Raw genomic sequence first — 57,005 nt, forward strand, 5'->3', positions numbered from 1 at the left:
CGATCTGCTGCCGCGCGCCTTCGTCAAGCCCAGCCGCACCGACGCGATGATCGACCTCAGGCATGGCCTGGTCATAGTCGACACGTCCAGCCGAAAGGCGGGTGAAGCCGTGATCAGCGAGATCCGCCGCGCGATCGGTAGCTTCCCGGCGCTGCCGGTCAATACAGAAATCGCGCCGCGTTCGGTGCTGACCGGCTGGGTCGCAGGCGAAGAGATGCCCGAAGGGCTCAGCCTCGGCGACGAATGCGAGTTGCGCGACCCGGTCGACCAGGGCGCGGTGGTCAAGTGCCAGTGCCAGGAACTGGAAAGCGATGAGATCGCCAAGCATCTCGAGACCGGCAAGCAGGTCACCCGACTGGCCCTGATCTACGCCGACCGCGTCTCGTTCATCCTCGGCGAGGACTTGGTCGTGCGCAAGTTCAAGCTGCTCGACGGCGCACTGGAAAAACTACACGACGGCCAGACGCGCGAAGACCTGCGCGCCGAGCTGGACGCCCGCTTTGCGCTCCTGAGCGGCGAGGTCAGCGAACTGTTCGACGTCATCGAAGATGCGTTCAGGGTCTCGCGGGTTGAACCCTGACCCATCGCCACACCCCCGGCGCCGCGGCGCCCCAGCGCTACCCCCTGGCGCTGGCCCTGTTCCACTGCCCGGCCGCGGACGGGCCCCTATTCCAGGCGCAGCCATGAGTCTCCCGACCGAAATAGCCGACCTCGCCAACATGCTGACGCACTTCGCGCTGCTGGCGCAGAAGCGCGGCCAGCGGGCCGAGATGCACCGCTACACGCAGCTGACGATCCAGCTGGCGAAGGTGGTCGGCTTGCTGCAGCCGAAGCCGCTGCCGACGGGTTACTACCGCACGGCGGCGGGTCGGAAGTTCACGCTCGGCTACGACGGCCCCTCGCCGCTGCAGCTGTTCGACGAACAGCGCTGGGCCGAATGCGCCCATGCCTGCGCCTACCTGATCAGCCTTCGCGGCGATCCCGAGCTGGCCCTGCGCAGCCTTCAGGACGACGCGCTGATCCACGAACTCCTGCACCTGGCCTGCGGCATCGAGGTCTGCACCCACAACGGCCGCGACAACGGCCGCGACAACGTACGGGCGATGGTGGCCGACATCACGCCCGTCCACCTCCAGGCGGCATAACGAGAATGACTATGAGCAACGACACCCCGAACGACGCCGCGCGGCCGGTTGCGCACGCAGAGATCGACGCCAAAGGCGAGGCCTGGCGCATCCGTATCGGTGGCCCTGACAACCACTGCACGACTCCGCTCTACACCGCCACCGACTACGACAAGCTCCGCGAGGAGGTCGAGAGGTTGCGGCTATGGCGTGACACCTTGTCTGAGCAGGCAGATACCAACTTGCGCGACTGGGCTGCTGTGAAGGCGCAGCTTGTCGAAGAACGTACCCGCGCCGAAGCGGCCGAGGCCACGCTCGACGACTTCATTGAAGCCGCTGAGCACTACTTCAACACCGGAACGGCCGATGCCCTCCGCGCCGTCCTTAACGACCAGATCAACGCGCAAGGGGAGAGCAATGGCTAACAACGACCCAAGATCAGAAGATTACGCGTGGTCCATCGACGAGGAGCGATTCGACCTTGGCAGCTTCGGCGAGGCGCTGGATGCGCTCGAAAGCGATGGCCGGCTGGCTGTCGGCCAAGTCATCTACTACGGAGAAACCGAGCAGCAGGCCGCTTCCAGTTTCGTACCGACGGCCGACCAGATCATTGATTGCGCTGCCGACAATGCCTACGACCATGCCGGAGAGCACTCCGAGGGCTTTGGAAACGACGTCACGCCGGAGGCAAAAGCCGAGCTGAACGCATTCCTGTCGGAATGGGCAAACAAGAACATGCGAGTTCATTTCTGGCTTGTTCGGAACGTACGAAAGTACATCGTCACTGCCGAAGACGTTTCGGCGTGGGAAGGCTGACATGACCAACACCGAGACCTTGCGGGCGCTGGTGGATGCTGTGGAGGCCGCGCGTTCGCACCTTGGCGCAATTCGTCCGGATAGCCGGCTTTACCCCGAAGACGCAGTGCAATGGGACGCCCTTACCAGGGTAGCGGCGCTGCTCTCTGCCGGCGATGGGGTGGCGGAGGGGTTCGTGGTGGTGCCGAGGGAGCCGACGTGGGAGCAAAAGATCGCCGGCCAGCTCGGCATCACGACCACTGCCGCCGAAGCCATCTACTGCGCCATGATCGCAGCGGCCCCCACTGCGAAGCCGATGACACCTGAGCACAGCCACGGCGGCCGGCCGATGACGCTGCGCGAGATCATGGAGGCTGAGGAAGGGGCTGCGCCGGCCGGGGCAATCGAGAATGGGCGAGCGCTGTTCGAGCACATCGAAGTGATGGATTTCGAGTGCGAGGGCGGCCCACTTCGTAATTGCGTGGATTGGAACGAGCTTCGCCGTTGCTTTGAACATCTGGCCGAATGCGCGTCGAAAGTCGCTGCGCCGGCGGTGGGGGTCGATGAGGCGCGCCAGTATGTGCAGGTCGGCGAGGTCTTCGTTGACAAGTATCGCAACGGCGAGTGGATGCTTGGCTGGACCGTCGAAGACCCCGACGACTACCCGCCAGGCACACCCGTCTTTGCCCTCACCGCAGCCCTGGGCCGGGAGGGCGGCGGGAATGGCTGAGCGCACCTCGTTGGCCCTTCACTTCATGGCGTCACCGGCCGCTGACAACTACATCCCAGTCCCTGAGGCGGGTTGTTGGATCTGGACCGGTGGAATGTATCGAAACGGCTATGGCCGAGCTGAGCACCGTGGCGTTGTGATTCTTGCGCATCGGCTTTTCTATCTGATGCATAACGGCACGATTGCCAAGGGCTTGATGGTTTGCCACAGGTGCGACACGCGTTCCTGCGTCAATCCAGGCCACCTGTTTCTAGGCACACATCGCCACAACATGCGAGACATGGTTAAGAAGGGGCGACAAGCGTCCCTAGGTGGACGGCTGAATGGCCGCCGTCGCCTAACCGCTGATGCAGTCCGACACATCCGATCTTCTGGCTTATCTACCTCAGTGCTAATGAGGCAATTTGATGTTAGCCGAAGGACCGTTCAGTACGCCCGCAACGGCAAGACATGGAGGCAAAATGGACAAGCCGAGTGATCGCGCGATCGCGCAGGCGTTCTGGGACGCAAAAGAGAACTGGGACAAGAACGACGGCCCGTACTTTCTCAACCTCGACTACGAGAACTTGCTCGACCGCGCCCGCGAGATCGACGCAGCAGCGCCGGAGGGCGCGCAGGGGCAAGACGTTAAGGACCTGCGCGATATGGCGAAGCATTTCGCCGAGCGCGCTTTGCTGTGCGACCCGAAGTGGAATCCGCACCAAGTGTCGGCTCGCTATCGTGACCTGTGCTTGCGCCTCGCGGCCACCCCGCCCCAGCACCAGGACGCGGCGCGGGACCGGGAGGATGCGGCGCGGTATCGGTGGCTGCGGAAAGACCCGTCCATGTTGCTTCACCTGAGCAATCGAGACTTTGACGCCGCAATCGACGCCGCGCGGGCCGCGGGCGGGGGTGGGGAGTGAGCGCCTGGGCCTACTACAACGAGTTCGACCCCTACGCCGCGCAGTGGCTGCGCAACCTCATGGCTGCCGGCCTGATCCCGGCGGGAGAAGTGGATGAGCGATCAATCGTCGACGTGGAGGCCGCTGACCTCCGACAGTTTCGGCAATGTCATTTTTTCGCCGGTATCGGCGGATGGGCCCTGGCCGCTCGAGCTGCCGGCTGGCCCGACGACCGCGAACTCTGGACAGGCTCCGCGCCGTGCCAGCCGTTCTCGGTCGCAGGCCAAGGCAAAGCGCAGGCTGACGATCGGCACCTGTGGCCCCACCTTTTTCGACTCGCCCGCGCCCGACGGCCCGCTGTCCTCATGGGAGAGCAGGTTGCGGCGGCGGTTGGCAAGAACTGGTTCGACGGAGTGCGCGCTGACCTGGAAGGGGTCGGCTACGCCTGCCGGGGCGTCGTTGTCCCGGCTTGTGCCGTCGATGCGCCCCACCGACGGGATCGCCTGTGGTTTGTGGCCGACGGCCGCGGCGCGGGACTGGCGCAGCGAGAGCGCGAGCGCGGAGTTCTACGCGAAGTGGGCGGCCGACCCGAAGGGCAAGACGCTGCCGATGCAGATCGCGCTCGCGATGTGGGCCACGCCTACCAGCCTGGCGCCGGCGAAGGACGGCAACAACGAGGCGGGGAACTCGGCGGGCTTGGTCTTGATCCGCGCGCACGCGCTGGCGATGTGGCCCACGGCGACGGCGGTGGATGGCGCCAGAGGGCTGACGACCCGGCCGCAGGACACCGGCAAGCCGCTTCCGCAAACGGTAGGGCAAGCGCTTGGGCTGGGGCCGAATGGCTCATCGGTCACGACGGAAAAGCCCGGCGCGTTGAACCCTCAATTCGTCTGCTGGCTCATGGGGTTCCCGCCCGAGTGGGACGCCTGCGCGCCTACGGCAATGCCATCGTCCCGCAGGTCGCGGTCGAGGTGATCGGGGCCTACCTGGACACCGCTGTTCACTTGACCAGCCCACCCGGCGACGAGGTCGTCGGGCCGTACAGAGACACGAAGGAGGACGGTGATGGGAGCGGCTGAGCGCCTTCACCTGGAAGGCAAAGACTGGTTCACCGAGCCCGAGGCTGCGGCCTATTGCGGAGTCTGCGTCTCGACGCTGCGCGAAGGCTACAAGGCGCTGGGGATCGAGCCCAAACGTTTCCTCGGCAAGAAGTTGTATTCCCGAATCGAACTCAACGAAGCAATTCGCAACTCACCGGCATGGCAAACCTCAAGCAACGCGGCAAATCCTGGCAGCTCAGCTGGAGCGAGGGCGGCCGTCAGTACCGGAGGTCTCTCGGATCGATTGCAGCCAGTGAGGCTGAGAAAATTCGTTCCGCGAAAGAAGCCGAGCTAGCGCACGGCGTGCGGATCATCGCGAAGCTGCCGACGCTTCGCGATTTCATGACGGCTTACACGGAGTGGTACGTCGCCTCGCACCCTACGACGCAGGCGAAGTTCCGATCCGAGATCAAGCAACTACTGGAGCGCTTCGGCCATCGGCAGATCGATTCCATCCGGCCGACCGAGATCGAGCAGTGGAAGTCCGAGCGGCTGAAGGTTCGGGCGCGGGAGACGGTCGGAAAAGAGCTGCGGCGATTTCGGGCGGCCCTAAACTGTGGCCTCCAGTGGGACGAGATCGACTGCAACCCGTTCGCCAAGGTATCCGCCCCCCGGGGCGCCCGATCGGTTGCGGTCAAGTTCTACACCGCAGCCCAGGTCAGAACGCTCTACCGGAAGGCCGAGCGCGGTCCGCTGTGGATGCTCCTGGCCTGTACCGGCATGCGACGCGGCGAGGCCGTGAAGGTCCAGCGGAGTCGAGACGTGGTACGAGTCGGCAAGCAGTGGCGCCTGCGGATCGAGTCGACTCCGGACGAGACTGGCGAGGGACGGACAAAGTCGGGGAAGTGGCGGGAGGTCCCGCTCAATGCGAGGGCGCTGGAGGCGCTGAAGGCGCTCCCCGACCGGATCGCCGATTGCCACCCCGATACCCTGTCGGACTGGTTCGCGGCGGATGCCAAGGCACTGAAGCTAGGTGGCAGCCTGCACCGGTTGCGGCATACCTTCTGCGCCCACCTGGTCATGGCCGGGGTGCCGCTGCGGCGGGTACAATTGCTGGCCGGCCACGCCGACTACAAGACCACGGAGATGTACGCCCATCTGGCGCCTGAGGGGGCCAAGGGTGCTGTGGATAAGCTGAAGTTCTAGCACACGGCTAGCACAGCAATTTGGGGTTGCCGGCATAAGTGATTGATTTAAAACGCCGGCCCCGTAGCTCAGCTGGATAGAGCATCCCCCTCCTAAGGGGAAGGTCACACGTTCGAATCGTGTCGGGGTCGCCAAACTATCGAAAAGGCCGCCGCAGCGCGCCACGTCCCTCCGCCGGCTTGCGCCCGCGCCGGGCCGCGAAGCGGATCGATCGCCTCTGCCATCCGATGCCCTCTTGTCTCGTCCCAGCTCGGGTCAGGCGAGCGCTCGCCTGATTGCGACCGCTCGCACAGTGGCTTAATACGGCATAAATGTGACATTGCAAAATGTGACATAAATCTCTATTCAAGGCGCGCAAGCGGCAACACTTGCGTCCATACGCCGGGGCGAAAGACCGCTGTACTGAACTTCAGGCGGTTTCGGGGGATTTACATGCGTAGCTTGCTCTGTGGCCGGACTGGGTCGGGCGCGATCGCGTTGCTACTGCATCCGCTGCGGCTCGACCGGCGGTTTCGACAGTTTTTGGCCGGGCTGCTGACGGCCGGTTCGATCCTGGCATTCGCGCCGAGCGCCGAAGCCCAGACCAACTGGGTGACGCTCTCCGGCGGCAACCCCGGAATCTTGAACAGCGGCCAGACCGCCACGCGAACCTGGCTGTGGGCGCCCGGTGGAAGCTCCATCACCGGCACGGTCGACATGACCCGTACGGGCGCCGGACAGGTGTACGGGTTCACCGAGAACCACCAAAGCACCATCATCGCCAGCGGCTTCGGCGCCCCGGCCTACTCCGATCCTTACGCTAATTCCGTCGGCGGCGTCACCGGGATATTCCATTTCGGATTCGACGGCGAGTTCCCGCGCGCACCGGACGACGCGCCCGCCGGCGCCTTTTCCACGACCGTCATCGATTTCAAGTTCAACGGCGTCGTCAGCTCGCCCGACAACACGATCATCTCGCTGTTCGATCCGGGCTCGGGCGACGCGGGGCTGACCGGCCCGTTCACGTACAACTTCGACGCCTTCTACCAAGGCGCCGCGATCGACACCAGCACCTGGACGGTGACCGTGGTCGACCCGTATCCGCCTACCGGCACGCCCACGAACTACACCTGGAACGCGGCCACCGCCACTTACACCCTGTCGTCGTTCCCATCCGCGACAGGCGGCAACTTCCCCGACACGCTGGTGTTCATCAACACCAACAACACCACGTTCGACCGCTTGGTGTTGACCGCCAACGGCTTGGCCACCGATACCTTGGGCGTGGGCTTCGGCTCGGCCAACGTGCCCAACCTGCCGGTCACCCTGAGAAAGACCTGGGTCAACGGCAAGAGCGGCGATACGGTCAATCTGACCCTCGCCGGCGCCGGCGCGGAAAACCCGACGCCCGGCACGTCGACCCCGCCGTCGACCACCACCGCGGCCACGGCCAACGGCCTGCCCGGCCAGACCGTCACGCTCAGCGAGACCTTCGCCACCGGCAGCGCCGCCAACTACACCATCGCCTGGGAATGCCGGCGCGTCTCCAACAACAGCCTCGTCGCCAGCGGCACCGGCGCCAACGGCAGTTTCAGCATGCCGACCGATTCGGGCGTGGTCTGCACCTTCACCAATACCCGCATCGCACAGCAGATCAACCTGGCCAAGACCTGGCAGAACGCCACGGTCAACCACGCGATTTCGGTGACCACGACCGGCGGCACCAACAATCCGACGCTGGCTTCGACAGCGAACACCGCCAACGAGACCGATCTCGGCGCAGCGGTGACGGTGTATGCCGGCGATGTCCTGACCCTGCCCGCGGAAACCTTCTCCAACGGCAACCAGGCGAATTACCTCACCGCCGTCGCCTGCAGCGGCGGTTCGACGCTGGCGTCCGGCGCGACCGGGCGTCAGCTGACGATTTCGAACAGCACGACCGCCACGACCTGCACGTACACCAACACCAAGCGCCCCATCCTCCGCCTGCAGAAATCGTTGCCGCTCGGACGCTTCGTCGCGGCCGACCAATTCGCGCTGAGCGTCGTCGGCCCCGGCGCACCGGCGCCGGTAACCACCACCGGCAGCGGCACCACCGCGACCGGTTCGGTGATCGTCGATCCCGCCACCATCGCAGCCGCGTACACGCTGTCCGAAACCGCGGCCGCGGGCGCCAACCTCGGCAACTACACGGTTACCTGGAACTGCAGCAATGCCTTCGCCGGCGGCCAAACGCCCAGCGGCAACGGCGCCAGTTTCAGCATCACCCCGGTGGCCGGCGACGACCTGACTTGCACCCTGGTCAACACCCGCCTTCCGCTGGCCGATCTGAGCATCACCAAGACCAACACCCCCGGCGTGAACGGCGATATCGACCAGGCCAACGACACCCTGGCCCGGGGGGCGACGACCACTTATACGATCGTCGTCACCAACAACGGGCCGGACGCGGTGACGGGCGCCGTGTTGCGCGACCCTGCAGCCAGCCGTACTGGCTTGAATTGCCCGGGGCCTGCCCCGTGTTCGGGAGCGGGATGTCCCGCGGCGAATCTGCCCTTGGCGCAGTTGGACACCGGCGTGACCCTGGCGACGCTGGCGGCCGCGCCTCCCGACAATCGCGTGACCGTGACCCTGACCTGCACCGTCCAGTGACGGCCCCGTCCGCGCCGCCGCGATCGCAGGTCGCACCGCCCGCGGCGAAACCGCGCCGGTAAGCACTGCGGCGGCCCAACGGCTACAATTCCGCGGATGGCCCCGGCAGCGGTCGGGCAGCGCCTCCGTTCGCGTGGAATCTCCAGGCAGCGGATTGCAGTGCGTTCGAAACGCATCGGGGCCGCGCATTCCGGTGCCGCCCAGCGCGTCGCCCCGCCCTCGTGGGCGCCCTTCCCGTTTCGCCGCGCCCCCGGCGCGGCACCATATGGAGCTTCCGGTATGACCCACCCCGTTCTCGCCGCCCTGGGACTCAAAGACAACGAGTCCGGCACCTACCTCGGCCATGGCGAGTGGGCCACGACCGCCGACGCCGGCGTGCTCGAGCCGATCAACCCGACCGACGGCGAAGTGCTGGCGCGCGTGCAGGCCTCCTCGCAGCGCGACTACGACACCATCGTCGAGCGCGCCCAGGCCGCGTTCAAGGTCTGGCGCACCACTCCGGCGCCGCGCCGCGGCGAAGCCATCCGCCTGTGCGCCGACGCTTTGCGCAAGCACAAGGACGCGCTGGGTTCGCTGGTCGCGCTGGAAATGGGCAAGTCCAAGCCGGAAGGCGACGGCGAAGTGCAGGAGATGATCGACATCGGCGACTTCGCGGTCGGCCTGTCGCGCCAGTTGTACGGCCTGACCATGCACTCCGAGCGCCCGGGCCACCGCATGTACGAGCAGTGGCACCCGCTGGGACTGGTCGGCATCATCTCGGCGTTCAACTTCCCGGTCGCGGTGTGGGCCTGGAACTCGTTCATCGCCGCCATCTGCGGCGACATCTCGATCTGGAAGCCCTCGCCCAAGACCCCGCTGTCGGCGGTCGCCTCGATGAAGATCTGCAACGACGCCCTGCGCGCCGGCGGCTTCCCCGACCTGTTCTTCCTGTTCAACGACGCCGGCACCGAGCTGGCCTCGAACTTCGTCGACGACAAGCGCATCGCGCTGGTCAGCTTCACCGGCTCGACCAAGGTCGGCCGCCACGTCGGCGAGCGCGTCGCCCGCCGCATGGGCCGTTCGCTGCTCGAACTGGGCGGCAACAACGCGATCATCGTCGATGCCACCGCCGATTTGAAGCTGGCGATCCCGGCGATCGTGTTCGGCGCGGTCGGCACCGCCGGCCAGCGCTGCACCACCACCCGCCGCCTGTTCGTGCACGAGTCGATCTACGACGAGGTGCTGGCCAAGCTGGTCACCGCCTACAAGCAGGTCGAGAAGAAGATCGGCGACCCGACCGACCCGGCCAACCTGATGGGTCCGCTCAACAGCCAGGACGGCGTGCAGGCCTACCTCGACGCCATCGCCAAGGCCAAGGCCGCCGGCGGCAAGGTCGAGACCGGCGGCGAGCGCATCGATCGCAAGGGCAACTTCGTCCTGCCGGCGATCGTGACCGGCCTGAGCAACGACGCCGAGGTGGTGCAGACCGAAACCTTCGCGCCGATCCTGTACGTGATGAAGTTCAAGCAGCTCGACGAAGCCGTCGACCTGCAGAACGACGTGCCGCAGGGCCTGTCTTCGTCGATCTTCACCGCCAACCTCAAGGCCGCCGAGGCCTTCCTGTCGGCCGCCGGCTCGGACTGCGGCATCGCCAACGTCAACATCGGCACCTCCGGCGCCGAAATCGGCGGCGCCTTCGGCGGCGAGAAAGAAACCGGCGGCGGCCGCGAATCGGGTTCCGACGCCTGGCGCGCCTACATGCGCCGCCAGACCAACACGATCAACTACTCCGATGCGCTGCCGCTGGCGCAGGGCATCAAGTTCGATCTGTAATCCGCACGCCGGCTGCGGCCGGCTTCGACGCGACGACTTCAGGGCGGCCGGCGACGGCCGCCCTGTTTTGTGATGCAACCTGCGAACCGGGCCTGCGCCTTCGCCCGCAGACCGCGACCGCAACGGGGGCGGATCGCCGTCGCGCGTTCTTCGTTCCCATGTCCCTGGTTTCTCGTTCCCTCCCGCCCCGTCGTATGCTGTGACGAACTTCAAGCTAACGAGGGATCGTTCGATGCAAACACCCGTCCGCCAGACCAACGTCCTGGCCATCATCAGCCTGATCGCCGGCATCCTCGGCTGGACCCTGCTGCCCATCCTCGGCAGCCTCGGCGCGATCGTTACCGGCCACATGGCGCGCGGCCAGATCCGCCGCGAACCCGACCGCTACGACGGCGACGGCCTCGCCATCGGCGGCCTGATCCTGGGCTGGGCCTCGGTGGTCATCGCCATCGTCAGCATCGTGGTGATCGTGCTGTTCTTCGGCGGCCTGGCCGCGATCGCGGCGATGGCCGGCAGCCACTGAGCGCTTCACGGCGCGCGGCGCCGCCGCGCGCCGCAGGTGTTGCGGCGCAGCTTGTCCGCCCCGCCGCAGACGCCTAGCGTGGCCGGGCCAGAAGGACTGGCGACGAACAGGACGTTTCGATGAAAGCCGTTTCCACGAAAGGAGGGTCCCGCACTGCCCGACTCGCCGCGCTCGCCGCCGGCGTGTTCGGTTTCGCCGCATCGGTCACCGCCTTCGCCGCGATCGACCGTTGCGAGGAATGCCGCACCAACGTGCTCGAACCCTGTCAGCTCTACACCCCCGACGCGCGCCCGAGCTGCTTCATGCAGTACCGCGCCTGTCTGACCGCCTACGGCTGCCAGCTCGCCCCCTGAGCGCCCGCCCGCACCCGCGCGCCGCGCCCGAGCAAGCGCGTCGCCGCATCGCATCCACTGCATGGAGACGCAAGGATGAACCACCGATCCAACCGCCGCTTCCGCCTGATCCTGGCCCTGACCGCGTTCGGTTTCGCCGCCGCCGCATCGGCCACGCCGGACGAAGAACGCTGCCGGCAATGCCGCATCGTCTGGGAGCATTGCGTGCTCACCGCCGAATCGCCGAGCCAGGCCCAGGCCTGCGAACTGCGTTACGCCGACTGCGTCAGCCCCCTGGACTGTCCGGCCGACCCCTAAGCCCACCGCGCGCGCCGCCGTCGGCGGCGCGCGTTCTTGCGGCGCCCGCCCCAGTCCGGCGGCAACCGATCGCCGGAGCGCCCCGCCGCGTCACAGTCCGCCCCGGCGAGTGACGGTTTTCGGCCACAAACGCCCCGTCGAGGTCGCGGCGCGGCGCGGCATCGGCGATAATCGTCGTCCCCGTTCCCGAGCGCCCCCACCGACCTCGTGTACAGCCTCGCCCGACCCTTCCTCTTCGGCCTGGATGCCGAACGAGCCCATGGCCTCGGCCTGACGGCGCTGGAAACCGCATACCGCACCGGCCTCAACCCGTTGATGGCGAAGGTGCCCAAGCCGCTGCCGACCAAGGTCTTCGGCCTGACCTTCCCCAATCCGGTCGGCCTGGCCGCCGGCCTGGACAAGAACGGCGCCCACATCGACGCGCTGCTGGCGCTGGGTTTCGGCTTCGTCGAAATCGGCACGGTCACACCCAAGCCGCAGGAAGGCAATCCGCGCCCGCGCATGTTCCGCCTCGCCGAGCAGCAAGCGGTGATCAACCGCCTGGGCTTCAACAACGAAGGCGTCGAAACGCTGGTGCGCAACGTGTCCAAGGCCCGGCGCAAGCGCGGTCTACTCGGCATCAACATCGGCAAGAACAAGGACACGCCGAACGAGCGTGCCGAGAACGATTATCTGTACTGCCTGGAGCGGGTCTATCCGCTGGCCGACTACATCACCGTCAATATCTCCTCGCCCAACACCGCCGGCCTGCGCGAGCTGCAGGAAGAGCAGTCGCTGCGCCGCCTGATCGGCACCCTGCGCGAGGCGCAGGAGAAGTTCGGCGCGCGCGAAGGCCGGCGCGTGCCGATGCTGGTCAAGATCGCCCCGGACCTGTCCGACGACGACATCGAGGCCGCCAGCCGGGTGCTCAGCGAGCTGCAGGTCGACGGCGTGATCGCCACCAACACCACCATCGCCCGCGAAGGCGTCGAAGGCAGCCCCTACGCCAACGAAGCCGGCGGCCTGTCGGGCCGGCCGCTGATGGCGCCGTCGACCGCGGTGCTACGCAAGATGCGCACGCGCCTGCCGGAAAGCATCCCGATGGTCGGCGTCGGCGGCATCCTGTCCGGCGCCGACGCGGTGACCAAGATGGCCGCCGGCGCCAGCCTGGTGCAGTGCTATTCGGGCCTGGTCTACCGCGGCCCGGCGCTGGTCCACGACTGCGTCGAAGCGATCCGCCGCCGCAAGGAAGCGCCCAGCCGCGGCAACATGCCGCCGACGATCTGAGCGCGCCGCCATCCTGTCCGATTTTTCCCATTCGGTTTCCGCCGCCGTAGCCGCAGGCCCCAGCGCATGAACCTCAACGTGCGCGTGCAGCGCGACGTATCCCTCCGCGAACGCAACAGTTTCGGCGTCGAGGCGCGCGCGCCCTGGCTGATCGATGTGGCCGACGCCGAGGCGTTGCCGCAGGCCCTGGCCCTGCCGGAACTGCGCGACGGCCTGGCCCTGGTGCTCGGCGGCGGCAGCAATCTGCTGTTCGCCGGCGATCCTGCCGGCGCCGTGCTCGAACTCAGCGGCCGGCGGGTGCGCACGCTCGACGACGACGGCGAACGCGCCGTCGTCCGCGCCGACGCCGGCGTGCCCTGGCACGGCTTCGTCATGCAGATGCTCGAGCAAGGCCATGCCGGGCTCGAGAACCTGGCCCTGATTCCGGGCACGGTCGGCGCCGCGCCGATCCAGAACATCGGCGCCTACGGCGTGGAAGTGCGCGAGTTCGTGCACGCAGTCGAAGCCTACGAACCGGCCACCGCGCGCTGGCACCGCTTCGACGCCGCGCAGTGCCGATTCGGCTATCGCGACAGTCTGTTCAAGCAGGCGCCGGACCGCTATCTGATCGTCGCGGTCGAGTTCGCCCTGTCGCGGCGCCCGCAGCTCAGGCTGGACTACGCCGGCATCGGCGACGAGCTGGCGGCGATGGGCGTGACCGCGCCGACCCCGCGCGCGGTCGCCGAAGCGGTGATCGCGATCCGCCGGCGCAAGCTGCCCGACCCGGCCGTGCTCGGCAACGCCGGCAGCTTTTTCAAGAATCCGATCGTGCCGACGGCGCAGGCCGAGGCGTTGCTCGCCCGGCATCCGCAGGCGCCGGTGTTCCGCGGCAGCGACGCGGGCACGCGCAAGGTGTCGGCGGCCTGGCTGATCGACGCCTGCGGCTGGAAGGGCCATCGCGACGGCGACGCCGGCGTGTCCGCCGCGCATGCCCTGGTGCTGGTCAACCACGGCCGCGCCAGCGGCCGGCAACTGCTCGACCTGGCCCGGCGCATCGCCGATTCGGTCCAGGCGCGCTTTGGCATCGCCATCGAACCCGAGCCGCGCGTCGTCGGCGCGAGCTGGTGAGCCCAGCGCCGGCACAACCGCTGCGTGCGGCCGGCCTGATGCTGGCCAGCACCTTGTCGTTCGGGGTGATGACGATCGCGATCCGCTTCGCCTCGCACTCGCTGCACACCTTCGAGATCGCGTTCTTCCGCAACCTGTTCGGCCTGCTCGCGGTGCTGCCGCTGCTGCTCGGCGCGCAACGCGCGGACCTGCGCACCCGGCAATTGCCGAAGTACTTCGTGCGCTGCCTGATCGGCATCTGCTCGATGCTGGCCGGGTTCTGGGCGATCGGCCACCTGCCCTTGGCGCAGGCGATCTCGCTGACCTATTCGACGCCGATCTTCGTCACCATCGCCGCGGTCGTGTTCCTGCACGAACAGGTGCGCGCGCGGCGCTGGCTCGCGGTCGCCGCCGGTTTCGTCGGTGTGCTGGTGATCGTACGCCCGGGCTCGGCCGAGTTCTCGGTCGACAGCCTGGCCGCACTGCTCGCGGCGGTGCTGGGCGGGGTGATCTCGATCCAGATCAAGCAGCTGTCGCGGGTCGATTCGGCCAACACCATCGTGCTTTACACCTACGCGTTCTGGGTGCCGATGTCGCTGATACCGGCCCTGTTCGTATGGCAATGGCCGCAAGGCGTCGACTGGGTCTGGATCGTCGCCGCCGGCGTGTTCGGCACCGGCGGCCAGGTGCTGTGGACGCATGCGCTCAAGCTCGGCGAAGTATCGGCGCTGACTCCGATCAGTTTCATGCAGCTGCCGCTGGTGGCCGCAGCGGGCTGGCTGTGGTTCGGCGAATCGCTGGACCGCTGGACCGTGATCGGCGCCGCGATCATCCTCGGCTCCAACGCCTACATCGCCCATCGCGAGGCCGTGCTGGCGCGGCGCCGCGCTTCGGCCGCCGCGACCGCGGGCGCCGTGCCCGGCGAGTGAACGCCGCGACCGCCGACCGGCCGGCGCCGCTTCCGGCGCGGCGCCAGGTCCGCGCATTGGGCGAAGGCAATCACATGCTGCAGCGCACGACCGCGCCGTCCGCGGCGGCGATTCCGTGATCGTTTGCGGGGCAAAAGCGGACAACCGCGGAAGCATTCGCGGACAAACTCGCCGCGCAACGCAATTCGCGCCCTAGCCCGATTGACCCGTCATCGCGCCGGGGCTATCCAGACGCGGCAGTACGGACGCGCCCTCCCCGCCTGCGCCGAACGCACGGCGCCCGTCCGCCCCTTCGGATGCTCACAAGGAGATGAGTTTATGGCCCTAAGCCGACACGCCGCCGCCGTGATGCTGGGCGGCCTGGTCGCCCTGTCCAGCCTGCCCTCGCAGGCCGAGACCGGCGATTACGGGTTTTTCCAAACCCTGCGCAATCTGTTCTCGCCGCCGCGCGCCGACAACCCGGTGCAGCCGGCCCAGCGCAGCGGCCACTATCCGCTGCTGAGCCGCAGCGCCGCACGCAGCGACGGCTTCGACCCCGCCGCCTACTACTCGTGGCAGACCGTGCAGCTGCCGGCCGAGACCGGCGCGATCTGCGGCAACGGTTCGCCGTACAAGATCTTCGTCAACCGGGTTCCGAACACGACCAATACCATCATCTACATGGAAGGCGGCGGCGCCTGCTGGGATTACGCCAGCTGCACCGGCGCCACCGGCGTGCGCGGCGCGCGCAATCCCAACGGCGTGCCCGACGACTACATGAAGCTGCTCAACCCGGGCGCGAGCCTGGTCAGCCCCTTCGTCACCCGCGTCAGCCCCTTCGATGCGGTCAAGACCCAGGGCTGGAACATGGTCTACGTGCCGTATTGCACCGGCGACATCTACAGCGGCGACAAGGTCGCGGTGTACGACGACCCCAGCGGGCAGAAGCCGCCGCTGGTCTGGCACCACAACGGCCTGCGCAACACCCGCGCGATCACCGCCTGGCTCAAGGACAACCTGCCGCGACCGGGGCAGATGCTCAGCACCGGCTGCAGCGCCGGCGGCGCCGGCAGCTTGATCTCGTTCGACTCGCTGCGCACCGAGCTGGCGCCGACCAACGGCTTCCTGATCGACGATTCCGGTCCGATCTTTCCGACTCCGCGCTACGGCAATCCGGCCGAATATCCCTCGCAGCCGCTGATGACCACGATCCGCGAAGTCTGGGGCCTGGACGCGCCGAACGGACCGCTGGCCTTCCTCTCCGCCGGTCTACCGCAAGTCGACCTCAACGAGTTGGGTTCGATCTATCCGGCGCTCGCCAACAAGCACCGCAACGACCGCCTCGGCCACACCCACTTCTGGAAAGACCTGAATTACTCGTCGTATTCCTACGAGCGCTTCCACGACGATATCCGTCAGGCGCCGACCCAGGAAGCCAAGCAGGCGCTGATCCACGCCAAGTGGGGCACCGACACCCAGCGGCTGGCCGCGCGCCTCAACGGCCTGGACAACTTCGGTGGCTACTTCCCGCAGTACCGCAAGCTCAACGAAAGCCACTGCACCACCATCGTCGATTTCAAGAACGGCGACGTACAGGCGCAGAACCTGGAGCTGAAGCACTTCATCGACAGCGTGCTCGACGGCCAGGGCAAAGTGCTCGACGCGGCCGAGGACAGCGACGCCGCCGACCGGGCCAAGCCCTTCAACCTGCTGTACTGGCTGGTCGACCAGTTGCTGACCTGAGATGCGCAAGCCTGTCTTGATCGCAAGCGCCCTGACCGCCGCGGCCCTGGCCGCGGCGGTCGGCGGCGCCGGATGGCCTCGGCACGACGGGGGCGCCGTCGCGGCCGGCGCAGCGACGGCCGTAGCCGCAAACGACGCCGCGACGCCGCCGTCATCGCAAGCCTTGCTCGCCACGCCGCAGGCGCAGCAATACCGGCAACGCCAACGGTTCCAGCACGAAGCGCGGCAGTTCTTCGCCCAGGCCGAACGCCTGCCGGCCGGCGAGCGCGAGCGGCGCGCACAGGCGTTGCAGCGGAACATCGACGCCTACGAAGGCGCCGGCGAACTCTCGGCCGGCGAAACCGTATTGCTGCGCGTGGCCTTGATCCGCGCCACCGTCGCCGACCCGGCGCGCCAGGCCGAACTGGTCGAAGCCTTGGCCGCGCGCTATCGCGGCGAGGCCGAACGCCGCAATGCGCAATGGCTGCAGCAGCAAGCCCAAGATCCGCGCTTTCGCGATTACAAGCGGCGCGAACAGGAAATCGTCGCCGAGGTCATGGCGATGCGCGCCTTTCCCCGCGGCCTGAGCCGCGACGAGTACCTGCGCCAGCGCCTGCAAGCCGAACGCGAACGCGTCTACCGCTGAGCCGCCGCCGGCTCAGTCGCCTTCGGCGACCTCGACCCGGTTGCGGCCGCTGCGCTTGGCCGCGTACAGGGCCTGGTCGGCGCGGGCGATGCTGTCGGCGCTGCTTTCGCCGGCGCGATGCGTGGCCAGGCCGATGCTGACCGTCAACGGCAGCCCGACCGGCAGGTTGGCGATGGCTTCGCGCACGAACTCGCACTGCAGTTCGGCCTGGCGCAGGTCGGACTCGAACATCATCAGGAACTCTTCGCCGCCGTAGCGCGCCACCGCGCCGGGCGCGGACGCGTACAGGCGCAAGGTCTCGGCGACCGCCACCAGGATCCGGTCGCCCTCCGGATGGCCGTGCACGTCGTTGATGACCTTGAAATGGTCGATGTCCAGCACCGCCACCTGCAGCCGGCCGTCGCGCCGCGCCTGCGCCTGTTCGAACGCGGCCGCGAACGCGCGCCGGTTCGGCAGGCCGGTCAGCGGGTCGGTGCGGGTCAGAGCGGCCAGGTCGGCATTGCTGGCTTCGAGCTGCTGCTGGTACTGCAGCAGTTGCTTTTCGTACCAGTCGCTTTCCTGCAACTGCCGCGCCAGCGCGCGGCTGACCCGGCGCAGCTCCAGCACCCGCGACGTCTGCTTGGACAAGGCCAGCAAGGCCTTGCGCTGCTGCGGCAGCAGTTGCCGCGGCACGGTGTCGATCACGCACAAGGTGCCTATCGCCTCGCCTTGCGGCGTGACCAGCGGCGCGCCGGCGTAGAACCGGATGTTCGGCTCGTCGACCACCAGCGGACTGTCGTGGAAGCGCTCGTCCTGGTGCGTGTCCGGCACTACCAAGGGCTGGCTCGGGTCGAGGATGGCATGGGCGCAGAACGCCAGCTCGCGCGGAGTCTGGTCCACCTTCAGGCCGAGCTTGGACTTGAACCATTGCCGGTCGCTGTCGACCAGGCTGATCAGGGCGGTCGGCACGTCGCAGATCGCCGCGGCGATGGCGACCAGGTCGTCGAAGTCCGGCTCCGGCGGCGTGTCGAGAATGTCGTAGCTGCGCAACGCGGCCAGGCGCTCGGCTTCGTTGGCGGGAATATCGGGCTTCTGCACGGCGCGAGTTCCTGACCACGGATGCCGCACCGCCGAACGGCGACCGGCGCGGACAGTCTAGCAAGACCGGCAGCGACCCCATTCAAGGCGCAAGCTCGTCTTGCGCCGGCCGCGACCGCGGCCGCGTCGTCGCTACGGCTGCCGCACGGCCGCGGAGGATCGTTCGTCGACCGTCGTCACGCTTCCGTCGCCTCGCGCCGCGGCGCCTGCTTCGACGCATCGACTGCAATCTGCCCTGCCTAGGATGGCGTCCCCCGACGCGCCGGCCCACCGCCGGCGCGGCCCCACCCGGCCGCCGCCTGCCTCAGGTCGCCGGCCCTTGCAGGACGATGCAGGTGAACACCCACGACTACGTCGAGCTCAAAAGCGAAATCCTCGACGGCATGCGCAGCTACATGGACGACCTGCGCGCCGACAGCGCCGACCCCGGCTACGCCGAACCCGAGATCGAAGCCTGCGAAGCCATCGTCGACCGGTTCCTGGACGCCGCCCGCGACGCCGCCGGCGACCCGCCGCGGGTTCGCGTCGCGCTCAAGACGGCCGTGCTCGCGCTCAACGCGCTCAACGCCCGGTGCGGCTACGCGCTGATCGAAACCGAGCAACGCGAGGGCTTGTGCGATCTGCTGCTCGGCGCCGCGGCCGAAGCCGGATTGGGTTCGGGCGAAGAGGATCTGACCGAGACCTGGCGGGAGTGGTGAGCGGCGCGGCCGAAGGCGTCGAAAACCGTCGCCGAAGCCGCTACGCCCGGCTCCGATGGCGCTATCGCCACGCCTGCCCCAATCCCCAATTACGCGACGCCAGGCGCGCGCCGGCCTCACCTGCACCTGCACCTGCACCTGCGGCCGCATGCTCGATCACGCGTGCCCGCAGCCGCCTGAAAAAAGACCGGGCCCGCGAACGGGCCCGGTCGGATCGCGACGTGCTTTCGGTTTCTATCCCAATCTCAACTCAGCACGCTCAGTTCGTCACCGTCAACGCCACGCGCAGCGCGACCTTGGGCTGGACCGGGTCGTCGCTGGCGACGCAGACATAGCCGATGTGGGTGCCCGCGCTCAGGCCGCGCGCATCGATGCGCACGCGGTTGGCGACTTGGCCGCGGCCGGGGACGCGACCGAAGGCGCGCACCGGCGCGCCGATCCAGGGCGCGCCGCACGCGCTGGCGCCCTGGATGTCGTAGGCCAGGCCGGCGAAGCCGGCGCCGGCGTTCCAGGTGCCGGCGCCGCCGACCGCGGGGGCGATGGTGCGGAACTGGTTGTCGCCGCTGTTGGAGGCGTACCACACCCAGCGATTGGCGAAGCTGGTACGCGCATGCACCACCAGCCAGTAGCGGCCGGCCGGCAACTGCACGTTCTGCCCCGCCGCGGCCAAGTCGAGGCTGATGTTCGCTCCGTCCACGGTCACGCCGGCGGCGTTCGGCGCCGCGGTGTAGGTCCACAAGGCCGAACCCGCGAGCGGGTTGCTGGCCGGGTTGCCGCCGTTGTCGGCGAACACGCTCCAGGTCAGGCTGGTCGCGGTGCTGGCCAAAGCGGCGCCGCTGGAGACGAAGCCCTCGGCGAACAGCCGCGACAGGCGAGTGCTGTCGGTGAGGAGGAAATCGTCGCTGGAGAACTGCGCCGGCAGGCCGCCGGCCGAGGCCGGATCGGTGTAGACGGTGCTGCGGAAACCACTGCTGACGCCGTCGGAGTTCGCCGAGATCACGCTCCGCGAGCCTTCGCCGGTGTTGTCGACCTGGAACTGCAGTTCCGACGCGCTGAGGTTGCCGATCGCGAAATCGGCGAAACCGCGCGTACCGGCCGGCAAGCTCACCGCGACCTGCGCCGGCCGCAGTTCGATCTGCGGCGGCGGCACCGCGACCGCGACCGGCAGGTGCAGCTGCGGCGACGGGCCACCGAGCACCTGATCCAGTTGCAGCGCGCCGAAGTGCCAGGCGCCGTCCTTGGGCAGCTGATGGGTCAGCACGATCACGGTCACGTCCTGGGTGCGGCCCGGCTGAGACAGGAACACCGGCGGGAAGGCGATCCCGCTGACGCCCTTGAGCTGCGCCACCCACAGACCGCGCTGGCCCTGGGCCGCGCGGAAGCTGCGCTTGAACACGCAGGCTTCGGCGCATTCGCGCTGTGCCAGGCTGGCCAGATTCAAGCTCGAGACGTCGCCGCCGGTGGCCGGATCGGCCGCCAGGTAGTTGGCGGTGGTCTCGTTGAGCACCAGGCCGGCACGCAGCGCGCGATCGACCTGCACCCGGCCGGCGCCAGCGTCGAACGGATCGGCCAGGGTGACTTCGTCCTCGGTGTAGACCTTGAGCTCGGCGGTCATCATCAACGCCGACTTGATTTCCGCGGCGGTCCAGTCGGGCTTGGCCTGGCGCAACAGACCGGCGGCGCCGGCGTGGTGCGGCGAGGCCATCGACGTGCCGCTGAGCAGGCCGACCAGGTTCTCGCTGCCGGTGATCGCCGTGCCGGACAACACCGCCAGCACGCTGACGCCCGGCGCGGTGATGTCGGGCTTGATCAGGCTGAAATCGCCGGCCGGGCCGCGCGAACTGAACGCCGCCAGGGCATCGGGCGTGTTCGGGATCGGCGTCGGCGGGAAGTTGATGGCGGCGGTGGTGGTGTTGCCGTTGCCGGCGGCGAAGTTTCGCAACGCGTCGCTGTCGGTCTGCAACGCCAGGAACGCCGGAATCGTGGTGCCCGGCACGCTGGGCGTGGTCGCGCCCGGCTGGTTGTTGGCGATGACCACGCCGATCGCGCCGGCGGCGGCGGCGTTGTTGACCTTGATCGAGAAGCTACAGGTGCCGCGGCGGATCACCGCGATCGCGTTCTGGAACGCGCCCGGCGCGAACGCCGCGCAGCCGTCGGCGGCGGTGTCGATGCCGGCGCTGACTTTCAGCGGCGTGGTCGGCGGCAGGCTGGCGTTGAACGCGGCGCCGCCGCTGCCTTCGGTGAGTTGGATCGCCTGCAGCGCCGGCGGCACGGCGCCCGGGCCGGTGACTTGCAACAGGAAGGCGAAGGTACCGCGCCCGTGTTGCGAGGCCGCGGTCGAACCCGTCCACGGCTCCAGATGGCCCATGGTGTTCGGGCCGGGGCCGGAATTGCCGGCCGAGGTGGCGACGTAGATGCCGGCGTCGGACGCGTTGAGGAAGGCCAGCGACACCGCCTCGCCCCAGGGCTGGCTGCCGCCGCCGATGGAGTAGTTGATCACGTCGACGCCGTCGGCGATCGCCTGGTCGACCGCGGCCACCGCCGAAGTGTTCGGGCACAGGCCCTGGCCGGTGGAGATGCGGGTGTAGCAGACGTCGTAGGCGATGATGTTGGCGTGCGGCGCGACGCCGGAAATGCGGACCGTGCGGCCCTTGTAGTTGGCGTTCCAGGCGTTGCCGGCCGCGGTCGAAGCGGTGTGGCTGCCGTGGCCGTTGGTGTCGCCGAAGCCGGGCTCCTCGCGGATGTCGGCCACGCCGCAGGTATTGCCGGGCGCGCCGCAGACGAAGTCGTAGCCGCCGATCAGCTTGTCGTTGCAACGGCCTTCGTCGACGCCGCCGGGCGCGCAGGTGCCCAGGTAGGTGCCGCTGCCGAACGGATTGACGTGCTGGTAGCCGGTGTCGTCGATCGCGGCGAACGCCGGGCTGCCGAAGTTGATGCCCGAGTCGAGAATGCCGAACACCACGCCTTCGCCGCGATACTGGGTCGGCACGGCGTTCCACAGCTCCGGCGCGCCGATCAGCGCCGGGCCGACATCGGTGGCCTGCTCGTACTCGCGATACTCTTCGACCAGTTCGACGCCGGGCAGCTTGGCGATGCGCGCCGCCTCGTTCTGGGTCATGCGGGTGATCACGCCGTTGACCGCATGCTGCATGCGCCGCTCGATCGCCAGCGGTCGCCCGATCAAGGCATTGATGCCGCGCTCGTGGTCGCGCTGGACTTGATCGAGGTGACGCACGTAGCCGCGCGCCTGCGCGCTGCGCACGTCGAGTCGACCGAGCGCGCCGCTCTTGGCCGCACTGTTGGCGTTCTGCGCGCCGGCCATGCGCTGCGGCGCCGGCAGGCTGGCGATCTCGCCGGCGTAGGTGGCCAGCGGCGCTTCCTTGTACAACACGATGTAGCGGCTGGTCTGGGTTTCCAGGCCGCTGTCGATGCGGCTGGGCGAGGGAGCGCCGCCGATCGCGCCGGCGTCGGCCGGGGTATCGTCGGACAAGCCGCGGATCGCGGCGCCGGCGATCGCGGCCAGCCCGATCAGGCTGATCGCGATCGTCAATCGATTGACTGCGTTAGGCATCGAGAGGTCCTCTGCGTCGTTCGCGAAGACACCGCTCCCCGCCTGCCCCCTCAGGCATATCGCGGCGCGAGTTCAGGAAGAGACATCGTCCACGACGAACACATCGGCCCTGGCCCCGTGCCCGCTGCGCCCGGCCCGCTTCCTCCGGCACCGGCTAACCCCACTAACGCAATCCGGGCGGGACTCCCCCACGGGCGGCGTCGCATTCCGGCGACGACGCAACCGCTCCGTGACGGCCGCCACGCTTCGCGCGTGTCCGGCCGATTCTAGTCTGCGACCGGCAGCTCGCAAGCGGACCGCCGTTGCGTTCCTGCAACGTCGCGCGTCGCGCGACCGGCCGCGATTCGGGACGAGCCGTTGCGGCCCGTCCCGCTCGCATTCACCAACCGAAACCCACGCCGACGCCGGCCGAGCTTTCCGAGTCGCTGAACGCGCCGCCCAGGGTCACCGTCGCACGATCGCTGATCGCGCGCTGATAGCCGATCGACAGCGCCTGCTGACCGCCCTGGAAGCCCGCACCGACCGCGATCCGGTTCGGCGTGTTCAGGCCCGATGCGCTGGCCGACATCTGCACCATCGCCGCGGTCATCGCGCCGAGCTTGTCGATGCGGCGATCCTGCTTGTGGAAACGCCAGTTCATGTCGTCGCGCAGCTCGTTGATCGCCTCGGTCGGCGCGGCCAGCATCTGGGTCACGCGCGAGTCGGTGTAGGCATTCGCGCTGCGCAGGGTCTGGGCGTCGCCGCTCTGCACCTGGGCGACATTGGCCGCGTCGGTCGGCGCAGTGCCGGCAGCGACGTTGCTCACGCGGGTGCCGCCGGCACCCTGCAGCGCGACCTGGGTCTGCGACGCGTCGGTATAGGTCACCGAATTGGCCGCGCCGGCGCCGACCCGACCGTAGAGATCGGTCAGGCGGCCGTCGACCGCGGCGAACGCCGAACCGACATCGCGGTAGCTGCCGCCCTGGATCGCATAGGTCGGCGCGGTGAACACGCCGCCGGCGAAGCTGGCGCCGCCGCCGAGCGCGCCGGCCAGGGTGTTGAGCTGGAACACGTTGACCGCGTCGGTGTCGGCCGTGCCGGCGGCGAGATTGACCAACTGGCGTTCGGCGCCGGCGCTGCCGATGGACACCGTGCTGGCGCGATCGGCGATCGAGTCGCTGCCCAGCGCGACCGCGCCGGCGGCCGAGGCCGAGCTGTTCGCGCCCAGCGCGGTGGCGTTGTCGGCGCTGGCCGTGCTGCCGGCGCCGCTGGCGGTGGCGAAACGCCCGCCGGCGGTGCTGGCCGAGCCGTTCGCGGTCGAGAACTCGCCCGAGGCGGTGGCGCTGTCGCCGATCGCGCTGCTGTTGGCGCCGGAGGCGGTGGCGCCCGCGCCGAGCGCCGAACTCTGGTCGCCCGACGCGGTGGAGTTCGCGCCGACCGCGATCGCGCCGACCGCGCTGGCGGTGGCGCCGGCGCCGTTGGCGACGGCGAAATCGCCGTCCGCGCTCGCGCCCTGGCCGCAGGCGATGGCGCTGCCGCCGTTGGCGGTGGCGCCGCCGGTGGTGGTGCCGCCGAAACCGTCGTCGAGCACGCAGGGCTCGCCCGCCCATGCCGAAGCGCAGGCCAGCGAGAGCGCGGTGGCGAGAAGGGTCTTGTGCGAAATGTTCAAACTGTCCTCCAGGAAGACGTCGTGCGCGCCACGCGGCCGTGATCGCGCGCGGCGACGAAATGGGTGCCGGTCCTGACCGCGCATGGTCCGGCCGAATGGAGCGCGCCGGGCCCGTGCAGGCCCGGCGCGCGGTACGGTCAAGGCGAAGGCGTAACGGTCAGCGCGACTCGCAGCGCCGCCTTGGGACGCAGCGGATCGTTGCTGGCCACGCAGACATAGCCGGAGTAACTGCCCGGCGCGAGGCCGGCGGCGCTGATCTGCACCAGGGTGTCGACGCTGGCGCCGACCGCGAGGCGGCCGAACGCGCGCGACGGCGCGCCGATCCAGGTAGCGCCGCAGGCATTGGCGCCCTGCAGCTGGTAGGCCAGGCCCGGCGCGCCGGCGATTGCCGACCAGTCACCGGTACCGTCGGGGGTGATGATCGCGCCGCGGTAGATGCTGTCGCCGCTGGTGGCGTTGAACCAGAACCAGCTGGTCGCCAACGGCGCGCGCACCGACACCACCAGCCAGTAGCGGCCGGCCGGCAGATTGAGGTTCTGGCCGGCGGCGGCGAGGTTGAGGCTGATGCTGGCGAAGCCCGAAGTCGACACGCCGGCGCCGTTCACCGTGGAGGTGTGGCTCCACACCGCCAGCTGCGGGGTCGATTCCGGATTGCCTTCGGGATTGCCGCCGACATCGCGGAAGATCGACCAATTGATGTTGGTCGACGTCGCCAGGCTGCCGCCGTTGACGAAACCGTCGGCGACGATGCGGGTGATCCCGGTCGCGTCGGTGAGGGTGAAGTCGTCCGCCGACAGCTGCGCGCGCGCGCCGACCGTGGCCGCGTCGGTGAAGCGGGTCGAGCGGCGGCCGTTGGTGTTGTTCGGCAACTGCGCGACCAGCGTGCGTCCGCCGCTGCCGGTGTTGTCGATCTGCCAGTCCAGGTTGGAACCGCCGATGTTGCCGAGGCGGAAGGTCACGTTGCCGCTGCTGCCCTGAGCCAGGGTCAGCGCGGTCGACGGCGTGGCGTCCAGGCGCGGCGGCTGCACCGCCACCGCGATCGGCAGGCGCAACAGTGGCTGCGAGGTGTCGCCGCCGGAAGGCGTGAGCACCAGCTTGCCGAAGTTGAAATTGCCGTTGGGGGCCAAGGCGCTGGTGCTGACGGTGATCTTGACCGTCTTGCTCTCGCCCGGATTGAGCGTGAACAGCGACGGCGAGACCAGCGCGCTCAGGCCTTGCACCTTGCCGGTCCAGGTTTGGCGCGTCGGCAGCACGTTGCGGAAGGTACGGGTGAACGAGCAAGAGGTGGCGCAGCTGTACTTGGCCATGCTCGCCAGGTTCAGCGTCGAGACGTCGCCGCCGGTGGCCGGATTGGCCGCGCGGAAGTTGGCCGTGGTCTCGTTGAGCACCAGACCGGCGCGGATCGCCTGTTCGAGCTGCAGACGGCCCGCGCCCATCGCGTGCGCATCGGCCTGGGTGACGCCGTCTTCCTTCAGCACTTCCTGCTTGGCGGTCATCATCAGCGCCGACTTGACCTCGGCCACGGTCCAGTTCGGACGGGCCTGGCGCACCAGCGCAGCCGCGCCGGCATGGTGCGGCGACGCCATCGACGTGCCGCTGATCAGGCCGACCGAATTCTCGCTGCCGCTGATCGCCGTACCTGCGGTGACCGCCAGGATGTCCACGCCCGGGGCGGTGATTTCGGGCTTGATCACGTCCAGCACCCCGGCCGGGCCGCGCGAGCTGAAGTCGGCCAGTTGGTCGGGCGTGTTGTTGACGATCACCGACGGGTACGGAATGCCGCCGGTGCTGGTGTTGGCATTGGCGTTGGCGAAGTCGCGCAGCAGATTGCTGTCGGCCTGGCTGGCGACGAAGGCCGGTACCGTCGCGCCGGTCACGGTCGGGGTCAGGCCGGTGGCCTGGTTGTTGGCGATGACCACGGCCACCGCACCGGCGGCCGCGGCGTTGGCGACCTTGTCGGTGAAGTTGCAGCTGCCGCGGCGGACCACCGCGATCGCGCCCTGGAAGGTATTGGCCGGGAATGCGGCGCAACCGTCGTTGGCGGTGTCGATGCCGGCGCTGACCCGCACCGGGGTGTCGCTCGGGATGGCCGTGGCGAACGGCGTGCCGCCGCTGCCCTCGGTCAGCTCGATCGCCTGCAGGTCGCCGGGCACGCCGCCCGGACCGGACACCGACAGCACCCATGCGAAGGTGCCGCGGCCATGCTGCGAGGCGGCGGTGGTGGCGACCCACGGTTCCAGATGGCCGGTGGTGTACGACGCCGGGCCGTCGTTGCCGGCGGCCGCGGCGACGTAGATGCCGGCGTCGGTGGCGTTGAGGAACGACAGCGAAGTCGCTTCGCTCCACGGGTTGGAACCGCCCCCGATGGAGTAATTGATCACGTCGACCACGCCGTCGGCGATCGCCTGATCGATCGAGCGCACCGTCGCGGTGTTCGGGCACAGGCCGCGGCCGGTGGAGATCTGGGTGTAACAGGCGTCGTAGGCGATGATGTTGGCGCGCGGAGCGACGCCGGAAATGCGGATGCTGTGGCCGCGGTAGCTCGCGGTCCAGGCGTTGCCGGCCGCGGTCGAGGCGACGTGGCTGCCGTGGCTGTTGGTGTCGCCGAAGCCCGGCTCTTCGCGCACGTCGGCGACGCCGCACTGGTTGCCGGGCGCGTTGCAGACGAAGTCGTAGCCGCCGATCAGCTTGTCGTTGCAACGGCCTTCGTCGACGCCGCCGGGCGCACAGCTGCCCAGGTAGGTGCCGGCGCCGAGCGGGTTGATGTGCTGGTAGCCGCTGTCGTCGACCGCGGCGAACGCCGGGCTGCCGAAATTGATGCCCGAGTCGATGATGCCGACCACCATGCCCTCGCCGCGGAAACCGCTCGGCGCGGCATTCCACAACGCCGGCGCGCCGATCAGCGCCGGACCGACGTCGGTGGCCTGTTCGTATTCCTGATAGGGCTCGACGAAGCGCACTTCATCGAGCTGGGCGATGCGGTCCGCCTCGGCCGAGGTCAGTTCGGCGACCATGCCGTTGAGGGCGTGGCGCATGCGGAAGTCCACCCGCGGGCTGCGGCCGAGCAGGCCGCGGATGCGGCGCTCGTGCGCGGACTGGACGTCGCCGAGGTGCTGCACGTAGCTGCGCGCGGCCGCGCTCTGCACGTCGATGCGGCCGTTGCCGCCGCTGATGCTGGGCAGGCGCTTGGGCGCCGGCATGCCGCTCAGTTCGCCCTTGTAGGCGCTCAACGGCGCTTCGCGGTAGACCACGATGTAGCGCTTGTAGCCGTCAAGCGCGGCTTCGCTCGGCAAAGACGGCGATGGGGCGCCGCCGATCGGTCCGCCCTGTCCCGAATCGCGGCCCGGCATCATCGCCGTCGCTCCGGCGATGGCCGCGACCGCTGCGATGGCCGCCGCGATGGACGTCCTCTTCATTACCTTCCGCATTCCCCTAGCCTCTCTTTGCTGACGCATGCGCTAAGCGCAACGCGGCCAACGCGGCCGGTGTTGCGCACCCGTGTAGGGAGAGGTCGATCTGTTGCGGTTCCGGTAACGAACACGGGCCGCAAGACTGCGTTGTCACTTCCCCCTAAAAGTGACAACGCATGCGGACAGGGTACCCCCTACCCGCCTCTGGCAGTATCTGCGTAATGGCTTTGCTTAATTTGGCGAAATACGCCCCACAACGGCCGCATCCGCCCTTGCCGCTGAGGCCCGAATCAGCTACGGCGGTGCCAGGGCCGCAGCAAGCCGCCGCGGTACACGACCAGATACACCGCCACGACCCAGGCGGTGGCCACCGCCCAGCCGGCGAGGATGTCGGAGGGGTAATGCACGCCCAGGTACAGGCGCGAAAAGCCGACCGCGGGCACGAACGGCACCATGACGATCAGCACCGGCCAACGCCAGCGCGTCGGCCAGCTCAGCAGAAGCAGCGTGACCAACAAGGTCATCGAACCCATCGCGTGGCCGCTGGGGAAGCTGTAGTTGTGCTCGGGCGCGATCGACTCCCACAGCGACGGCCGCTCGCGGGCGAAGAACTGCTTGGCGGCGATGTTGAGCAGGCCCGAACCGCCCAGCGCCAGCGCGGCGAAACTGGCTTCGCGGAAGCGCCGGCGCAGGCTCAGCATCAGTACCAGGCCGATGTCGAACGGCACCACGCCCCACAGATAACCCAATTGCGACAGCAACACGAAAGCGCTGTCGAAACCTTCGCGCGCCAAGCCGTGAGCGTACTGCAGGACCGGCACGTCGAAGACGATGGCCTCGCGTTCGTGGATCTCGTCGGCCAGCTCGGCGAAAGCCCACAGCGGCAACAACAAGCCGAGGAAGACCAAGGCCAGGGTCCAGCCGTGGCGGCGCAGCAGGGCCAGGCCGAAGCGGGCCTCCTGCTGCAGCGCGCTGTCGCCCGGCCCGCGGCGGACCGAGACGGCGTCTTCGTGGCTACCGGCCGCGTCCGTGGGCCGGAGTTCGGCTTCAGGCACCTGCGGCGCGGACGGCATAGTGGCGCTCGACGTAGCGGTCGATCAGATCGACGAACTCGCGGGCGATGTTCTCGCCGCGCAAGGTCACGGTCTTCTCGCCGTCCTCGAATACCGGCGCAGACGGCGCTTCGCCGGTGCCGGGCAGGGAGATGCCGATGTTGGCATGGCGCGATTCGCCCGGGCCGTTGACCACGCAGCCCATCACCGCCAGGGTCAGGTTTTCCGCGCCCGGATGAGTGATCTTCCACTCCGGCATCTTCGCCCGCACGTGCTCCTGCACGGTCTGCGCCAGCTCCTGGAAGAAGGTGCTGGTGGTGCGGCCGCAGCCCGGGCAGGCGGTGACCATCGGCGTGAACGCGCGCAGGCCCATGGTCTGCAACAGCTCCTGGGCGACGATGACTTCGTTGCTGCGCGCCTGGCCCGGTTCGGGCGTCAGCGAGATGCGAATGGTGTCGCCGATGCCTTCCTGCAGCAGCACGCCGAGCGCGGCGCTGGAGGCGACGATGCCCTTGCTGCCGATGCCGGCCTCGGTCAGGCCCAGGTGTAAGGCGTAATCGCCGCGGTTGGCCAACTCGCGATACACCGCGATCAGCTCCTGCACGCCGCTGACCTTGGCGCTGAGCACGATGCGCTCGGCCGGCAGGCCCAGCTCGACCGCGCGCGCAGCCGAATCCAGGGCCGAACGGATCAACGCCTCGCGCAATACGCGACCGGCGTCCCAGGGCTCGGCGCGGGTGTGGTTCTCGTCCATCAACTGCGCGGCCAGGGCCTGGTCCAGCGAGCCCCAGTTGGCGCCGATGCGCACCGGCTTGCCGTACTTGATCGCCAGCTCGATCAAGGTCGCGAACTGGCTGTCCTTCTTCTTGCCGAAGCCGACGTTGCCGGGGTTGATGCGGTACTTGGCCAAGGCTTCGGCGCAGGCCGGCTCGGCGGTGAGCAATTGATGGCCGTTGTAGTGGAAGTCGCCGATGATCGGCACCTCGACGCCCATCATCGCCAGTTTGTCGACGATCCGCGGCACCGCGGCCGCGGCTTCCTGGGTGTTGACGGTGATGCGCACCATCTCCGAGCCGGCGCGCCACAGCTCGGCGACCTGCTTGGCGGTGGAAGCGACGTCGGCGGTGTCGGTGTTGGTCATCGACTGCACCACCACCGGCGCGCCGCCGCCGACCTGGACTCCGCCGATCTGCACGGAACGGGTCAGGCGGCGCGGCATCGGGCCGAAATCGGGGTGGGCGCAGGGCAGGACGGCATCGGAATTCATGGGCGCATTGTAGCGCCGGGACTCAGCACAGAGGTGCGGCGGGGGTGAAGCGCGGCTGACGCGCGGCGCCGAGCGCGACGGAGTTCCGGCCCGGTCGGGCACCGCGGATCGGCCCGATGGCTCTGGCGCGGGGCGGCTACGCCTGTCTGCGGGCGTCATCCCGGGGAGGCGGGGATTTTCCGGGCGCGATCGCGTCCGGGCTCCGAAATCTCCGGGCCCTCGCCTTGGCGGGCATGATGATTCCGGAAGCGGCCCGAACTCCCCCGGCCGGCCTTCCTGTCCGCCCTGCTCCACTCGACGCGTTCGCTCTGCCCCGGAAGCCGCGCACGGGACGGGTTACCATCGCCGCACCCGTTTCGCTCCGAGCGGCTCGCCTCGCTCCTGTCTGGCCATGCCCCCCAGTTCCCCCGACGACGTCCTCACCCCCAGCCAGCTCAACGCGCTCGCGCGCAACGTGCTGGAAGATACCTTTCCGTTGATCTGGGTCGAGGGCGAGCTCGGCAATCTGTCGCGGCCGTCGTCGGGCCATCTGTACATGACCTTGAAGGACGCGCGCGCCCAGGTCCGCTGCGCGATGTTCAAGCCCAAGAGCAGTTGGCTGAAGTTCGCCCCGCGCGAGGGCGTGCGCGTGCTCGCGCGAGGGCGGCTGACCCTGTACGAAGCGCGCGGCGACTACCAGTTGGTGCTCGACCACATGGAAGAGGCCGGCGAAGGCGCTCTGCGGCGCGCGTTCGAGGAGCTCAAGGCGCGCCTGGCGGCCGAAGGCCTGTTCGATCGCGAACGCAAGCGCGAGCTGCCGCGCTTCGCCCGTCGCATCGCGGTGATCACCTCGCCCAGCGGCGCGGCGGTACGCGACGTGCTCAGCGTCCTGGCGCGCCGCTTTCCCCTGGTCGAAGCCGAGGTGCTGCCGGTGCCGGTGCAGGGCGAAGGCGCGGCAGCGCAGATCGCGGCCATGCTGCAGCGCGCCGACGCTTCGCAACGCTACGACGTGATCGTGCTGGCGCGCGGCGGCGGTTCGCTGGAAGACCTGTGGGCGTTCAACGACGAACGCCTGGCGCGGACCATCGCTGCGGCGAGCGTGCCGGTGGTCTCGGCGATCGGCCACGAAACCGACTTCAGCCTGTCCGATTTCGCCGCCGATCTGCGCGCGCCCACTCCGTCGGTGGCGGCCGAATTGCTGGTGCCGCAACGCGAAGACCTGCTGCACCGCCTGCGCAATCTCGATGCCCGGCTGTGCAATCTGCAGGCGCAACGCCTGCGCCAGGCGATGCAGCGCAGCGACCGCGCCGGCCTGCGCCTCAACGCGCTGCGCCCGCAGGCGCGGCTGGCCGCGCTGCGCAGCCGCCAGCAAGAGGCCTGGCGGCGGCTGGAACAGGCCTGGAGTCTGCGCGTGGAGCGCGAACGCGCACGCCTGCGTCACGCCGACGCGGTGCTGCGCGCGCACCAGCCGCAACGCCGCATCGCCGCGCTGCGCGATCGCCTGAACGCGCTGGCGCCGCGCCCGCGCAACGCGATCGCGCGCCGGCTGCGCGCCGAGGAGCTGCGGCTGCGCGGACTGGCGCGCTCGCTGGAAGCCTGCAGCCCGCTGGCCACGGTCGCGCGCGGCTACGCCATCCTGCAGCACCGCGACGGCCGGGTCGTGCGCCGGGTCGCCGACGCCGCCGCCGGCGAGCGCCTCACGGCCCGGGTCGGCGACGGCGAACTGCGGCTTCGGGTCGAAGCCGACGACCGCGACGAACCGGTGCCGAGCCAGGCCGCGCTGCCGTTGTAGCGGCGCGTCGCGCGGCGGTCATCGCCTGCCGCTAACGCGGACTGCGCGACCATGCCGGCCTTCGGGCCCTGCCCGCGATGGAGTCCGGCATGACCAAGGCGTCCGATCTGTTCGTCGCCGCGCTCGAGGCCGAAGGCGTCGAATACGTGTTCGGCATTCCCGGCGAAGAGAACCTCGACCTGCTCGAATCGCTGCGCACCTCTTCGATCCGGCTGGTGCTGACCCGGCACGAACAGGCCGCCGGCTTCATGGCCGCGACCTACGGCCGCCTCACCGGCAAGGCCGGGGTCTGCCTCAGCACCCTCGGCCCCGGCGCGACCAACCTGGTCACCGCCGCGGCCTATGCCCAGCTCGGCGCCATGCCGATGCTGATGATCACCGGGCAGAAGCCGATCAAGATCAGCAAGCAGGCCAGCTTCCAGATCGTCGACGTGGTCGACGCCATGCGCCCGTTGACCAAGTACACCCGCCAGATCGTCTCCGCCGACAGCATCCCGGCGCGGGTACGCGAAGCCTTCCGCCGCGCCGAGGAAGAACGCCCGGGCGCGGTCCATCTGGAGCTGCCGCAGGACGTCGCCGGCGAGCTCACCGATGCGCGGCCGATCCCGGCCGCGTTCTCGCGCCGGCCGGTGGCCGAGGACAAGGCGATCGAACGCGCCGCGCAGGCGATCGCGCAGGCGCGCCACCCGTTGCTGATGATCGGCGCAGGCGCCAACCGCAAGACCACCGCCAAGACCCTGCACGCCTTCGTCGCCAAGCTCGGCATCCCCTATTTCAGCACCCAGATGGGCAAGGGCGTGCTCGACGAGGAAGGGCCGCTGTGGCTCGGCAACGCCGCCCTGTCCGATCGCGACTTCGTCCACCGCGCCATCGACGCCGCCGACTGCATCGTCAACATCGGCCACGACGTGATCGAAAAACCGCCGTTCTTCATGCGCGAAGGCCGGCGCACCGTCATCCACGTCAACTACGACGCGGCCGAGGTCGACCCGGTGTACTTCCCGCAGATCGAAGTGGTCGGCGACATCGCCCACTCGGTCTGGCGCCTGGGCGAGGTCCTGCAGCCGCAACCGCATTGGGACTTCGCCTTTTTCGGTCGGGTGCGCGAGGCGCTGCTGGCGCAGTTGCGCGAGCGCTGCGACGACGACCGCTTTCCGCTGGCGCCGCAGCGCCTGGTCGCCGACGTGCGCGCGGCGATGGCGCCGCACGACGTGGTCTGTCTCGACAATGGCCTGTACAAGCTGTGGTTCGCGCGCAGCTACCGCTGCCGCGAGCCGAACACCCTGCTGCTCGACAACGCCCTGGCGACGATGGGCGCCGGCCTGCCGTCGGCGATCGCCGCGCGCATCGTCTGCCCCGAACGCAAAGTGCTGGCGGTGTGCGGCGACGGCGGCTTCATGATGAATTCGCAGGAACTCGAAACCGCGGTACGGCTGGGCCTGGACCTGACCGTGCTGGTGCTGCGCGACGACGCCTACGGCATGATCAAGTGGAAGCAGGCGCACGAACGCTACCCCAGCTTCGGCATGGACCTGGGCAACCCGGACTTCGTCGCCTACGCGCGCAGCTATGGCGCGCGCGGCCATCGCCCCGCGTCCAGCGACGCCTTCCTGCCCCTGCTGCGGCAGGCGCTGGCCGCGCCCGGCGTGGACCTGATCGAAGTGCCGATCGACTACGCCGACGACGACCGTATCCTCAACCAGGACATCCCGCGCCTGGCCGCTGCGCTGCGCTGAGCGCGCGCCGCAGCCCTCCCTTTTCCATTTCGCTTCGGAGCGTTCCATGGCCAAGTCCAAATCCGCCCCCGCGGCCCGCGCCGGCAAAGGCCTGAAGCCGAGCTACCCCTACTACCTCGCCAACCGCGCGGTCGCCGTCAACACCGACCTGGAAGTGCTGGACAAGTACAGCGGCAAGCGCGCCACGCGGGTGGCGATGGCCGACGCGGCCGCCGTGCGCCAGGCGATCGCCGCCGCGCACGCGGCGCGCGAGGCCATGGCCGAGTTCGCCCCCGATCGCCGCCGCGACGTGCTCGAACACTGCGTGCGCCGTTTCGGCGAACGTTTCGAAGAACTCGCCCTGGCGCTGTGCATCGAAGCCGGCAAGCCGATCCAGGATGCGCGCGGCGAGGTCACCCGGCTGATCGACACCTTCCGCATCGCCGCCAACGAAGCCACCCGCAGCCCCGGCGAATTGCTCGAACTGCAGATCTCGCCGCGCACCCGCGGCTATCGCGGGATGGTCAAACGGGTGCCGATCGGGCCGTGCAGCTTCATTACCCCGTTCAACTTCCCGCTCAACCTGGTCGCGCACAAGGTCGCGCCGGCGATCTCCGCCGGCTGCCCGTTCGTGCTCAAGCCGGCGATCAAGACCCCGGTCGGCGCGTTGATCATCGCCGAAGTGCTGGCCGAGACCGACCTGCCGGAAGGCGCGTTCTCGGCCCTGTGCTGCTCCAACGAGGACGCCTCGTTGCTGGTCGAGGACCCGCGGATCAAGCTGCTGAGCTTCACCGGCGGCCTGATCGGCTGGGACCTCAAGGCCCGCGCCGGCAAGAAGAAGGTCACCTTGGAACTGGGCGGCAACGCCGCCTGCATCGTCGATGCCGACCCGGGCGCGAGCCTGGACCACGTGGTCCAGCGGCTGGTGTTCGGCGCCTATTACCAGAGCGGCCAGAGCTGCATCAGCGTGCAGCGCATCTACGCCCACGCCGACGTCTACGACAAGCTGCGCAAGAAGCTCAAAGCCGCAGTCGGCGCGCTGCGCATGGGCGATCCGCGCGACGAGGCCACCTTCATCGGCCCGGTCGTCGACGAACCGGCCGCGCAGCGCATCCAGTCGTGGATCGACGGCGCGCTCGCGGGCGGCGCCAAGCGCATCGCCGGCGGCCCGCGCCAGGGCACGATGATCCCGGCCACGCTGTTGGAAAAGGTGCCGCGCGACGCCGAGCTGTACCGCAAGGAAGCGTTCGGGCCGGTGGCGTTGATCGAGCCCTTCGACGATTACGAACGGGCGCTCGCGCGGGTCAACGACAGCGACTTCGGCCTGCAGGCCGGCGTGTTCACCGGTCGCCTCGATCATGCGATGCGCGCCTGGGACCGGCTCGACGTCGGCGGCGTGATCGTCGGCGACGTGCCCAGCTTCCGCGTCGACAACATGCCCTACGGTGGGGTCAAGGACTCCGGCCAGGGCCGCGAAGGCGTGCGCTATGCGATCGAGGACATGAGCGAGCAGCGGTTGTTGGTGATCCGCGACCCGGCCGGCTGAGCCGGCCCCACGGCGCACCCGGCGGCGGCCGGAAAATAGTTCGACCGCCGCCAACCCCGTCCGCCGCGGCGGCGCGTTGATCTTCTCAGGTCCACACACCAGGGAAGCCGCCATGTCCGCCCGCGCCACGTCCGCCCAGCCCGCCTCCTCCACCCCGCGCGCCCTGCGCGTCGCCCTGCTCGCCGCCCTCGCCATGTCGCTCGGCGCTTGCCAGGCGCCCGGCGACCTGGCCAAGCAAGCGCCCGAAACGCCGCCCGCCGAAGCCGAGGCGGCCGCGCCCGGCGATGTCGTCGCGATCGAACCCGTCCAAGCCGCCGACGCAGCCGCGGTCGCATCCGTCGCCGCGCCGGCGGCCGCGCCGGCGCCAACGCGCGCCGAAGCCAAGGCGGGCGCCGCGCTGGAACGGGTCCAGGTCACCGGCTCGCGCATCGCCGACCCGCGCCTGCGGCGCGCGGCGCCGCAAGCCCTGAAGGTCGCCCCGGCCGCGCTCGGCTTCATCGCGCCGCCCGCCCCGCCGCCGCCCGTGTACGCCCAGCCGGCCAACACCGAGAAATACGCCGCCCGCGAAGACAATCCGGTGCTGCGCGCCAGCGAACAGCCGCTGTCGACCTTCTCCATCGACGTCGACACCGGCAGCTACGCCAACGTGCGGCGCATGCTCAACGCCGGCACGCGCCCGCCGGCCGACGCGGTGCGCGCGGAAGAGTTCATCAACTACTTCGATTATCGGCACCCGGCGCCCGCCTCGCTGGCTATGCCTTTCAAGGTCAGCACCGAACTCGCGCCGGCGCCCTGGAACGCGCAGCGCCAGTTGCTGATGATCGGCATCAAGGGCTTTGAGGTGCCCAAGCGCACCCTGCCCCCCGCCAACCTGGTGTTCCTGATCGACACCTCCGGCTCGATGGAGTCGCCGGACAAACTGCCGCTGCTGAAGAACGCCTTCTCGATGCTGGCCCGCCAACTGCGCCCGCAGGATCGGGTCTCGATCGTGGTCTACGCGGGCTCCGCCGGCCTGGTGCTGCCGCCGACGCCGGGCGATCGCCAGGACGAGATTCTCGCCGCGCTGGACCGGCTGCAGGCCGGCGGCAGCACCAACGGCGGCGACGGCATCCGCCTGGCCTACGCCATGGCCAGGCAGGCCTACGTCAAGAACGGCGTCAACCGGGTGATCCTGGCCACCGACGGCGATTTCAACGTCGGCACGGTCGACAACAACGCCCTGGAAACCCTCGTCGCCGACCAGCGCAAGAGCGGCATCGCCCTGACCACGCTCGGCTTCGGCCAGGGCAACTACAACGATGCGCTGGCAGAAAAACTGGCCGACGTCGGCGACGGCAACCACGCCTACATCGACACCGCGCAGGAGGCGCGCAAAGTGCTGGTCGAGCAGATGGGCTCGACCCTGCTGACCATCGCCCGCGACGTCAAGATCCAGATCGAATTCAACCCGGCCCAGGTCGCCGAGTACCGCCTGATCGGCTACGAGAACCGCCTGCTCAAGCGCGAGGACTTCGCCAACGACAAGGTCGATGCCGGCGACATCGGCGCCGGCCATCAGGTCACCGCGCTGTACGAGATCACCCCGGTCGGCTCCAAGGCCACGCGCCTGCCGGCGCTGCGTTATGCCGCCTCCGCGCCGGCCGACGCCGGAGGCGAGGACGAGATCGCCCTACTCAAGCTGCGCTACAAGCGTCCCGGCGAAGACCGCAGCCAACTGATCGAAACCCCGGTGCGCAAGACCGGCCTGCGCGCCGTGGCCAGCGATTCGATGCGCTTCGCCGCCTCGGTCGCCGCGTTCGCCGACGCGCTGCGCGGCGGCAAGCAGATCGACGGCTGGGGCTGGGAGCAGATCGCCGCGACCGCGCGCAGCGTGCGCCTGGACGATCGCTGGGGCCTGCGCGCGGAGTTCCTCGGCCTGGTCGAACGCGCCCGCGTCCAGATCGGCGCGCCCCCGGCCGCGCCGGCGACCGAGGTCGCGGTCAGCCGGTAAGCGAGGACGAGGCGCCGGCCGTGCACGCGGCCGGCGCAGCGACGTCGCCCGCCGGCGTCGGCATGGCGGCGACGGCGCCGGTCGCCAGCCGCTCGGCCGGGCGTCCGAACAGGAAACCCTGGCCGTAAACGCAGCCCAGTTCGCGCAAGGCCGCGCGCTGAGCTTCGGTTTCCACGCCCTCGCCGATGGTGTGGATGGCCAGGGTGCCGGCCAGCGCCTGGATCGCGCGCACCACCGCCACGCTTTCCGGACGCGATTCGCCGACCAGGCCGGCGACGAAACTCTGATCGATCTTCAGGCACTCGATCGGGAACCGGTGCAGATACGACAGCGCCGAGAAGCCGGTGCCGAAATCGTCCAATTGCGCCAGCACGCCGTGATTGCGCAGGGTCCGCAGCATGCGCAGCGCGCGCGGGACGTCGTCGAGCAGCGCGACCTCGGTGATCTCGATGCGCAGGCGCTGCGGATCGGCGCCGGCGTCGTCGAGCAGGCGCAGCAGGCGGTCGGCGAAATCGCCCGAGCGGAAATGCCGCGGCGAGACGTTGACCGAAATGTAGCCCTCGCCGCCGCGCGCCAGCTCGGCCACGGCGCGGCCGTACAGGATCCAGTCGACCTCTTCGATCAGGCCGCTGTCCTCGCCCACCCCGATGAATTCGCGCGGCAGCAGCAGGCCGCGTTTTTCGTGGCGCCAGCGCAACAAGGCCTCGTGGCCGATCAGGGCGCGGTCGTCCAGGCGCACGATCGGCTGGTAGTAGGCGACGAAGGCGTCGCCGTTGATGGCTCGGCGCAGGTCGGCTTCCAGGTCGAGGATGCGCATCGCCTGGTCGCGCATTTCTTCGTCGAACACCGCGCAACGGCCGCGGCCCAGGCCCTTGGCCCGGTACATCGCGGCGTCGGCGTCGCGCAGCAGCTCGATGCCGTCGCGATACCGCGGATGCCACAGCGCGATGCCGATGCTGGCGGAAGGAAACACCTCGCGCCCGGCGATCCAGCACGGCTCGCCGAGTGCGCGCAGAACCCGGTGCGCCATGTCCTCGACCGCGCCGAGGCCGTCGATGTTCTCGATCAGGATCGCGAACTCGTCGCCGCCCAGCCGCGCCACCATGTCCTCGCCGCGCACCGCGGCGACGATCCGGCGGCTGCTTTCCACCAGCAGTTCGTCGCCGGCCGAATGGCCGACGCTGTCGTTGACCAGCTTGAACCGGTCCAGGTCGAGGAACAGCACCGCGAACGAGCGCCGGTCGCGACGGGCCTGGGCGATGGCCTGCCCCAGGCGTTCCAGCAACCGGCCGCGGTTCGGCAGCCCGGTCAGGGTGTCGTGCAAGGCTTGGTGGGTGAGCTTTTGCTCGGCGCGCACGCGTTCGCCGATCTGTGCGACCAGTTCGGCATTGCTGTGCGCCAGCTCGCGCGTGCGCGAGGCCACGCGCTGCTCCAGTTCGCCGTGCGCGGTGACCAGCCGGTCCTGGGCCTGCTTGCGGGCCAGGCCGATGCTGATGTGATGGGCGACGAAGGTCAGCAGCTCCTGGTCGCGAGCGTTGAAGGCGATCGCGCGCGAGTAGCTCTGGATCGCGATCACTCCGACCACCGCCTCGTCGCGGAACAGCGGCACGCCCAGCCAGCAATGCGCGGCGGAGCCGTGGCTGCGCACCTCGCCGCGGGCGTGCAGCTCGGCGATGCGGTTGCGGTCGGCCAACAACGGCCGTCCCTGGCGGATCACGTACTCGGTCAGGCCGTCGGCGAGCCGGCGCGATTCGCGGATCATGTCGCGCTCGTCGATCGAGTACGGGAACTGCAGGCGCTCGCCGTCGTCGGACAGCAGCGCGATGTAGAAATTGCGCGCGTACAGCAGCTCGCTGACCACGTCGTGGACCTGGGAATAGAACCGGCTCAGCGTGTCGGAGGTGATGGTCAGCTCGGCGATGCGGAACAGCGCTCGCTGCAGGCGCTCGGAACGCTGGCGCTCGATGATCTCGGCCTGCAGGTCGCGGTTGCTCAGCTGCAGGGCGTAGGTGCGTTCGGCGACGCGGCGTTCGAGCTCTTCGCGGGCGTGGACGCGGTCGAGGGCGGTCAGGATGTGCTGGGCGACGAAGGACAGCAAGGCGCGGTCCTCTTCGCCGTAGCTGCCGGGCGTGTCGTAGTTCTGCACCACGATCGCGCCGCATACCCGCTCGCCGCGGCGCATCGGCACGCCGAGCCAGTCGGCGCTGTCGGGGCCGTGGAAATCGTCCGGCGGCACGTTCAGCAGCTCGCGCAGGCTGGTCGAACTGCCCTGCAGCGCCTCGCCGTGGCGCAGCAAGGCCAGGGTCAGGCTGTTGGGCATGTCGGCGGCGCGGATCACCTGCTCGGGGTCGGCGACGAAGGGGTCGGCGCGGTCGGCGAAGTACAGAAAGCGCATCGTGTCGGCGACGTCGTCGTAGAGCACGATGTAGAAATTCTCGGCATAGGTCAGGCCGCAGACCACGCCGTGGATGCGGCTGAGCAGATCGCTCATCTCCAGGCCCGAGCCGGCCAGGTCGGCGATCCCGTACAGCGCCTGCTGCAGGCGCTCGGATTTCTCCAGCGCCTCGGCGCGGGCATGGGCGCGCACCGCGGCCAGGTCGGCGGCGACGATGCGCCGCGCCATCGCCAGCCAAGCGGCGCGCAGCGGCGTCGGCATGGACTGCGGCAGGGCCGCGACCAGCGCCGCGCGGCTGCCGTCCTCCAGCCACCAGGCGGCTTCGATGCGGTCCGGGCGGGTATCGCCGGACGCGCCCACCGCCGGCGGATCGCGTTCCAGCCAGGCGGCGGCGTCGGCGCGCAGCGGTGCCGGCGCGCCCGGCGTGGACGAATCGGAAACGCGGCCTTGCGCGTCGCGCCAGCACACCACGACCTGCGAACCGGCCGGCAAGGCTTCCTGCAGCGCGCAGGCCAGCGCGTCGCCTGCAGTCGAGCGCCCGCTTACCGCCGCCACTGGAAGTACGTCACTGCTGTGCACCGGATCGCCGCCTTCTGCGCAGGGCGCAGGATAACGCGAGCTTTACGGGAGCGGCATAGGCCAACCCCATGCCGGGCCCCGGGCCGTTGACCCGATCATGCCGATGGCCCAGCACCTACCGCTATACGAGGCTCCGGCGACGCGCAAGCGCTTCCCGTCGGCGTCGCCAAGCCGTACCCTGCCGCGGATGAATTCCGGTGCGGATGCCAGCGACGACGTGCTCATGCTCGCCTGGACCGGCGGCGATGCCGCCGCGTTCGAGGTGCTGTACGCGCGTCATCGCGGCCCCTTGTACCGCTTCCTGCTGCGGCAAATCCGTGATTCGGCGCTCGCCGACGAGTTTTTCCAGGACGTCTGGCAGCGGGTGATCGCGGCGCGGCACGGCTGGAAACCGGAAGCGGCGTTCAGCACCTGGCTGTTCCGGATCGCCCATAACCGCCTCAACGATCACTGGCGCGGGCTCAAGCACCGCCCGGCGGCGCCGGAGGACGGCGACGAGCGCGCCGCGCGCGTGCCCGACCCGACTACGCCCGAGCGCGAGCTGTCGGAGTTCGAACAGCGCCGGCGGCTGCAGCGCGCCATCGAAGAATTGCCGCAGGAACAGCGCGAAGTCGTGCTGCTGCGGCTGGAACAGGAACTCAGTCTGGAGGACATCGGCGCCATCACCGGAGCCGGCCGCGAGACCGTGAAGTCCCGGCTGCGCTACGCGATGGACAAGTTGCGCGCGAGGTTGACCGAATGAACCGCCGTCCCGACGCCCCCGATCCGTTGACGGCCGAAGAACGCGAGCTGGCCGACCGCCTGCTGCGGGTGGGCCCGCACGACGGCCCCTCGCCGGCGCTCGACGCCAGGATCCTGGCCGCCGCCCATGCCGCGGTGGCGCAGGCGCCGCGCGCGCGGCCGCGTTCGCGCTGGCCGGCGTGGATAGGCGTCGCCGCCTCGCTGAGCCTGGCGGTCGGCATCGCCTGGCAGTTGCGCCCCACCGGCAAGAGCTTCGAAGCCGTGGGCGAGGACCCGGCCACGGTTTCGGCACCGGCCGCGACGGCCGCCGAGACCGAAGCGATCACCGCCGCAACGCCGGGCCAGGATTCGGCAGCAGCGGCGGACGCCGCCGCGGTCGCCCCGGCAGCGGTTCCTCCCCCGCTCGAAGTCGCCGACGCAGCGGGCGCCGCTGCCGCGCCGGCGCTCCCGGCGCGCACCCAAGCCGCCGCGCCCGTACCGGCCGGCGACGCCCGGCGCGAACGCAGCGCCGAAGCGCCCCAGGCCGAACCGCACCAGGCCAGGCGCGCCCCGCCGCAAGCGTTCTCGCTGCCCGAAGAGCCCGCGCCGATCGACATGCCGGCCCCGCCGCCGGCGCCACCGGCCCCGCCCGCCCCTGCTTCGGCCGCGCCAGCCGCGCCGTCCAGCGCAGTAAGTTCGCGTTCGTCGGCTCCGGCGGCGCAGAACGCGGCCGCCGGTCGCGATCAGAGCCAGGACTACCGGGCCGCCGAGGCCCGGCCGGCCCCGCTCGCCTCCGAAACCGCGGCCCGCAAGGCCACCGCGGCCGGCGCCGTGGAAGCCAAGGCCGCTCCCGCAGCCGCTCCGGCCGCCGAGGCCGCTGCCGACTCGGTCGCCCTGGACCGGATCGAAGTGACCGGAAGCCGGATCGGCGCGGCCGCCGACGCCGACGATGCGCGCCTGGCGCCGGCACAGTGGCTGCAACGCATCCGCGAGTACCGCGACGCCGGCCAGATCGAGCGCGCCCGCGACGGCCTGCGCCGTTTCCGCAGCGCCCACCCGCGGACGCGGATTCCGGACGACCTGCGGCCGCTGCTGAAATGAACGCGCCCGCCGGCGCCTCGACCCTGGCCGAGCGCGCCAGCCTGGCCCAGGAGGTCAAGCACAGCCGTTTCCTGGCCTTGGCCGCCCCGGTCGAGACCCCGGAAGCGGCGCTGGCCTTCTTCGCCGAGGTCGGCGACCCGGCCGCGACCCACAACTGCTGGGCCTACCGCATCGGCGCCCAATACCGCTTCAACGACGACGGCGAGCCGGCCGGCACCGCCGGGCGGCCGATCCTGGCCGCGATCGACGGCCAGGGCTACGACCGGATCGCGGTGGTGGTGACCCGCTGGTACGGCGGCATCAAGCTCGGCGCCGGCGGCCTGGTCCGCGCCTACGGCGGCTGCGCCGCCGAATGCCTGCGCCGCGCGCCGCGCCGCGAACTGGTCCGCTACGACGAACTCGAGCTCAGCTTCGGCTTCGAGGACACCGGCGCGGTCCATGCCGCGTTCGCCGCCCACGGCGCGGAAAAGACCGAAGAACGCTACAGCGCCGATGGCGTGCGGGTGCGGATCCGCCTGCCGGCGTCGCAATTGCCCGCCTTGAAAGCGCAGCTGCGCGACGCCACACGTAATCGGGTACGCCTCGACGAGCCCGGCGCGAGCCCCCTTGGATGACCTTCACCCGATGAGCGACACGCCCAGCGGCCGCCGCGCCGCCGCAGCCGAACCCCGCAAGAAGGCGCCGATCGGCAGCTTGCGCACCCTGTGGCCGTTCGTGCGCAAGCACCGCGGCCTGTTCGTCGCCTGGCTGTTCGCGTTGGCCGCGTCCAGCACCGCGACCCTGAGCCTGCCGGTCGCGTTCAAGACCATGATCGACCAAGGCTTCGCCCAGAGCGCCGCCGGCGGCGGCAGCGGCGCGATCGACCGCGCCTTCCTGCTGCTGTTCGCGGTCGCGGTCGCCCTGGCCCTGGCCACCGCGGTGCGCTTCTACTTCGTCTCGGTGTTGGGCGAGCGGGTGGTGGCCGACCTGCGCGAGACCTTGTACAACCACCTGATTACCCTCGACGTCGGCTTCCACGACCGCAACCGCAGCGGCGAGCTGATCTCGCGCCTGACCGCCGACGCTGAATTGCTGCGCAGCGTGGTCGGTTCGAGCATGTCGGTGGCGCTGCGCAGCGCGGTCACGGTGGTCGGCAGCCTGGCGATGCTGTTCGTGACCAGTCCGCGGCTGGCCCTGTACGCCCTGGTCGCCATTCCGCTGGCGGTGCTGCCGATCGTGATCGGCGGGCGCCGGCTGCAAAAGATCTCGCGCGCCAGCCAGGACCGGGTCGCCGACGCCAACGCCCTGGCCAGCGAGACCCTCGGCGCGGTGCGCACGGTCCAGGCGCACGCGCGCGAGCCTTACGAGCGCGGCCGCTTCAACGAGTCGCTGCTGATCGCGATCAAGGCCGCCAGCCGCCGCATCAGCGCCCAGGCCTGGGTCACCGCGATCGCCATCACCCTGGTGTTCGGCGCGATCACCCTGGTGCTGTGGTCGGGCGCGCACGACGTGGTCGCCGGGCGCATGAGCGCCGGCACCCTGGGCCAGTTCGTGCTCTACGCCCTGATCGGCGGCGGCTCGGTCGGCGCCCTGGCCGAGGTCTGGAACGACCTGCAGCGCGCCGCCGGCGGCATGAGCCGGATCGGCGAGCTGCTGGAGGAAACCAACGCGGTGACCGCGCCGGCGCAACCGCGCGCGCTGCCGCAGCCGGTGCGCGGCGAGTTGGTGTTCGACCGGGTCGGTTTCCATTATCCGATGCGCCCGGACCTGCCGGCGCTGGAAGACTTCAGCCTGCGCGTGCGACCCGGCGAGACCGTGGCCCTGGTCGGCCCGTCCGGCGCCGGCAAGAGCACCGTGTTCTCGATCCTGCTGCGTTTCCACGACCCGCAGCAGGGCGCGGTGTCGGTCGACGGCGCCGACGTACGCGAGCTCGATCCGGCGGCATTGCGCCAATCGATCGCCCTGGTCCCGCAGCAACCCACCATCTTCGCCGCCAGCGCGCGCGACAACATCCGCTACGGCCGGCTCGAGGCCAGCGAAGCGGAGCTCGAACAGGCGGTGAGCGCGGCCCACGCGGCCGATTTCATCCAGGCCTTGCCCGACGGCCTGTCGGCCGAACTGGGCGAACGCGGCACGCGCCTGTCCGGCGGTCAGCAGCAACGCATCGCCATCGCCCGCGCCCTGCTCAAGGACGCGCCGATCCTGTTGCTCGACGAGGCCACCAGCGCGCTCGACGCGCAGAGCGAGCGCGCGGTACAGCAGGCCCTGGAAACCCTGATGCAGGGCCGCACCACCCTGGTCATCGCCCACCGCCTGGCGACCGTGCTCAAGGCCGACCGGATCGTGGTCATGGACCGCGGCCGGATCGTCGCCGAAGGCACCCACGAGCAGTTGCTGGCCCAGGGCGGGTTGTACGCCGAGCTGGCCAAGCTGCAGTTCCTGGACTGAAATGCGGAGCCTTGTGCAAGGCACCAGCGTCGCCGTCCCTGCCGACGCCGAACCCGCGGCCTGTCCGCGACGCCATCCGGCCCAGGACCGCACGAGGCTTCGCCGTCGCCGCGCACGACGCAGAGGCCTGTAGCCGATGGCGGAGCTTTTTTGGATCTCGGCCGGGGTGTTCCTGTGCGTGGCCATCGTGCCGGTCGTGTACAGCGCGCGCGCGGCCGGTGCGCAGCGCGGCAGTGTATGGATCGCTGCGCTGGCGTTGGCCTTGCAGCAGGCCCTGGTCGAGGCAGCCGGCGCCTGCATCGCCCCCGATTGGCTGGGGCTGGCCATCGGCTTTGTCGGCACGTGCCTGCTCTACCGGTGGCTGTTCGGCATCACCTTCGGCAAAAGCCTGATCGTTGGCATGCTCGGCAGCGCGATTCTCTGGGTCGTCATACTGCTGTTTGCGATCACCGCCGGCCTCGGCTGACCGAAGCGAGAGCGCCCCACCGCGGCGGGGCGCTCCTGCCGCGACGCCGTCAGCCGCGAACCAGACTCAGCCCGTACTGGCTCAGGATCGGATTGAGGCGCTCGAACAGGCTGCTGCGCTGCGAGGCCGGGATGCCGCAGTTGTTGCCGTTGGCCTGGACGTTGCCGCCGGACATCACGCCCTGCGCCTGGCCGGCGCTGGTGATCCAGGAGCCGCCCGAATCGCCGCGGCCCATGCAGGCATTGCCCTGGGTCAGGCCGTAGACCGCGCCCTGGGCGTAGTTGGCGGTGACGTTCTTGGCGGTGATGGTGCCGCAGCGATAGCCGGTGGTACGGCCGGAGCGGCACACCGCCGCGCCGATCGCCGCCTCGGTGCTGCCGCGCACGATCACGTTACCGCCGCTGTAGTTGCTGACCCACGGCTGCAGGGTGTTGCCGCTGCCGACGCTGACCCAGGCGCGGTCGTTGCCCGGGAACCGCGAGGCGGCGAAGGAGCCGACCTGGGCGCCGCCGATGCGCACGATCGCGCCGGCCGAGCCGCAGTGGCCGGCGGTGACGAAGCCCTTGGTCGAGCTGCGGGTGACCGAAAAGCCGACCGAGCACAGCGAGGCGTTGTTGATCGAGTACTCGATGCCGCCGACGATCGTCGCCGCCGTCTGCAGCGTGCCGGGCGTTTCCTCGATCCGCACCGAACCGCTGTCGGCGCCGCTGAGGGCGACGAAGTCGATGCCGCGGTCCAGCGCGCCCTGGTCGACCTTCACCACCACCGAATTTCTGACCGGATCGACGTACCAGCTCTGCACACCGGTCAGCGGCTTGCTGATGCCTTTGATGCGGGCGCGCGAACTGGCGTCGAGCAGGTCCATCGACTGCTGCAGCTGCTTGAGGCTGTGGCGAACGTTGCGTACTTCCACGCCGCCGATCGACGACGACTTGCGCGCGCCCGCGCTGGCGGCGACCAGCTTGAAGCTGCCGTCGGCATTGCGTTCGATCCAGCTGCCGGCGTAAGCGCTGCCGAACTCGCGTTCGATCGCGCGGCCCTGGCTCTGGGCCAAGCGCTCGGTCGCCAGATACTGGGCGTACTGGCCCGGGAAGATGCCCAGGTCGCGCTGCATCGCGAACTTCAACTGCGCATCGACCGTATCGCCGGCGACGGCGGCGCCCGATGCGAACGTGGCCGCTGCGGCGAGCGCGACACAGGCTGACAGCGAGATTTTGCGGGCGGACTGGCGGGAAATCGAAACGGACATGTGGGAAAGCTCCTTAGGATGGGGAACTGACATGACTCGGATGAGGCCGCAGCGGCCTCGCGGCGCCGTCGTCGGGACGGCGGCCCGTCGTCGAATCCCGGGTAGTTCGTGGCGTCGTAGCGGACGGACAACGGGAGCGCTCAGCTAAGTGGATCGCATGCCGCCGCGGCAAGGCGCCGCTGCGAGGGCGCATCACACGCTGATCCCGAAGCGCGTCACAACTACGGCACGCGCATGCCGTCGCAACGACGATGCGCCGGCGCATCCTTGCGCTGCAGCATGGGTTGCGTACAGCGAGCTGAAGAATTGCGCGAAAAGCGCGCAAACCGATGCGCTCCACGCGCAGCGGCGGCGATCGGTCGAGCGCCGGCGCGCGAGCCGCCGGACGTCGTCGCCGATGGCCCGATCGGACGCATCGGCTCAGCCCCATGCACGTCGCGGTTCGCGCCGAGATCGAATGCTCAGAGTCGTAGCCGCGATTCGACATCCGCGCCGGGAACGCAATCGGCGCGATCGCGCGACCGCGCGACCGCACCGCCAGCACCGCGGCGGCAGCGCGACTCACTGCGTGCGATAGCGCTCGCCGATCCACCAGGCCGCGAACGCGCACAGCGCAAGCAGACCCGCGCCGCGGCTCAGCAACATGAAGGCCAGGGAAAAATCCGAACCGTGCGCCGGCGGCGGCACCGCGGCCAGGGCGATCAAGGCCAGGGCCTGGGTTTTACGAGGACCACGCATGGCGACCTCCTGCGGCGGCGCCCACGGCCGCCTCACCCAAACTTACACCCATCCGGCGCACGATACGGTCAATCTCCGCGCTCGGGACGACGACCGGTCGTCCGCGCCATTCAGATGCCGTCCGCGATGACCCGCTACCGCAATCTTTCCGGCGACTCCGGCGTACGCGGCTACCGGATCGAGCCGCAGGCGATCGCGGTCGAGTTCGCCGACGGCTCGCAGTACCTGTACACGGCGGCCAGCGCCGGCGCCGAGGTCATCGAACGGATGCAGGCGCTGGCATCGGCCGGACGCGGCCTGGCCACCTACATCAACCGACATGCGCACGATGCGTATGCGCGCAAATGGACGTGAACGAACCGGATCGAGCGCGCCGAATCGAGCGCGTCGCGGCGAACCGGTGTGCGGCATTCGAGGTGAAGCTCAATCCCAGGCGTTGGCGACGAGCGCCGCCGCGCAAGCGACCAAGGCCGCCTCGCAGACCGCACCGACCAGCAACAGCTCGATGGCGCGGCGCAACGACAGCGGGCGACGCCATTCGCGATGATCCAACCACCCCAGCAGCAAGGCCAGCGCCGACAGGCCGATGCTGAGCAGCGCCGACAGCGCGATCGCGGCGAACATGCCCATGCCGCAGACGCCGCCGGGATGTTGTTCCGCCCAGACCCGGAGCTGATGGCTCTGATAGGCGAACAGCGCCGCCGGCAGCGCCACCGACGCGGCGCCGAGCCCCCACGAGGCGGTGCGCAAGCCGCTGCGTCGCGCCCGTTCCGGCGTCGCGCTCATTCGCCGCCCGCGCGCAGCAAAGCCCGTTCGAAACTCTCGTCGCTGTGCAGGCTGCCGTAGATCTGGCCGCGGCCGCCGCCGAGCCGGCTGGCGCAGAACGCGCCGGCCAAGGGGCTGCCGCTGCGCAATAGATAGGCCGCCTGCAGGCTCAGCGCCAGGCGTTCGGTCCACAATCGCGCCTGCGCTTCGCAGATCGCCGTGCGCCCGCTCAAGGCCTCGCGCAGCGGCGTCGAATACGCATCGAAATCCGCATCGCGTCCGGCCGCGGCGTCCAGCTCGGCCAGCAGCGCCTGTGCGGTCTGCGGCTCGCGGCCCAGCGCGCGCAGCACATCCAGGCATTGGATGTTGCCGCTGCCCTCCCAGATCGAGTTCAACGGCGCCTGCCGGTACAGGCGCGGCAGCAGCGATTCTTCAACATAGCCGGCGCCGCCGAGGCATTCCTGGGCTTCGTTGACGAAGGCCGGCGCGCGCTTGCAGATCCAGTACTTGCCGATGGCGGTGGCGATGCGCGCGAATGCGGCCTGGACCGGGTCGTCGCCGGCGCGGTCGACCGCGCCGGCGACGCGGATCGCGAAGCGGGTCGCCGCCTCCGATTCGATCGTCAGGTCGGCGAGCACGTTGCGCATCAGCGCGTGCTCGATCAAACGCTTGCCGAAGCTGCGCCGATGCCGCGCGTGGTGCAGCGCCTGCGCCAGCGCCATGCGCATCTGTGCGGCCGAGCCGAGCATGCAGTCCAGCCGGGTCAGCATCACCATCTCGATGATGGTCGCCACGCCGCGCCCTTCTTCGCCGATGCGCTGCGCCCAGGCGCCTTGGAACTCGACTTCCGACGACGCATTGGACCAGTCGCCGAGCTTGTCCTTGAGCCGCATCAACCGCAGCGCGTTCTTGCCTCCGTGCGGATGCCAACGCGGCATCAGGAAACAGCTCAGGCCGGCCGGCGCCTGCGCCAGGACCAGGAACGCGTCCGACATCGGCGCTGAGAAGAACCACTTGTGCCCGACCAACTCGTACTCGTCGCCCGCCAGCGGCCGCGCCACGGTCTGGTTGGCGCGCACGTCCGAGCCGCCCTGCTTCTCGGTCATGCCCATGCCCAGGGTCAGGCCCGGCTTGTCGGCGGCGGCGACGTCGCGACCGTCGTAGGCCGGCGTCGCCGCCTTGCGCGCCCATTCGGCCAAGGCCGGCGCGTGCCGCAGCACCGGCACCGCGGCATGGGTCATGGTCAACGGACAACTGGTGCCCGGCTCGACCTGGTGATGCAGATAACTCAGCGCCGCGCGCGCCACGTGCGCGCCGGGCCCGGGCCGATGCCAGGACAGCCCGGCCACGCCGTGCTCGATCGCCGCGCCGATGATGGCGTGATAACTGGGATGGAACTCGACCAGGTCGATGCGCTGGCCGCCGGCGTCGTACTGGCGCAGGCGCGGCTTGTCGCGGTGCGCGTCGAAGCTGAGCCGGTACAACTCGTCGCCGGCCAGCGCGCCGTAGCGCGCCAGGGCCTGCGCATGCGCGTCGCCGCCCTCGGCCGCGACCGCTTCGCGCAAGGCCGCGTCCTCGCGCCACAGATCGCGCGGCGCGAACGCCGGCGGCTGGTTCTCGACCCGATGGGTGGCGAACGGCGGCAATGCTTCCTTCACTGCGCTACTCCTTTGGGCGGGGAATCGGGAATCGGGAATCGGGAATCGGAGCTTAGAGGCTCGGGGGAGAGCCCAAGCTCAGTATCGCGCTGGTGCGGTAAGTCGGCGCGAAGCCGGCTGGGGCCCCCGTCGCCAAGAGGCATCCGCTTTCCCCCCCCGGGGCGCGAATCGCGCAAAAAGAAAGGCCCCGCTACGCGGGGCCTTGGAAACTGTCCGATGCGATCGGTCAGGCGCGGACTGGCCGCGAGCGACGCGATCAGGCCGCCGGAGTAACCTCGGAAGCTTGGGCGCCCTTCGGGCCCTGGGTCAGCTGGTAGCTGACGCGCTGGCCTTCCTGCAGGCTGCGAAAGCCCTTGGCGTTGATCGCGGAGAAGTGCACGAATACATCCGCGCTACCGTCTTCGGGCGAGATGAAACCGAAGCCCTTGGCGTCGTTGAACCACTTCACGGTGCCGTACTGCATATCCTTATTGACCTCATGCTGGATGCGTTGACGTGCGTCGCCGGCGAGTGTGCCTGAAGACGCAAGGCGAGTATGCAAACTGCGCCCATGGAAGACAACGGCTCAACGTGACGGCATCGGCCACGTATTTGCGCAACCGAACCGGCCAGGTCGGCGCCGGTTCGAATCCGCGCATCGCGGTTTATGCGAAACCGATCACTGATCCAACACGGCGCCCAGCAAGGCCGGCAGCCCGGCCGAGGCCGCGGCGACGTTGTCGAGCACGTCCTGCAGGGTGATGACTTCGTCCGGGTCCGGACCGGCGCCGGCCGCCCAGTTGGCGACGATCGCCAGACAGGCGTAGTCCAGGCCCAGTTCGCGCGCCAACCCGGCCTCGGGCATGCCGGTCATGCCGACCAGATCGCACCCGTCGCGACGCATGCGCAGGATCTCGGCGCGCGTTTCCAGGCGCGGCCCCTGGGTCGCGCCGTAGCAGCCGCCGTCGACCAGGGCCACGCCCGCCTGCGCCGCCGCGGCGAGCACCGCCGCGCGCAGGCTGCGCGTGTACGGCTCGCCGAAGTCCACGTGCAGCACTTCGCTGCCGGGCTCTTCGCAGATCGTCGAGATGCGGCCCCAGGTGTAATCGATCAGTTGATCCGGACAAGCCAGCACGCGCGGGCCGAACCGTTCGGTGATGCCTCCGACCGTATTGAGCGCCAACACCCGGCGCGCGCCGATCGCCTGCAGTGCGGCCAGATTGGCGCGGTAGTTGATCTGGTGCGGCGGCAGCGAATGGCCTTCGCCGTGACGGGCCAGGAAGGCGATCCGGCGACCGCCGAGCGTGCCGACCCGGATCGGGCCGGACGGCGCGCCGTAACGCGTCTCGGGCTGCTGCGACTGCACATCTTGCAGCTCGGCCAGGCGGTACAGGCCGGTGCCGCCGATCACGGCCAGATCGATTGCGGGCGCGCTCATCTCAATCCTTCAATGCGTAGATCGCGGGCAGGTTGCGGCCCTGCTCGTAGAAATCCATGCCGTAGCCGAACACGTAGCGGTCCGGCACCTCCACTCCGACGTAGTCGGCGCGCAGGCCGTCGACGCAGCGGTCGTGGCGCTTCACCGCCAGCGCGGCGATGCGGACCTCGGCGGCGCCCTGTTCGCGGCACCAGTCGCGGATGCCGAGCAAGGTGTGGCCCTCGTCGACGATGTCGTCGACCAGCAGCACCCGGCGGCCGCGCAACGGCGTCGCCGGTCGATGCTTCCAGACCAGGTCCGCGCCGGTGGTCTGGCCGCGGTAACGGGTCGCGTGCAGGTAGTCGAATTCCAGATCCAGGCCGCGCTGGCCCAGCTCCATCGCCAGCTGCGCGGCGAACGGCAGGCCGCCGTGCATGATGGTCAGGTACACCGGGCGGGCGCCGGCGTAATCGTTGCGGATCGCTACCGCCATGCGCGCGATCTCGCGCTCCAGGCTGCGGCGGTCGTGGATCAGATCGGCATCGGCGAGCGCCGCGGCCAGGTCGTGCGAAGTCATCAGGCCAATCCTTCCAGACGTTGGCGGGTGGGTGCGTAGGCGGCGTCGGCGATCAGGCCGTCCCAGCCCAGCGCGCCGCGACCGATCAGTCCGGTCAGCGCGGCAGTGTTGAGCCGGCGGCCGGCGACCGCGGCCAGGGATTCCTCGACCAGTTGCGGGTGGCAGACCAGGACCACGTCGCAGCCGGCGTCCAGGTGCGCGTCGATCCGCGCCTTGACACCACCGACCGAGAACGCCGCGGCCATGCCGATGTCGTCGCTGAACACCACGCCGCGGAAACCGAGCCCGCCCTGTGCGCGGTCGCCGCGCAGGATCTCTTCGATCCAGCGCCGCGAGTAACCGGCCGGTTCCGGCGCGACCGCCGGATAGGACACGTGCGCCATCATTACCGCGTCGGCCTGGGCCTCGATGCCGGCGACGAAGGGAATCAGGTCGGTGGCGCGCAACTCGTCGAGCGTGCGCGGATCGGCGGCCTGGTCGAAATGGGTGTCGGCCCGCACCGAGCCGTGGCCGGGAAAATGCTTGAGCGTGGCGGCCATGCCGCGTCCGTGCATGCCGCGGATGTAGGCGCGGGTGAACTCGGCCACGATCTGCGGATCGGCATCGAAGGCGCGGTTGCCGATCGCCAGGTTGCCGCGGCCCAGGTCGACCACCGGCGCGAAGCTCAGGTCGACGCCGCTGGCCTGGACTTCGGCCGCCATCAACCCGGCGTGCTCCTCGGCCAGGCGCAGCGCGGCGTCGCGGTCCTCGGCGTAGAGCTTGCCGAATACCTCCAGCGGCGGCAGCGCGCTATAGCCCTCGCGGAAACGCTGCACCCGCCCGCCTTCCTGGTCGACGCAGATCAGCTGCGGCCGCGGCGCGGCCCCGCGGATCGCCGCCGAGAGCTCGGTCACCTGCGCGCGCGAGGCGAAGTTGCGGCTGAACAGGATCACGCCGGCGCAGGCGTCGTGCTGCAGCCAGTCGCGCTCCTGCGCGGTGAGTTCGGTACCGGCGACGCCGATCACGAGCATGCGGAACTCCTGGGAAAAGTCAGCGCCGGACGCGCTGGCGCCATTGTCTCGCAGATGCCGCGGCGGGCGCACCCTGCCCGGCCGGCGGATTCAGCCGGCGCCGTCGCGTTCGGCCTGGGTCCAGGCCGCATACGGCCGGGTCGCCAGGGCCAGGTTGTAGTAGCGCTGCGCGTCGGTGACCTCGGCGCCGGCCCAGGCGGGACGCTCGAACGGCGCGTCGGCGCGCTCCAGCTCGATTTCCGCCACCACCAGCCCGGCGTTGTCGCCGAGGAACTCGTCGACCTCCCATAGCCGGCCGGCGTGCTCGATGTAGTGCCGGCGCTTATCGACCAGCCCGCCGACGCACAGCGCCAGCAGCGCGCGCGCGTCCGCGACCGGGATCGGGTAGTCGAATTCCTGCCGGGTGTGGCCGAGTTCGCGCGATTTCAGATTCAGATAAGCCTCGTCGCCGGCGATGCGCACCCGCACCGAGGCTTTCATCGCGCTGCGCCCGGCGCCGGGCTCCATCGCGTCGAGGTCGTTGAGATAACCCTGCGCCATCGGCACGACTTTGTGCGCGGCGGCGCGCCAGCCGTCGCCGACGACGAGGAATTTGCGTTCGATTTCGATGCCCATGCGCCATTATGGCCGAGTGCGGCGAACGAATGCGCACGTAGAATGCGCGCTCCCGGCGCAACGCCGTTTCCAGCAAGGACGCCATGCCCGCCCTGCCCTTTCCGCCGCGGCATCGCGCTGCCCGGCTGAGTCTGCCGCTGTTGTGCCTGGCGTGGCCGCTGCTGGCCGCCGCCGCGCCGCCCCCATCGACGCCCCCATCGACGCCCGCATCGCCGCCGGCAGCGCCCACGCTCGACCAGGCCATCGCCGCGCAGCGCGCAGCGCTCGCCGCCGAATCGCCGGCGGCCACGCCGATGGGCCAGGCGCTGGTCGAATCGATCCGGCTCAGCGAGCTGCGCCTCTGCGGCCCGCTGCGCGAGGATCGGGTCGATTGCATCGTACGGCTCGAATCGGGCCTGGGCGGCGCCTACCAGACCTACCGTTTCCAACGGCGTGACGGCGCCTGGATCCTGCTGCCGCTGGCCGATCTGGCGCCGCCGGCGCCGAGCCGGACGCAGGCGCAGGCGCAGGCGCTGCTGCGCGCGGACCTGTTGCTGCGCGCCCCGCGCCTGGACGATACCGAGCAACGCGGTCGCTACGAGCGGGCCGCGGCGAGCCTGATCGTGTCGGCGCTGGAAGGCTGCGAACTGGACCGCGACGAAGGGCGGGTTTCCTGCGATGTCGGCATGCGCCTGCCCGAAGGCGACGACCAGGCCACGCTGCGCTTCGTGCCGCAAGCCGACGGCACCTGGCGCCTGGATCCGCCGCGCTGAGCGCCGCCCAGCGCAAGCGCGAGCCGCACCTCAGCGCGGCTCGAACATCGCGATCGATTCCACGTGTGCGGTGTGCGGGAACATGTCCATGACCCCGGCCGCGCGCAGCTTCCAGCCCTTCTCGCGCACCAGATAGCCGGCGTCGCGCGCCAGCGAAGCCGGATGGCAGCTGACGTAGACGATGCGCTTGAACTGTTTCAGCGGCAGCTGGGTGAGCACGAAGTCGGCGCCCGAGCGCGGCGGATCCAGCAGCAGGCGGTCGAAGCCTTCGCGCATCCACGGTTCGGCGCTGAGGTCTTTACCGAGATCGGCGGCGTAGAACTGGGCGTTGCCCAGACCGTTGTGCGCGGCATTGTCGCGCGCGCGCTGGACCAGCCCGGCCTCGCCCTCGACCCCGACCACTTCGCGCACCGTGCGCGCCAGCGGCAAAGTGAAATTGCCCAGGCCGGCGAACAGGTCGAGCACGCGATCCTCGGCCTGCGGTTCGAGCAGGTCGATCGCGTGCTGGATCATGCGCCCGTTGAGCGCGGCGTTGACCTGGATGAAGTCCAGTGGCCGGAACTTCAGTTCCAGCTGCCACTGGGGCAGCGAGAACGACAACTGCGGATCGGCCGGCCACAGCGGATGCACGCTGTCCACGCCGCCCGGCTGCAGGAACACCGCGAACGCGTGCTCGCGGGCGAAACCGACAATGGCCTGGCGGTCGGCCTCCGACAGCGGTGCCAGATGGCGGAAAGTCAGCGCCATGCCGCCGTGATCGCTTTGCGGGTCGCCGCCGATGAACTCCACCTGCGGAATCTCGCGCCGCGCCTGCAGCCCGTCGATCAGCGTCGCCAGGGCCTCGATCTTGTCGCCGATCTGCGGGATCACCGTGTCGCAGCGGCGGATGTCGGCGACGAAACGCGGATCGGTCTCGCGGAAACCGACCAGGGTCTTGTCCTTCTTCTCGACCCGGCGCACCGAGAACCGGCCCTTGCGCCGATAGCCCCAGGCCGAATCGGTCAGCGCCGGCAGCACGCGCTCGGGCGTCACGTGTCCGATGCGTTCGAAGTTTTCCAGCAGCACCCGCTGCTTGGCCAGGATCTGCTGGTCCTCCGACAGATGCTGCAGCGCGCAGCCGCCGCAGGTGCCGAAATGCGCGCAACGCGGCGCGACCCGGTCGGCCGAAGCCTCCAGCACTTCCAGCGTCACCGCCTCGTCGAAATGGCGCGAACGCGCGGTCTGCTTGGCCATGACCCGTTCGCCCGGCAGCGCGCCGGCCACGAACACGGCCTTGCCGTCGGGACGCCGGGCAACGCCACGGCCGTCGTGCGTGAGGCCGGCGATGGCGACCTCGAAAGGAGTTTGATCGATGCGGGCCACAGCTGCTGGCAGGAATCAAATGGCCGGCCATTGTTGCATTTTCGCGTACTCGGAGTCGCGTCGGGGTCGGCCGGGATTGGCGATTGGGGATTGGCAAAAGCGAAAGGCCCGCCGAAGCGGGCCTTTCACGTCGCAAGCAGGGCTTCAACCGATCCCGAATCCCGAATTTCGGCTTTAAGCCAATCCCGAATCCCTAATGCCGAATCCCGGCTCCAAACCAATCCCGAATCCCCAATCCCGGCTATTTCTGCTTCCAACCGCCGCCCGCATCCTGATACCACCAGCCGCCCTTGGCGCTTTCGATCCACTGCCGGGCGAACACCTGGCGGATCTGGCCTTCCCACTCGGGGTGCCCGTTGGCGACGGCGATCTCGCGGTAGACCGCGGCCGAATCGCGGCCCTGGTCGGCCACCGCCTGGTTGACCGCGACCCGGTCGCCGAGCGGGATCTTGCCGGCGTCGCGCACGCTGACGGTGCCGTTGTTGGTGAAGCCCAGGGCGCCGGAATCGAAATGGGCGCGCAGCTGGCTGTCGAAGCGCGAGGCCATGCGCGACTGGATCGCCTGGATCGCCGGGGTCTTGATCGAGATGTCCGGCGACTGCGCGTAGGCGCTGCCGATGCCGACCAGGGACAGCCAGTCGATGCGCGCCGCGAGCCGGCTGACGTCGCTGGCCGGGGCCTGCGGCCGCACCGCGCCGAGTCCGCCGCCGGGCTTGGCCGGCTCGGGTTGCGGCGCCGTCGCCGGGGCCTGGTCGCCGATCACCTTCTCGACGAATTCCTTGGCCGCTTCCTTGGCCTCGGCGGCCGGGAAATAGACGTTGATGGTCACGCAGGCCGTCAACATCACGGCGGCGACCGGTACTCCCATCCAACGGCGCATGATCGGTTTCCTTTTCGTGGGCGCGCGTCCTGCGCGAGGCCCCGCGCATCCGGGCGCGGGCTGAACGATTCGGCGCCTATTGAACCACGGCGCCGTTGAACGGCGGGATACGCGACCCGCGGCCGCGCGCCCATCACCGCGCCGGCGGTCACTGCACCACCGGCTTGAGCTCGCCCTTGCTGACCGCTTCCAGGCGTTCCAGCAGGGTCGGCCAGTCGACCCGGCGGTTGTAGCCGACCACGTCCAGATGCGGCAGCCCGGCGCCCTGCACGATCAGGAAGCCGTTGTTCTTGGCCGGCCCCAGCCCGCCCATGTGGCAGACCTCCTCGGCGAGGCGACAGGAAATGCCGATGCGGGCATAGCCGAAGTCGTCGAAGAAACCGATCAGGCGGTCCTGCAGGCTGCCGACGAAGGACGAGTCGCCGACGCTGGACAGGTCCTGCACCGCGCGTTGGCTGATCCGCTGGCGCACGCCGGGGGTCTTGCGCGTGTGCAATTCGGCGTCGAACGCGACCGGCTGCCAGTCGACCAGACGCAGCCGGTCGATGCGGCCGAACAGGCGGCCGGTGATGCTGCCGAAGCCGAATACGCCGGTCAGCGATTCTAGGTCCAGGTTTTCCAGCGCCAGGTCCGAACTCAGGGTCGGCGCGACCCCGAACGGCCGCTCCATCGCCAGCGACGACACCGCCACCGTGCCGCCGAACAATTGCATGCTCAGCCCGCCATCGAGCTCGAGCCGGTCGTCGGCGTAATGCGCCTGCGGCAGGCGGCCGCTGAGTTCGCCGGTGAACGCCGGTCCGTCCAGGGCCTTGGCCAGGCGGCCGATATCGAGCCGGTCCAGGGTCAGGCCGAAGCGCAGGTCCAGGCCGCGCCCGCCGGCCGGCGGACGCAGGCGCAGGCCGTCGATGCCGACCTGGCCGCCCAGCATGGGGAAGCCGATCGCGCGGCGCAGGCGCAACTCGCCATGGTCGCTGGAGAACGGCAACCGGGTCGGGCCGAACTCGAGTCCGTACAGCGCCCCGCCGCTCCAGCTCAGTTCGCTGTCGACCGGATCGGCGTCCGAATAGCGCAGTTCGCCGTCGAGCCCCTCGAAGCGGAAGCGGCCTTGCGGGTCGTTCAACCGCACCGCGCCCAACCGTGCCTGTGCCTGTTGCAGTTCGCCGTCGCGCAGCCGCAGCCGCGCCTGGGCGACGCCGCCGAGTTCCAGTTGCGACAAACCGGCCAGAGCGAGGAAACCGGAAAGGTACGCGTCGCGCACCGGCGCCAGGTCCTCGCTGCGCAGTTGCAGGTCGAGCGCGGCCAGGCCGGCGTCGGCCCCCAGCGCGGCGCTGCCCTCGGCCTGAAGCAGGCGGCCGTCGCGCCATCGCCACTGCGGCAGGCGCCAGCCGGACTCGCCGGCGCCGCGCTCGGCCTCGACGCGCAATTCCACCGGCCGCTGCTGCAACGCCAGGTAGGCATTGCCGAACAACAGTTCGCCGCCCTGCAGGCCGCCGTCGATCGTGAAACGCTGGCCGGCGCCGATCGCGCTGTCCAGGTTCAGATGAGCGCCG

Annotated in this window: 50 protein-coding genes, 1 tRNA gene and 1 pseudogene (1 of these 52 running past the window's edge); 33 read left to right on the top strand and 19 right to left on the bottom strand. The window is 69.7% G+C overall.

Annotation, left to right across the window (positions count from 1 at the left end; all coding sequences use genetic code 11):
- The 21 genes and pseudogenes from TX83_RS14480 to TX83_RS14570 form a co-directional block, all read left to right on the top strand.
- Positions 1-580, top strand: a 580-nt coding sequence (locus tag TX83_RS14480; RefSeq protein WP_186442608.1) for a recombination-associated protein RdgC, incomplete at its 5' end; no start/stop codon positions are given.
- A 103-nt stretch (positions 581-683) separates the two neighbouring features.
- Complete coding sequence (locus tag TX83_RS14485) at positions 684-1,145, top strand: hypothetical protein (protein WP_064748678.1); 462 nt, start codon at positions 684-686, stop codon at positions 1,143-1,145.
- An 11-nt stretch (positions 1,146-1,156) separates the two neighbouring features.
- A complete protein-coding gene (locus tag TX83_RS14490; RefSeq protein WP_141233515.1) occupies positions 1,157-1,549 on the top strand; it encodes a hypothetical protein in 393 nt (130 codons plus the stop codon).
- Positions 1,542-1,940, top strand: coding sequence for a hypothetical protein (locus tag TX83_RS14495; RefSeq protein ID WP_064748680.1), 399 nt, complete (start codon positions 1,542-1,544; stop codon positions 1,938-1,940). The genes TX83_RS14490 and TX83_RS14495 overlap by 8 nt, the downstream gene beginning before the upstream one ends.
- Position 1,941: 1 nt before the next feature.
- Positions 1,942-2,649 (top strand): hypothetical protein, encoded by a 708-nt coding sequence (locus tag TX83_RS14500; RefSeq protein WP_064748681.1) that lies wholly within the window; start codon positions 1,942-1,944, stop codon positions 2,647-2,649.
- A gap of 94 nt (positions 2,650-2,743) precedes the next feature.
- Positions 2,744-3,127 (top strand): HNH endonuclease signature motif containing protein, encoded by a 384-nt coding sequence (locus tag TX83_RS24240; protein ID WP_428992570.1) that lies wholly within the window; start codon positions 2,744-2,746, stop codon positions 3,125-3,127.
- Positions 3,111-3,551, top strand: a complete 441-nt coding sequence (locus TX83_RS14510; protein WP_064748682.1) for a hypothetical protein — start codon at positions 3,111-3,113, stop codon at positions 3,549-3,551. The genes TX83_RS24240 and TX83_RS14510 overlap by 17 nt, the downstream gene beginning before the upstream one ends.
- A gap of 59 nt (positions 3,552-3,610) precedes the next feature.
- Positions 3,611-3,988: pseudogene (locus TX83_RS24245) on the top strand (DNA cytosine methyltransferase); the annotation flags it as partial.
- Positions 3,989-4,010: 22 nt separating this feature from the next.
- On the top strand, positions 4,011-4,505 hold the full coding sequence (locus TX83_RS23955) for a hypothetical protein (protein WP_064748684.1): 495 nt from the start codon (positions 4,011-4,013) through the stop codon (positions 4,503-4,505).
- A 284-nt stretch (positions 4,506-4,789) separates the two neighbouring features.
- A complete protein-coding gene (locus TX83_RS14520; RefSeq protein ID WP_064748685.1) occupies positions 4,790-5,776 on the top strand; it encodes a tyrosine-type recombinase/integrase in 987 nt (328 codons plus the stop codon).
- Positions 5,777-5,833: 57 nt separating this feature from the next.
- Positions 5,834-5,910 (top strand) — tRNA-Arg (locus TX83_RS14525).
- Between the two features lie 388 nt (positions 5,911-6,298).
- Complete coding sequence (locus TX83_RS14530) at positions 6,299-8,407, top strand: prealbumin-like fold domain-containing protein (RefSeq protein ID WP_064748686.1); 2,109 nt, start codon at positions 6,299-6,301, stop codon at positions 8,405-8,407.
- A 279-nt stretch (positions 8,408-8,686) separates the two neighbouring features.
- Entirely contained in the window at positions 8,687-10,219 is a 1,533-nt protein-coding gene (gene amaB, locus TX83_RS14535) for an L-piperidine-6-carboxylate dehydrogenase (protein WP_064748687.1), read from the top strand.
- Positions 10,220-10,451: 232 nt separating this feature from the next.
- Positions 10,452-10,742: a DUF4190 domain-containing protein gene (locus TX83_RS14540; RefSeq protein ID WP_064748688.1), complete on the top strand. Its 291-nt coding sequence runs from the start codon at positions 10,452-10,454 to the stop codon at positions 10,740-10,742.
- Between the two features lie 119 nt (positions 10,743-10,861).
- Positions 10,862-11,095 carry a hypothetical protein gene (locus TX83_RS22850; protein ID WP_141233516.1) on the top strand — a complete coding sequence of 78 codons (234 nt, stop codon included), beginning with the start codon at positions 10,862-10,864 and terminating at the stop codon, positions 11,093-11,095.
- 75 nt (positions 11,096-11,170) lie between these two features.
- Positions 11,171-11,392 (top strand): hypothetical protein, encoded by a 222-nt coding sequence (locus tag TX83_RS14545; protein WP_064748689.1) that lies wholly within the window; start codon positions 11,171-11,173, stop codon positions 11,390-11,392.
- Positions 11,393-11,599: 207 nt separating this feature from the next.
- Positions 11,600-12,658, top strand: a complete 1,059-nt coding sequence (locus TX83_RS14550) for a quinone-dependent dihydroorotate dehydrogenase (protein WP_064748690.1) — start codon at positions 11,600-11,602, stop codon at positions 12,656-12,658.
- 66 nt (positions 12,659-12,724) lie between these two features.
- Positions 12,725-13,765: a UDP-N-acetylmuramate dehydrogenase gene (gene murB / locus TX83_RS14555; protein ID WP_064748691.1), complete on the top strand. Its 1,041-nt coding sequence runs from the start codon at positions 12,725-12,727 to the stop codon at positions 13,763-13,765.
- 38 nt (positions 13,766-13,803) lie between these two features.
- A complete protein-coding gene (locus TX83_RS14560; protein WP_064748729.1) occupies positions 13,804-14,673 on the top strand; it encodes a DMT family transporter in 870 nt (289 codons plus the stop codon).
- A gap of 318 nt (positions 14,674-14,991) precedes the next feature.
- On the top strand, positions 14,992-16,395 hold the full coding sequence (locus tag TX83_RS14565) for a pectin acetylesterase-family hydrolase (RefSeq protein WP_064748692.1): 1,404 nt from the start codon (positions 14,992-14,994) through the stop codon (positions 16,393-16,395).
- A 163-nt stretch (positions 16,396-16,558) separates the two neighbouring features.
- Entirely contained in the window at positions 16,559-17,020 is a 462-nt protein-coding gene (locus tag TX83_RS14570) for a hypothetical protein (RefSeq protein ID WP_141233517.1), read from the top strand.
- Positions 17,021-17,032: 12 nt separating this feature from the next.
- On the opposite strand, the gene TX83_RS14575 is transcribed toward TX83_RS14570, so the two are convergent.
- Positions 17,033-18,097 carry a sensor domain-containing diguanylate cyclase gene (locus TX83_RS14575; protein WP_064748694.1) on the bottom strand — a complete coding sequence of 355 codons (1,065 nt, stop codon included), beginning with the start codon at positions 18,095-18,097 and terminating at the stop codon, positions 17,033-17,035.
- 335 nt (positions 18,098-18,432) lie between these two features.
- On the opposite strand from TX83_RS14575, the gene TX83_RS14580 reads away from it, so the two are divergent.
- Positions 18,433-18,795, top strand: a complete 363-nt coding sequence (locus TX83_RS14580) for a hypothetical protein (RefSeq protein WP_141233518.1) — start codon at positions 18,433-18,435, stop codon at positions 18,793-18,795.
- 259 nt (positions 18,796-19,054) lie between these two features.
- Here the strand turns inward: TX83_RS14580 and TX83_RS14585 are convergent, their stop codons facing one another.
- The 5 genes from TX83_RS14585 to ispG all read right to left on the bottom strand — a co-directional run bounded on the left by TX83_RS14585 (position 19,055) and on the right by ispG (position 29,743).
- A complete protein-coding gene (locus TX83_RS14585; protein ID WP_064748696.1) occupies positions 19,055-22,366 on the bottom strand; it encodes a S8 family serine peptidase in 3,312 nt (1,103 codons plus the stop codon).
- 379 nt (positions 22,367-22,745) lie between these two features.
- A complete protein-coding gene (locus TX83_RS14590) occupies positions 22,746-24,014 on the bottom strand; it encodes a YadA-like family protein (protein WP_064748697.1) in 1,269 nt (422 codons plus the stop codon).
- Positions 24,015-24,151: 137 nt separating this feature from the next.
- Positions 24,152-27,442 (bottom strand): S8 family serine peptidase, encoded by a 3,291-nt coding sequence (locus tag TX83_RS14595; RefSeq protein WP_064748698.1) that lies wholly within the window; start codon positions 27,440-27,442, stop codon positions 24,152-24,154.
- 272 nt (positions 27,443-27,714) lie between these two features.
- Positions 27,715-28,497: a phosphatase PAP2 family protein gene (locus TX83_RS14600; protein WP_079248242.1), complete on the bottom strand. Its 783-nt coding sequence runs from the start codon at positions 28,495-28,497 to the stop codon at positions 27,715-27,717.
- Positions 28,472-29,743, bottom strand: coding sequence for a flavodoxin-dependent (E)-4-hydroxy-3-methylbut-2-enyl-diphosphate synthase (gene ispG, locus TX83_RS14605; RefSeq protein WP_064748699.1), 1,272 nt, complete (start codon positions 29,741-29,743; stop codon positions 28,472-28,474). Before ispG ends, TX83_RS14600 begins: the two co-directional genes overlap by 26 nt.
- 391 nt (positions 29,744-30,134) lie before the next feature.
- Between ispG and xseA the strand changes: the two genes are divergently transcribed.
- From xseA to TX83_RS14625, 4 genes are all read left to right on the top strand, one after another.
- Entirely contained in the window at positions 30,135-31,514 is a 1,380-nt protein-coding gene (gene xseA / locus TX83_RS14610) for an exodeoxyribonuclease VII large subunit (RefSeq protein ID WP_064748700.1), read from the top strand.
- An 89-nt stretch (positions 31,515-31,603) separates the two neighbouring features.
- The gene (locus TX83_RS14615; RefSeq protein ID WP_064748731.1) at positions 31,604-33,250 is read left to right on the top strand and encodes an acetolactate synthase large subunit; all 1,647 of its coding nucleotides are present in this window, start codon (positions 31,604-31,606) and stop codon (positions 33,248-33,250) included.
- A gap of 46 nt (positions 33,251-33,296) precedes the next feature.
- Positions 33,297-34,775, top strand: coding sequence for an aldehyde dehydrogenase family protein (locus TX83_RS14620; protein WP_064748701.1), 1,479 nt, complete (start codon positions 33,297-33,299; stop codon positions 34,773-34,775).
- A 112-nt stretch (positions 34,776-34,887) separates the two neighbouring features.
- Positions 34,888-36,765: a vWA domain-containing protein gene (locus TX83_RS14625; RefSeq protein ID WP_261370145.1), complete on the top strand. Its 1,878-nt coding sequence runs from the start codon at positions 34,888-34,890 to the stop codon at positions 36,763-36,765.
- On the opposite strand, the gene TX83_RS14630 is transcribed toward TX83_RS14625, so the two are convergent.
- On the bottom strand, positions 36,755-39,739 hold the full coding sequence (locus tag TX83_RS14630; RefSeq protein ID WP_261370146.1) for a bifunctional diguanylate cyclase/phosphodiesterase: 2,985 nt from the start codon (positions 39,737-39,739) through the stop codon (positions 36,755-36,757). The two genes, TX83_RS14625 and TX83_RS14630, sit on opposite strands and share 11 nt — an antisense overlap.
- Positions 39,740-39,926: 187 nt before the next feature.
- On the opposite strand from TX83_RS14630, the gene TX83_RS14635 reads away from it, so the two are divergent.
- From TX83_RS14635 to TX83_RS14655, 5 genes are all read left to right on the top strand, one after another.
- On the top strand, positions 39,927-40,481 hold the full coding sequence (locus tag TX83_RS14635; RefSeq protein ID WP_064748702.1) for an RNA polymerase sigma factor: 555 nt from the start codon (positions 39,927-39,929) through the stop codon (positions 40,479-40,481).
- Positions 40,478-41,560, top strand: coding sequence for a hypothetical protein (locus TX83_RS14640; protein WP_064748703.1), 1,083 nt, complete (start codon positions 40,478-40,480; stop codon positions 41,558-41,560). Before TX83_RS14635 ends, TX83_RS14640 begins: the two co-directional genes overlap by 4 nt.
- Positions 41,557-42,174 carry an IMPACT family protein gene (locus TX83_RS14645; protein WP_064748704.1) on the top strand — a complete coding sequence of 206 codons (618 nt, stop codon included), beginning with the start codon at positions 41,557-41,559 and terminating at the stop codon, positions 42,172-42,174. Before TX83_RS14640 ends, TX83_RS14645 begins: the two co-directional genes overlap by 4 nt.
- A 10-nt stretch (positions 42,175-42,184) precedes the next feature.
- Complete coding sequence (locus TX83_RS14650) at positions 42,185-43,987, top strand: ABC transporter transmembrane domain-containing protein (RefSeq protein ID WP_064748705.1); 1,803 nt, start codon at positions 42,185-42,187, stop codon at positions 43,985-43,987.
- A gap of 136 nt (positions 43,988-44,123) precedes the next feature.
- On the top strand, positions 44,124-44,453 hold the full coding sequence (locus TX83_RS14655; protein ID WP_064748706.1) for a hypothetical protein: 330 nt from the start codon (positions 44,124-44,126) through the stop codon (positions 44,451-44,453).
- A gap of 49 nt (positions 44,454-44,502) precedes the next feature.
- On the opposite strand, the gene TX83_RS14660 is transcribed toward TX83_RS14655, so the two are convergent.
- Positions 44,503-45,702: a S1 family peptidase gene (locus TX83_RS14660; RefSeq protein ID WP_064748707.1), complete on the bottom strand. Its 1,200-nt coding sequence runs from the start codon at positions 45,700-45,702 to the stop codon at positions 44,503-44,505.
- Positions 45,703-46,263: 561 nt separating this feature from the next.
- Complete coding sequence (locus tag TX83_RS23385; protein ID WP_186442611.1) at positions 46,264-46,440, bottom strand: hypothetical protein; 177 nt, start codon at positions 46,438-46,440, stop codon at positions 46,264-46,266.
- 126 nt (positions 46,441-46,566) lie between these two features.
- On the opposite strand from TX83_RS23385, the gene TX83_RS14665 reads away from it, so the two are divergent.
- Entirely contained in the window at positions 46,567-46,794 is a 228-nt protein-coding gene (locus TX83_RS14665; RefSeq protein WP_064748733.1) for a hypothetical protein, read from the top strand.
- Between the two features lie 69 nt (positions 46,795-46,863).
- Here the strand turns inward: TX83_RS14665 and TX83_RS14670 are convergent, their stop codons facing one another.
- From TX83_RS14670 to TX83_RS14700, 7 genes are all read right to left on the bottom strand, one after another.
- Complete coding sequence (locus TX83_RS14670) at positions 46,864-47,226, bottom strand: hypothetical protein (protein WP_064748708.1); 363 nt, start codon at positions 47,224-47,226, stop codon at positions 46,864-46,866.
- The gene (locus tag TX83_RS14675) at positions 47,223-48,863 is read right to left on the bottom strand and encodes an acyl-CoA dehydrogenase family protein (RefSeq protein WP_087960736.1); all 1,641 of its coding nucleotides are present in this window, start codon (positions 48,861-48,863) and stop codon (positions 47,223-47,225) included. The genes TX83_RS14670 and TX83_RS14675 overlap by 4 nt, the downstream gene beginning before the upstream one ends.
- 256 nt (positions 48,864-49,119) lie before the next feature.
- A complete protein-coding gene (locus tag TX83_RS14680) occupies positions 49,120-49,326 on the bottom strand; it encodes a cold-shock protein (protein ID WP_064748709.1) in 207 nt (68 codons plus the stop codon).
- A gap of 195 nt (positions 49,327-49,521) precedes the next feature.
- A complete protein-coding gene (locus tag TX83_RS14685; RefSeq protein WP_064748710.1) occupies positions 49,522-50,280 on the bottom strand; it encodes an S-methyl-5'-thioinosine phosphorylase in 759 nt (252 codons plus the stop codon).
- 1 nt (position 50,281) lies between these two features.
- Positions 50,282-50,836 carry a hypoxanthine-guanine phosphoribosyltransferase gene (locus TX83_RS14690; RefSeq protein WP_064748711.1) on the bottom strand — a complete coding sequence of 185 codons (555 nt, stop codon included), beginning with the start codon at positions 50,834-50,836 and terminating at the stop codon, positions 50,282-50,284.
- Positions 50,836-51,846 carry a beta-N-acetylhexosaminidase gene (gene nagZ, locus TX83_RS14695; protein ID WP_064748712.1) on the bottom strand — a complete coding sequence of 337 codons (1,011 nt, stop codon included), beginning with the start codon at positions 51,844-51,846 and terminating at the stop codon, positions 50,836-50,838. Before nagZ ends, TX83_RS14690 begins: the two co-directional genes overlap by 1 nt.
- A 90-nt stretch (positions 51,847-51,936) precedes the next feature.
- Positions 51,937-52,461 (bottom strand): CYTH domain-containing protein, encoded by a 525-nt coding sequence (locus TX83_RS14700; RefSeq protein ID WP_064748713.1) that lies wholly within the window; start codon positions 52,459-52,461, stop codon positions 51,937-51,939.
- Positions 52,462-52,544: 83 nt separating this feature from the next.
- On the opposite strand from TX83_RS14700, the gene TX83_RS14705 reads away from it, so the two are divergent.
- The gene (locus TX83_RS14705; protein WP_064748714.1) at positions 52,545-53,213 is read left to right on the top strand and encodes a hypothetical protein; all 669 of its coding nucleotides are present in this window, start codon (positions 52,545-52,547) and stop codon (positions 53,211-53,213) included.
- Between the two features lie 30 nt (positions 53,214-53,243).
- Here TX83_RS14705 and rlmD read toward each other — a convergent pair whose 3' ends face one another.
- From rlmD to TX83_RS14720, 3 genes are all read right to left on the bottom strand, one after another.
- Positions 53,244-54,587 carry a 23S rRNA (uracil(1939)-C(5))-methyltransferase RlmD gene (gene rlmD, locus TX83_RS14710; RefSeq protein ID WP_064748715.1) on the bottom strand — a complete coding sequence of 448 codons (1,344 nt, stop codon included), beginning with the start codon at positions 54,585-54,587 and terminating at the stop codon, positions 53,244-53,246.
- A gap of 229 nt (positions 54,588-54,816) precedes the next feature.
- Positions 54,817-55,455 (bottom strand): YdbL family protein, encoded by a 639-nt coding sequence (locus TX83_RS14715; protein ID WP_075575182.1) that lies wholly within the window; start codon positions 55,453-55,455, stop codon positions 54,817-54,819.
- A gap of 148 nt (positions 55,456-55,603) precedes the next feature.
- Positions 55,604-57,005, bottom strand: the 3' portion of a protein-coding gene (locus TX83_RS14720) for a hypothetical protein (protein WP_064748717.1). The gene runs 620 nt beyond the window's last position; only the last 1,402 of its 2,022 coding nucleotides appear in the window; its start codon lies off the right edge, out of view; the stop codon is at positions 55,604-55,606.

Source organism: Lysobacter antibioticus HS124, from assembly GCF_000336385.2.
GTDB classification, from domain to species: domain Bacteria; phylum Pseudomonadota; class Gammaproteobacteria; order Xanthomonadales; family Xanthomonadaceae; genus Lysobacter; species Lysobacter firmicutimachus.

Excerpts from the sequence above, each read along its gene's own strand:
- TX83_RS14485 (WP_064748678.1), top strand. The coding sequence starts at position 684 with ATGAGTCTCCCGACCGAAATAGCCGACCTCGCCAACATGCTGACGCAC.
- TX83_RS14490 (WP_141233515.1), top strand. The coding sequence starts at position 1,157 with ATGAGCAACGACACCCCGAACGACGCCGCGCGGCCGGTTGCGCACGCA.
- TX83_RS14495 (WP_064748680.1), top strand. The coding sequence starts at position 1,542 with ATGGCTAACAACGACCCAAGATCAGAAGATTACGCGTGGTCCATCGAC.
- TX83_RS14500 (WP_064748681.1), top strand. The coding sequence starts at position 1,942 with ATGACCAACACCGAGACCTTGCGGGCGCTGGTGGATGCTGTGGAGGCC.
- TX83_RS24240 (WP_428992570.1), top strand. The coding sequence starts at position 2,744 with ATGTATCGAAACGGCTATGGCCGAGCTGAGCACCGTGGCGTTGTGATT.
- TX83_RS14510 (WP_064748682.1), top strand. The coding sequence starts at position 3,111 with ATGGACAAGCCGAGTGATCGCGCGATCGCGCAGGCGTTCTGGGACGCA.
- TX83_RS23955 (WP_064748684.1), top strand. The coding sequence starts at position 4,011 with ATGCGCCCCACCGACGGGATCGCCTGTGGTTTGTGGCCGACGGCCGCG.
- TX83_RS14520 (WP_064748685.1), top strand. The coding sequence starts at position 4,790 with ATGGCAAACCTCAAGCAACGCGGCAAATCCTGGCAGCTCAGCTGGAGC.
- amaB (WP_064748687.1), top strand. The coding sequence starts at position 8,687 with ATGACCCACCCCGTTCTCGCCGCCCTGGGACTCAAAGACAACGAGTCC.
- TX83_RS14540 (WP_064748688.1), top strand. The coding sequence starts at position 10,452 with ATGCAAACACCCGTCCGCCAGACCAACGTCCTGGCCATCATCAGCCTG.
- TX83_RS22850 (WP_141233516.1), top strand. The coding sequence starts at position 10,862 with ATGAAAGCCGTTTCCACGAAAGGAGGGTCCCGCACTGCCCGACTCGCC.
- TX83_RS14545 (WP_064748689.1), top strand. The coding sequence starts at position 11,171 with ATGAACCACCGATCCAACCGCCGCTTCCGCCTGATCCTGGCCCTGACC.
- murB (WP_064748691.1), top strand. The coding sequence starts at position 12,725 with ATGAACCTCAACGTGCGCGTGCAGCGCGACGTATCCCTCCGCGAACGC.
- TX83_RS14560 (WP_064748729.1), top strand. The coding sequence starts at position 13,804 with ATGCTGGCCAGCACCTTGTCGTTCGGGGTGATGACGATCGCGATCCGC.
- TX83_RS14565 (WP_064748692.1), top strand. The coding sequence starts at position 14,992 with ATGGCCCTAAGCCGACACGCCGCCGCCGTGATGCTGGGCGGCCTGGTC.
- TX83_RS14585 (WP_064748696.1), bottom strand. The coding sequence starts at position 22,366 with ATGCCTAACGCAGTCAATCGATTGACGATCGCGATCAGCCTGATCGGG.
- TX83_RS14595 (WP_064748698.1), bottom strand. The coding sequence starts at position 27,442 with ATGCGGAAGGTAATGAAGAGGACGTCCATCGCGGCGGCCATCGCAGCG.
- TX83_RS14600 (WP_079248242.1), bottom strand. The coding sequence starts at position 28,497 with ATGCCGTCCGCGCCGCAGGTGCCTGAAGCCGAACTCCGGCCCACGGAC.
- ispG (WP_064748699.1), bottom strand. The coding sequence starts at position 29,743 with ATGAATTCCGATGCCGTCCTGCCCTGCGCCCACCCCGATTTCGGCCCG.
- xseA (WP_064748700.1), top strand. The coding sequence starts at position 30,135 with ATGCCCCCCAGTTCCCCCGACGACGTCCTCACCCCCAGCCAGCTCAAC.
- TX83_RS14615 (WP_064748731.1), top strand. The coding sequence starts at position 31,604 with ATGACCAAGGCGTCCGATCTGTTCGTCGCCGCGCTCGAGGCCGAAGGC.
- TX83_RS14620 (WP_064748701.1), top strand. The coding sequence starts at position 33,297 with ATGGCCAAGTCCAAATCCGCCCCCGCGGCCCGCGCCGGCAAAGGCCTG.
- TX83_RS14625 (WP_261370145.1), top strand. The coding sequence starts at position 34,888 with ATGTCCGCCCGCGCCACGTCCGCCCAGCCCGCCTCCTCCACCCCGCGC.
- TX83_RS14635 (WP_064748702.1), top strand. The coding sequence starts at position 39,927 with ATGAATTCCGGTGCGGATGCCAGCGACGACGTGCTCATGCTCGCCTGG.
- TX83_RS14640 (WP_064748703.1), top strand. The coding sequence starts at position 40,478 with ATGAACCGCCGTCCCGACGCCCCCGATCCGTTGACGGCCGAAGAACGC.
- TX83_RS14645 (WP_064748704.1), top strand. The coding sequence starts at position 41,557 with ATGAACGCGCCCGCCGGCGCCTCGACCCTGGCCGAGCGCGCCAGCCTG.
- TX83_RS14650 (WP_064748705.1), top strand. The coding sequence starts at position 42,185 with ATGAGCGACACGCCCAGCGGCCGCCGCGCCGCCGCAGCCGAACCCCGC.
- TX83_RS14655 (WP_064748706.1), top strand. The coding sequence starts at position 44,124 with ATGGCGGAGCTTTTTTGGATCTCGGCCGGGGTGTTCCTGTGCGTGGCC.
- TX83_RS14660 (WP_064748707.1), bottom strand. The coding sequence starts at position 45,702 with ATGTCCGTTTCGATTTCCCGCCAGTCCGCCCGCAAAATCTCGCTGTCA.
- TX83_RS23385 (WP_186442611.1), bottom strand. The coding sequence starts at position 46,440 with ATGCGTGGTCCTCGTAAAACCCAGGCCCTGGCCTTGATCGCCCTGGCC.
- TX83_RS14665 (WP_064748733.1), top strand. The coding sequence starts at position 46,567 with ATGACCCGCTACCGCAATCTTTCCGGCGACTCCGGCGTACGCGGCTAC.
- TX83_RS14670 (WP_064748708.1), bottom strand. The coding sequence starts at position 47,226 with ATGAGCGCGACGCCGGAACGGGCGCGACGCAGCGGCTTGCGCACCGCC.
- TX83_RS14680 (WP_064748709.1), bottom strand. The coding sequence starts at position 49,326 with ATGCAGTACGGCACCGTGAAGTGGTTCAACGACGCCAAGGGCTTCGGT.
- TX83_RS14685 (WP_064748710.1), bottom strand. The coding sequence starts at position 50,280 with ATGAGCGCGCCCGCAATCGATCTGGCCGTGATCGGCGGCACCGGCCTG.
- TX83_RS14690 (WP_064748711.1), bottom strand. The coding sequence starts at position 50,836 with ATGACTTCGCACGACCTGGCCGCGGCGCTCGCCGATGCCGATCTGATC.
- nagZ (WP_064748712.1), bottom strand. The coding sequence starts at position 51,846 with ATGCTCGTGATCGGCGTCGCCGGTACCGAACTCACCGCGCAGGAGCGC.
- TX83_RS14700 (WP_064748713.1), bottom strand. The coding sequence starts at position 52,461 with ATGGGCATCGAAATCGAACGCAAATTCCTCGTCGTCGGCGACGGCTGG.
- TX83_RS14705 (WP_064748714.1), top strand. The coding sequence starts at position 52,545 with ATGCCCGCCCTGCCCTTTCCGCCGCGGCATCGCGCTGCCCGGCTGAGT.
- TX83_RS14715 (WP_075575182.1), bottom strand. The coding sequence starts at position 55,455 with ATGCGCCGTTGGATGGGAGTACCGGTCGCCGCCGTGATGTTGACGGCC.